The sequence below is a fragment of the Lysinibacillus sp. ZYM-1 genome (assembly GCF_001308875.1).
Classification (GTDB): domain Bacteria; phylum Bacillota; class Bacilli; order Bacillales_A; family Planococcaceae; genus Lysinibacillus.
Genome location: NZ_KQ465118.1, coordinates 1 through 57671, shown reverse-complemented (window position 1 = coordinate 57671; position 57671 = coordinate 1). Strand labels below are relative to the sequence as shown.

General features: G+C 37.3%; 56 protein-coding genes and 1 rRNA gene (1 of these 57 running past the window's edge). 18 read left to right on the top strand and 39 right to left on the bottom strand.

Annotated features, from left to right (window positions below):
- Nucleotides 1-219 carry the 5' end (the start) of a metallophosphoesterase gene (locus AO843_RS12080; RefSeq protein WP_054611349.1) on the bottom strand. It extends 597 nt beyond the left edge of the window, so the window shows 219 of its 816 coding nt (coding positions 1-219); it begins with the start codon at nt 217-219; its stop codon lies off the left edge, out of view.
- A gap of 277 nt (nt 220-496) precedes the next feature.
- Between AO843_RS12080 and AO843_RS12075 the strand changes: the two genes are divergently transcribed.
- Together AO843_RS12075 and AO843_RS12070 are read left to right on the top strand one after the other, a co-directional pair.
- The gene (locus tag AO843_RS12075; RefSeq protein WP_054611348.1) at nt 497-3523 is read left to right on the top strand and encodes an ATP-binding protein; all 3027 of its coding nucleotides are present in this window, start codon (nt 497-499) and stop codon (nt 3521-3523) included.
- A 4-nt stretch (nt 3524-3527) separates the two neighbouring features.
- A complete protein-coding gene (locus AO843_RS12070) occupies nt 3528-4232 on the top strand; it encodes a response regulator transcription factor (protein ID WP_054611347.1) in 705 nt (234 codons plus the stop codon).
- 47 nt (nt 4233-4279) lie between these two features.
- Here the strand turns inward: AO843_RS12070 and AO843_RS24020 are convergent, their stop codons facing one another.
- The 8 genes from AO843_RS24020 to AO843_RS12030 form a co-directional block, all read right to left on the bottom strand.
- A complete protein-coding gene (locus AO843_RS24020; protein WP_082389452.1) occupies nt 4280-8386 on the bottom strand; it encodes an InlB B-repeat-containing protein in 4107 nt (1368 codons plus the stop codon).
- Nucleotides 8387-8401: 15 nt separating this feature from the next.
- Complete coding sequence (locus tag AO843_RS12060; RefSeq protein WP_054611346.1) at nt 8402-8926, bottom strand: phage tail protein; 525 nt, start codon at nt 8924-8926, stop codon at nt 8402-8404.
- Nucleotides 8927-8940: 14 nt separating this feature from the next.
- A complete protein-coding gene (locus AO843_RS12055) occupies nt 8941-9441 on the bottom strand; it encodes a phage tail protein (RefSeq protein WP_054611345.1) in 501 nt (166 codons plus the stop codon).
- Nucleotides 9442-9455: 14 nt separating this feature from the next.
- Nucleotides 9456-9968, bottom strand: a complete 513-nt coding sequence (locus tag AO843_RS12050; protein ID WP_054611344.1) for a phage tail protein — start codon at nt 9966-9968, stop codon at nt 9456-9458.
- Nucleotides 9969-10149: 181 nt separating this feature from the next.
- Nucleotides 10150-10611 carry a GNAT family N-acetyltransferase gene (locus AO843_RS12045; protein WP_054611404.1) on the bottom strand — a complete coding sequence of 154 codons (462 nt, stop codon included), beginning with the start codon at nt 10609-10611 and terminating at the stop codon, nt 10150-10152.
- A gap of 20 nt (nt 10612-10631) precedes the next feature.
- On the bottom strand, nt 10632-11027 hold the full coding sequence (locus AO843_RS12040; RefSeq protein WP_054611343.1) for a hypothetical protein: 396 nt from the start codon (nt 11025-11027) through the stop codon (nt 10632-10634).
- A gap of 1 nt (nt 11028) precedes the next feature.
- Nucleotides 11029-12165 (bottom strand): hypothetical protein, encoded by a 1137-nt coding sequence (locus AO843_RS12035; protein ID WP_054611342.1) that lies wholly within the window; start codon nt 12163-12165, stop codon nt 11029-11031.
- 283 nt (nt 12166-12448) lie between these two features.
- Complete coding sequence (locus AO843_RS12030) at nt 12449-13495, bottom strand: helix-turn-helix transcriptional regulator (protein ID WP_054611341.1); 1047 nt, start codon at nt 13493-13495, stop codon at nt 12449-12451.
- 94 nt (nt 13496-13589) lie between these two features.
- Here AO843_RS12030 and AO843_RS12025 point away from each other — a divergent pair, with 94 nt between their 5' ends.
- Nucleotides 13590-14294 (top strand): class I SAM-dependent methyltransferase, encoded by a 705-nt coding sequence (locus tag AO843_RS12025; RefSeq protein WP_054611340.1) that lies wholly within the window; start codon nt 13590-13592, stop codon nt 14292-14294.
- The gene (locus AO843_RS12020) at nt 14291-15352 is read left to right on the top strand and encodes a saccharopine dehydrogenase family protein (protein WP_054611339.1); all 1062 of its coding nucleotides are present in this window, start codon (nt 14291-14293) and stop codon (nt 15350-15352) included. The genes AO843_RS12025 and AO843_RS12020 overlap by 4 nt, the downstream gene beginning before the upstream one ends.
- A gap of 70 nt (nt 15353-15422) precedes the next feature.
- On the opposite strand, the gene AO843_RS12015 is transcribed toward AO843_RS12020, so the two are convergent.
- The 10 genes from AO843_RS12015 to AO843_RS11970 form a co-directional block, all read right to left on the bottom strand.
- Nucleotides 15423-16145 carry an amino acid ABC transporter ATP-binding protein gene (locus AO843_RS12015; RefSeq protein WP_054611338.1) on the bottom strand — a complete coding sequence of 241 codons (723 nt, stop codon included), beginning with the start codon at nt 16143-16145 and terminating at the stop codon, nt 15423-15425.
- Nucleotides 16138-16797: an amino acid ABC transporter permease gene (locus AO843_RS12010; protein WP_054611337.1), complete on the bottom strand. Its 660-nt coding sequence runs from the start codon at nt 16795-16797 to the stop codon at nt 16138-16140. Before AO843_RS12010 ends, AO843_RS12015 begins: the two co-directional genes overlap by 8 nt.
- A gap of 216 nt (nt 16798-17013) precedes the next feature.
- On the bottom strand, nt 17014-17811 hold the full coding sequence (locus tag AO843_RS12005) for a transporter substrate-binding domain-containing protein (protein ID WP_054611336.1): 798 nt from the start codon (nt 17809-17811) through the stop codon (nt 17014-17016).
- Between the two features lie 313 nt (nt 17812-18124).
- Entirely contained in the window at nt 18125-18484 is a 360-nt protein-coding gene (locus AO843_RS12000; RefSeq protein ID WP_054611335.1) for a Na+/H+ antiporter subunit G, read from the bottom strand.
- A complete protein-coding gene (locus tag AO843_RS11995; protein WP_054611334.1) occupies nt 18462-18746 on the bottom strand; it encodes a Na(+)/H(+) antiporter subunit F1 in 285 nt (94 codons plus the stop codon). The genes AO843_RS12000 and AO843_RS11995 overlap by 23 nt, the downstream gene beginning before the upstream one ends.
- The gene (locus AO843_RS11990) at nt 18746-19228 is read right to left on the bottom strand and encodes a Na+/H+ antiporter subunit E (protein WP_054611333.1); all 483 of its coding nucleotides are present in this window, start codon (nt 19226-19228) and stop codon (nt 18746-18748) included. The genes AO843_RS11995 and AO843_RS11990 overlap by 1 nt, the downstream gene beginning before the upstream one ends.
- Complete coding sequence (locus tag AO843_RS11985; RefSeq protein WP_054611332.1) at nt 19228-20733, bottom strand: Na+/H+ antiporter subunit D; 1506 nt, start codon at nt 20731-20733, stop codon at nt 19228-19230. Before AO843_RS11985 ends, AO843_RS11990 begins: the two co-directional genes overlap by 1 nt.
- Complete coding sequence (locus tag AO843_RS11980; RefSeq protein ID WP_004233143.1) at nt 20726-21064, bottom strand: Na(+)/H(+) antiporter subunit C; 339 nt, start codon at nt 21062-21064, stop codon at nt 20726-20728. Before AO843_RS11980 ends, AO843_RS11985 begins: the two co-directional genes overlap by 8 nt.
- Before the next feature lie 3 nt (nt 21065-21067).
- Nucleotides 21068-21490, bottom strand: a complete 423-nt coding sequence (locus AO843_RS11975; RefSeq protein WP_036122157.1) for a Na(+)/H(+) antiporter subunit B — start codon at nt 21488-21490, stop codon at nt 21068-21070.
- Nucleotides 21480-23891: a Na+/H+ antiporter subunit A gene (locus AO843_RS11970; protein ID WP_197278919.1), complete on the bottom strand. Its 2412-nt coding sequence runs from the start codon at nt 23889-23891 to the stop codon at nt 21480-21482. Before AO843_RS11970 ends, AO843_RS11975 begins: the two co-directional genes overlap by 11 nt.
- Before the next feature lie 575 nt (nt 23892-24466).
- Here AO843_RS11970 and AO843_RS11965 point away from each other — a divergent pair.
- Nucleotides 24467-25153 (top strand): adenine nucleotide alpha hydrolase family protein, encoded by a 687-nt coding sequence (locus tag AO843_RS11965; protein WP_054611330.1) that lies wholly within the window; start codon nt 24467-24469, stop codon nt 25151-25153.
- A gap of 38 nt (nt 25154-25191) precedes the next feature.
- On the opposite strand, the gene AO843_RS11960 is transcribed toward AO843_RS11965, so the two are convergent.
- Nucleotides 25192-26397 (bottom strand): MFS transporter, encoded by a 1206-nt coding sequence (locus tag AO843_RS11960; protein ID WP_054611329.1) that lies wholly within the window; start codon nt 26395-26397, stop codon nt 25192-25194.
- Nucleotides 26398-26504: 107 nt separating this feature from the next.
- Between AO843_RS11960 and AO843_RS11955 the strand changes: the two genes are divergently transcribed.
- A complete protein-coding gene (locus tag AO843_RS11955; protein ID WP_082389450.1) occupies nt 26505-27224 on the top strand; it encodes a YetF domain-containing protein in 720 nt (239 codons plus the stop codon).
- Nucleotides 27225-27249: 25 nt separating this feature from the next.
- On the opposite strand, the gene AO843_RS11950 is transcribed toward AO843_RS11955, so the two are convergent.
- A complete protein-coding gene (locus AO843_RS11950; protein ID WP_054611328.1) occupies nt 27250-27954 on the bottom strand; it encodes a CBS domain-containing protein in 705 nt (234 codons plus the stop codon).
- Nucleotides 27955-28153: 199 nt separating this feature from the next.
- On the opposite strand from AO843_RS11950, the gene AO843_RS11945 reads away from it, so the two are divergent.
- Nucleotides 28154-28912, top strand: a complete 759-nt coding sequence (locus AO843_RS11945; protein WP_054611327.1) for a MerR family transcriptional regulator — start codon at nt 28154-28156, stop codon at nt 28910-28912.
- A complete protein-coding gene (locus tag AO843_RS11940) occupies nt 28912-29565 on the top strand; it encodes a GAP family protein (RefSeq protein ID WP_054611326.1) in 654 nt (217 codons plus the stop codon). Before AO843_RS11945 ends, AO843_RS11940 begins: the two co-directional genes overlap by 1 nt.
- A 52-nt stretch (nt 29566-29617) precedes the next feature.
- Here AO843_RS11940 and AO843_RS11935 read toward each other — a convergent pair whose 3' ends face one another.
- From AO843_RS11935 to AO843_RS11915, 5 genes are all read right to left on the bottom strand, one after another.
- A complete protein-coding gene (locus AO843_RS11935) occupies nt 29618-30400 on the bottom strand; it encodes an ABC transporter permease (protein WP_054611325.1) in 783 nt (260 codons plus the stop codon).
- On the bottom strand, nt 30397-31281 hold the full coding sequence (locus AO843_RS11930; protein WP_054611324.1) for an ABC transporter ATP-binding protein: 885 nt from the start codon (nt 31279-31281) through the stop codon (nt 30397-30399). Before AO843_RS11930 ends, AO843_RS11935 begins: the two co-directional genes overlap by 4 nt.
- Complete coding sequence (locus AO843_RS11925) at nt 31278-31481, bottom strand: PLDc N-terminal domain-containing protein (protein ID WP_082389449.1); 204 nt, start codon at nt 31479-31481, stop codon at nt 31278-31280. Before AO843_RS11925 ends, AO843_RS11930 begins: the two co-directional genes overlap by 4 nt.
- Nucleotides 31482-31822: 341 nt before the next feature.
- Nucleotides 31823-32254, bottom strand: coding sequence for a protein-tyrosine phosphatase family protein (locus AO843_RS11920; protein ID WP_054611323.1), 432 nt, complete (start codon nt 32252-32254; stop codon nt 31823-31825).
- A 20-nt stretch (nt 32255-32274) separates the two neighbouring features.
- Nucleotides 32275-33222: a carbohydrate kinase family protein gene (locus tag AO843_RS11915; protein ID WP_054611322.1), complete on the bottom strand. Its 948-nt coding sequence runs from the start codon at nt 33220-33222 to the stop codon at nt 32275-32277.
- Nucleotides 33223-33367: 145 nt separating this feature from the next.
- On the opposite strand from AO843_RS11915, the gene AO843_RS11910 reads away from it, so the two are divergent.
- The 7 genes from AO843_RS11910 (at nt 33368) to AO843_RS11880 (ending at nt 41538) form a co-directional block, all read left to right on the top strand.
- Nucleotides 33368-33931, top strand: a complete 564-nt coding sequence (locus AO843_RS11910) for a GNAT family N-acetyltransferase (RefSeq protein WP_054611321.1) — start codon at nt 33368-33370, stop codon at nt 33929-33931.
- A gap of 17 nt (nt 33932-33948) precedes the next feature.
- Nucleotides 33949-34863 (top strand): EamA family transporter, encoded by a 915-nt coding sequence (locus AO843_RS11905; protein WP_054611320.1) that lies wholly within the window; start codon nt 33949-33951, stop codon nt 34861-34863.
- Nucleotides 34864-35062: 199 nt separating this feature from the next.
- On the top strand, nt 35063-36151 hold the full coding sequence (locus AO843_RS11900) for an extracellular solute-binding protein (RefSeq protein ID WP_054611319.1): 1089 nt from the start codon (nt 35063-35065) through the stop codon (nt 36149-36151).
- A gap of 96 nt (nt 36152-36247) precedes the next feature.
- Nucleotides 36248-37318 carry an ABC transporter ATP-binding protein gene (locus tag AO843_RS11895; protein WP_054611318.1) on the top strand — a complete coding sequence of 357 codons (1071 nt, stop codon included), beginning with the start codon at nt 36248-36250 and terminating at the stop codon, nt 37316-37318.
- A gap of 12 nt (nt 37319-37330) precedes the next feature.
- Nucleotides 37331-39052 (top strand): ABC transporter permease, encoded by a 1722-nt coding sequence (locus AO843_RS11890; protein WP_054611317.1) that lies wholly within the window; start codon nt 37331-37333, stop codon nt 39050-39052.
- 27 nt (nt 39053-39079) lie between these two features.
- Entirely contained in the window at nt 39080-40594 is a 1515-nt protein-coding gene (gene argH, locus AO843_RS11885) for an argininosuccinate lyase (RefSeq protein WP_054611316.1), read from the top strand.
- Nucleotides 40591-41538 (top strand): N-acetylglucosamine kinase, encoded by a 948-nt coding sequence (locus AO843_RS11880; RefSeq protein WP_054611315.1) that lies wholly within the window; start codon nt 40591-40593, stop codon nt 41536-41538. Before argH ends, AO843_RS11880 begins: the two co-directional genes overlap by 4 nt.
- A gap of 26 nt (nt 41539-41564) precedes the next feature.
- Here AO843_RS11880 and AO843_RS11875 read toward each other — a convergent pair whose 3' ends face one another.
- The 4 genes from AO843_RS11875 to AO843_RS11860 form a co-directional block, all read right to left on the bottom strand.
- On the bottom strand, nt 41565-42869 hold the full coding sequence (locus tag AO843_RS11875) for a transglutaminase domain-containing protein (protein ID WP_231630133.1): 1305 nt from the start codon (nt 42867-42869) through the stop codon (nt 41565-41567).
- 85 nt (nt 42870-42954) lie between these two features.
- Nucleotides 42955-44094: a transglutaminase domain-containing protein gene (locus AO843_RS11870; RefSeq protein ID WP_054611313.1), complete on the bottom strand. Its 1140-nt coding sequence runs from the start codon at nt 44092-44094 to the stop codon at nt 42955-42957.
- Nucleotides 44095-44310: 216 nt separating this feature from the next.
- On the bottom strand, nt 44311-44571 hold the full coding sequence (locus AO843_RS11865; protein ID WP_054611312.1) for a metal-sensitive transcriptional regulator: 261 nt from the start codon (nt 44569-44571) through the stop codon (nt 44311-44313).
- 85 nt (nt 44572-44656) lie between these two features.
- Nucleotides 44657-45370, bottom strand: a complete 714-nt coding sequence (locus AO843_RS11860) for a glycosyltransferase family 2 protein (protein ID WP_054611311.1) — start codon at nt 45368-45370, stop codon at nt 44657-44659.
- A gap of 155 nt (nt 45371-45525) precedes the next feature.
- Here AO843_RS11860 and AO843_RS11855 point away from each other — a divergent pair, with 155 nt between their 5' ends.
- A complete protein-coding gene (locus tag AO843_RS11855; RefSeq protein WP_231630132.1) occupies nt 45526-47451 on the top strand; it encodes an SEL1-like repeat protein in 1926 nt (641 codons plus the stop codon).
- 50 nt (nt 47452-47501) lie between these two features.
- On the opposite strand, the gene AO843_RS11850 is transcribed toward AO843_RS11855, so the two are convergent.
- The 6 genes from AO843_RS11850 to AO843_RS11825 form a co-directional block, all read right to left on the bottom strand.
- Nucleotides 47502-47906 (bottom strand): hypothetical protein, encoded by a 405-nt coding sequence (locus AO843_RS11850; RefSeq protein WP_054611310.1) that lies wholly within the window; start codon nt 47904-47906, stop codon nt 47502-47504.
- A 73-nt stretch (nt 47907-47979) separates the two neighbouring features.
- On the bottom strand, nt 47980-49350 hold the full coding sequence (locus AO843_RS11845; protein ID WP_054611309.1) for a HAMP domain-containing sensor histidine kinase: 1371 nt from the start codon (nt 49348-49350) through the stop codon (nt 47980-47982).
- Nucleotides 49347-50018, bottom strand: coding sequence for a response regulator transcription factor (locus AO843_RS11840; RefSeq protein ID WP_054611308.1), 672 nt, complete (start codon nt 50016-50018; stop codon nt 49347-49349). Before AO843_RS11840 ends, AO843_RS11845 begins: the two co-directional genes overlap by 4 nt.
- 74 nt (nt 50019-50092) lie before the next feature.
- Nucleotides 50093-51187, bottom strand: coding sequence for a DUF1648 domain-containing protein (locus AO843_RS11835; protein WP_054611307.1), 1095 nt, complete (start codon nt 51185-51187; stop codon nt 50093-50095).
- A gap of 4 nt (nt 51188-51191) precedes the next feature.
- Nucleotides 51192-51587, bottom strand: coding sequence for a GntR family transcriptional regulator (locus tag AO843_RS11830; protein WP_054611306.1), 396 nt, complete (start codon nt 51585-51587; stop codon nt 51192-51194).
- A gap of 73 nt (nt 51588-51660) precedes the next feature.
- Nucleotides 51661-52551 carry a LysR family transcriptional regulator gene (locus AO843_RS11825; protein WP_054611305.1) on the bottom strand — a complete coding sequence of 297 codons (891 nt, stop codon included), beginning with the start codon at nt 52549-52551 and terminating at the stop codon, nt 51661-51663.
- Nucleotides 52552-52678: 127 nt separating this feature from the next.
- Between AO843_RS11825 and AO843_RS11820 the strand changes: the two genes are divergently transcribed.
- The gene (locus AO843_RS11820) at nt 52679-53347 is read left to right on the top strand and encodes an O-methyltransferase (protein ID WP_197278918.1); all 669 of its coding nucleotides are present in this window, start codon (nt 52679-52681) and stop codon (nt 53345-53347) included.
- A 262-nt stretch (nt 53348-53609) separates the two neighbouring features.
- Here the strand turns inward: AO843_RS11820 and aceB are convergent, their stop codons facing one another.
- Both aceB and aceA read right to left on the bottom strand, forming a co-directional pair.
- Nucleotides 53610-55208 carry a malate synthase A gene (aceB, locus tag AO843_RS11815; protein WP_054611303.1) on the bottom strand — a complete coding sequence of 533 codons (1599 nt, stop codon included), beginning with the start codon at nt 55206-55208 and terminating at the stop codon, nt 53610-53612.
- A gap of 103 nt (nt 55209-55311) precedes the next feature.
- Nucleotides 55312-56595: an isocitrate lyase gene (gene aceA / locus AO843_RS11810; RefSeq protein WP_054611302.1), complete on the bottom strand. Its 1284-nt coding sequence runs from the start codon at nt 56593-56595 to the stop codon at nt 55312-55314.
- 213 nt (nt 56596-56808) lie between these two features.
- Here aceA and AO843_RS11805 point away from each other — a divergent pair, with 213 nt between their 5' ends.
- Complete coding sequence (locus AO843_RS11805) at nt 56809-57480, top strand: LytTR family DNA-binding domain-containing protein (protein WP_054611301.1); 672 nt, start codon at nt 56809-56811, stop codon at nt 57478-57480.
- A 93-nt stretch (nt 57481-57573) separates the two neighbouring features.
- Here the strand turns inward: AO843_RS11805 and rrf are convergent.
- Nucleotides 57574-57671 (bottom strand): 5S ribosomal RNA (gene rrf, locus AO843_RS11800); the annotation flags it as partial.

Below are 57671 nucleotides of genomic sequence, written 5' to 3'. Positions count from 1 at the left end.
AGGATTTGTATCCTTAACCTTAGCAATCAGTTTTTGCTGATTGTTACCAAAGAGGGCATCATGTAAATCCGATACCTGTACAATGCGCAGCCCATCAAAGCTGGCAGGCATTTTTTCTGATTCGAACACATGCTTACTAACGACTAGCCAGTGATTGTTTACGTACAAAAAAATGACTATAAAAACAACAAAAAAAATACCATATAATAATTTTTTCAATCGCAATCGCTCACTTTGCGGCTACTTTTTTCAGAAAAAAACTCTGACTTCCCTATTATAAGCAAAAAACGGAGTGATTGTAAGTATATGCGCTTTAATTACATAAAATGCACAAAATTTATTCATACCCTTGCGCTCTTTATAGGAAATCATACGCATTTTATCTATTCTTAGTGATATTTCGCATGATATAATATGGGTATAATTTCATATTTGCGTACATACAAAAAGTTTTAATATCATTACCTTAAAATATTACAAGAATGAGAGAACAAGAATGAGAAAGTTATTACTTATTTTTATGGTCATTATTAGTGTTGTGATAATTGGCTTGATAGCTCAATTACTTAATAATGAGAGCCCAAATGCTCCGAAAGCCATTGCAGGAGTAATTGATCTTAGACAGTATGATTTGCACAATAATACTGTAAGCTTGGATGGAGAATGGGATTTCGTCCCCAATAAATTATTGAATTATTCGGAATTAGACACCCATCCTTCTTATTTAGTAAATGTCCCATCACTTTGGTCAAGGTACAAGCTTGATGATCAAAATTTTACTACATTTGGTAGCGGTACCTATCGTTTAAAAATTTTAATTAATCCTACTGATACTATATTAGGCATAAAAACAGGTAATATTCGGATGTCGAATGCCATTTACATAAATGAAAAACGTATTGGGCAAAGTGGAGAACCTGCAGAGGATACGACGTATATACAACAAAATGTACCGTATGTTGCTTATTTCTCGCCTGAAAAAGGTGAACTTGAGCTCATCATTCATGTAGCTAATTTTGATTATGCATCAGGTGGTGGAATTATTGGTTCCATTTTTATTGGGGATCAAGAGAGTATTGGCAAATTAAGAGAAAGCTCACTTTTCTACGACTTAATAACCATAGCTGCTTTTTTTACAATGTTTATTTATTTTGCTGGTTCCTACCTATATGCCAAGCTCGAAATTGAGCAGCTCTACTTTTCCTTATTCTGCTTTATGGTCGGTTTGTACAGTATATCTCATGGAGAAAAAATATTAATGTCGATAATTCCTATCAGCTATGAATTCCTGATAAGAATCCAAATCATTTCAAGTATCAGTTCAGGAATCTTCATGCTGTTGTACTTTTACCATGCCCTAAAGCAATTTTCCCATAAAAAGTTTGTGAAAGCACTTTGTATAATTGGCATTTTATTATTAGCTACGGTTATGCTCCCAATATCCATTAGCTCATACCTACAAACTGTACATTCTATTTATATTTTATTAATTATCTTTTATATGCTTTATATTCAAACCATTGCAATCTTTAAACGATTAGTAGGAGCCATTTATTTATGGCTTAGTTCTATGGCTATTTTTATTTATATGGTTGTAGCTACTTTAAATCTCAATATCAATCTAGAAATTTACTCCTTACCTCCCTTGCTTCCTTTTATTTGTTTAACGATGCTGTCTCTTTATATTTCTCATCGTTTTACAGATTCTTATTTAGAAAAAGGAAGATTAACAAATGCTTTAATGCGAGTGGATAAATTAAAAGATGAATTTCTCGCAAAAACTTCACATGAATTTCGCACCCCATTACACGGTGTGCTTGCCATATCTCAGTCCATGTTAGAGCCTCAGGAAAGCTCTACATTAACGATGGAACAAAAAGAAAAATTATCGCTCATATTTAATATCACAGAAAAGTTATCACATCTTGTTAATGACATACTTGATTTTTCAAAGTTAAAAGAGGGTGAACTAAAACTACGCCTTACCAACGTTGATCTTTATTCTGTAACCCATGTCATCGTTGAAATATTGTCGTACATCGGAAATAAAGACGTAAAGATATACAATTACATTGAACGAGGAACATTTATAGTAGCTGACGAGGATAGACTGCGACAAATTCTTTATAACATAATAGAAAATGCTGTTAAATATACGAGGCATGGAAAAGTGGAGATTTCATGTTACGAAGAACAGGGATCTCTTGCTATTGAAGTAAGTGACACTGGTCGAGGCATTGCTCCAGAACATTTAGAGTCGATATTTGAACCCTTCCGCCAGTTAGAGGACGCGAGTAAAGGTGCGGGTCTAGGTCTGAATGTGACGAAAGAGCTTGTGGAGCTGCATGGTGGAGAAATCACGGTCCACTCCATTGTTGGTCGAGGAACGACTTTCTGCGTCAAACTACCTGTGGAGTCAATAATAAAAGGTCAACAAGATAAGCAACAACAAAATAAAATCACCCTAACTAAAGATTATTTACCAATAGCATTTCCTTATTTTGCAGAAAGAAAAATGGGCAAAAAAATACTGATTGCTGATGATGATCATATTAACCTCAAAGTACTAATCGATATTCTTGCAAAGGAAAATTACTCTATCATTGCTGTTGATGATAGTCGGCAAGTCTTTGAACAATTAATATTACATCCAGATATAGACTTATTGATTTTAGATATTATGATGCCTAACCTTTCTGGATATGAGGTTTGCCAACAAATAAGAAGCAACTATTCTTCAGCAGAGCTACCAATTTTAATGCTCACGGCAGCTATTCGACCAGAAGATTTTCTTGCAGCATTCCAATCCGGAGCTAATGATTTTTTACATAAACCATTAGATACCGCTGAATTGAAGACAAGAGTTCGCAATCTTATCTTGCTAAAGGAATCGGCGGAAACTGCAATTAAAATGGAAACCGCATTTTTGCAAGCACAAATTAAACCACATTTTATATACAATGTTTTAAATTCTATTTTATCGCTAAGCTATTTAGACTTGGATAAAGCTCGAATTATGATAACGGATTTTGCCACATTCTTAAGAAGCAGCTTCTCGTTTGAGAATACAAATAGCCTTATTCCTCTTGAACAGGAGCTTACGCTTATACAAGCTTACGTCAATATTCACCAGACAAGATATCCAGATCAGCTTGCATGGGACATTCAGATGGAGGAGCCTTTAAATATACTGATTCCCCCTTTGCTACTTCAGCCGTTAGTAGAAAATGCTCTTTTTCACGGTTTAAAGAACAAGCGAGTAAATGGAAAAGTAACAATGACTATTAAAAATGATCAACAAATGATTGATATCAAAATTAAGGATAACGGTAGTGGTATGACACAAGAATTAGTAGAAAAGATTCTATCGGAAGAGCCATCCGTTCATAAGAGTGTGGGGATCCGCAATATCTCTAAACGTTTAAAAAAATATGAGAATGCCACTTTCCATATTGAGAGTGTTGTAGATGAAGGAACGACCGTGAAACTAAAATTCCCGCTATTTTTAGATGAAGAGAGGTGAAAGAATGTTAAAAGCAATCATTGTTGACGATGAAATTTTAGCAATCAATTTATTAGAGGCTATGTTAAAGGACAATGCAGCTATTGATGTTATCGGGAAATTTCAAAACCCACTGAACGCTATAGCAAACATCCCTACCCTCAAACCAGATATTCTTTTTTTAGATATTGAAATGGCAGAGATGAATGGGATTGATTTTGCTAGTAAAATAGAAGATTTAACACATCTATTGGATATCGTTTTTGTAACTGCCTATGAGCATTATGCAATTGATGCCTTTTCTGTTCAAGCTATTGACTATATCTTGAAGCCCATTGAGAAAGATCGTTTAATGAAAACAATTGAGAGAATCTCTCTAAGAAGGGGTAAAATACAGTTACTAACAGATATAGAAATGCGAAATGAAAATGTTCAAGTCATCGATAATTTTCACTTTCACGTTCATTCAGGAAAGGTTTACATCGATGAAGCAGCTTTAATCTTATCTACTAAAGAATTTCAAATTCTGTTCTTTTTAGCACAGCGACCTGAGCAAATTTTTCATCCGTCTGATCTGTATAAGCTCATTTGGGCGGAAGATAGTATAGGACAAACACAGGCATTAAAGGTTCATATTAGTAATTTACGAAGAAAGCTGGAGTCCATCTCAGGCCACCGGGCTAAAATTGTAACTGTGAGAGGATCTGGTTATCAATTCCTCTTTGAATAATGATAAAAAAGCACGACGATTGGTTAATGAAATCGTCGTGCTTCGTTTTATTTTTTTGCCGCTTCTTGAATCTCATAAAATGCCCAATGCTTTCTTGGGACATCTTTAAATATTGGATTTTGATGTTCTGTTGTAACTTGACGCTCAAACAACCGATTTAGGACCTTCACTGCTTGCGCACGCGTTAAATATCCATCTGGATTAAATGTGTCTGCCGTTATACCAGTCATAATGCCCAATCCATTGACAGTATTAATCGCTTGAACAGCCCAATGATTATTACTAACATCTTTAAAAATTTTGTCTAGTGAAGTTGGTTTACAAAAATCTGCATTTGGACTGTCTGCGCACTGCTTTTCCATCCATCGAGCTGCTATTGCTGCCATTTGGGCACGTGTAATGAAGCCATTTGGATGAAAGCTTGTCTCAGTAACACCGTTAAATAAACCTGCTTCCTTCACAAATTCTATTGCATCTTTCGCATCATGCTGAACAGTATCTGTAAACGTCGCCTTAGACATCGGAATTGCATTACCTGTTAATTGACGAGCAAACATACTTGCCATTTGTGCGCGAGTGACAGAAGAATTTGGTCTAAATGTACCGTCTGCATAGCCTTGAATATAAGGTGTATGTGTAATATGGTCAGTCGTTGGTTCCTCTACATTTTCATCCTCTGGTAAATAGAGAATGGAGAAGGTAGAGAATTTCTGAACTTCAAATTGCAAACCTAACATATCTTTTTGATAATCTACAACTTTGCCACGTATTAACTCTTTTGTGCCATCGCTATGCTCAATGAAAATAGCCAAATTATCGAGTTGTTCTTGCGTTATATTTTTCGGTAATGGCAATGTTAATGTCACTGGGCGATTCTGCATATTTGTTTCAATCGTCATTGGACGACCAATTAAATTCACTTTTTCGCTTTGTAATGTATCTTTAATTAATTCTTCTTTTAGTATTCTTTCCTCCACTTGATGTTGCTGTTCTAATGACTTAATAGGAACCAATCGGAAGTATAAATCATTACTAAAATTCGACATAGATACATTTGGAATAGAAATTACAGCATTCATAGTAGCAATTTCTAACTGTATATTTCCTGCATGTATTTGAGCTAATGAAGATTTAGGAATATCAATGACAACTTCACTAACTTTATCGTTTGCATCAGGAATAATAATACGAGCAGTATCATTGCCCAATTGTTTCGCTTTTTCAATTGTTTCCTTAGCGATAGCCTCCGACATGGAAACATGATCCTTTATTACTCCATCTGGCATTGTTGTACGAATAATTGGTGTTTTAGTTAAATTCACACCATCTTCTCCTTCGACATCAACAACAATATGTTCTGTGTTTGTTGATGGTGTAGAGCTTTCACTGTTACTACTATCATTGCTGGTAGGTGGTGATACAATACTAACCCACTTTGCATAAATAATGATGTTTCTAGTTATAGAACTACTATCAAAATCAAATAATTTTTCTAGTGTACTACTTGTGTACCAACCTCCAAATGTATAGTCTGCTTTCGTTGGAGCTGATGTTGGTTTACTTACTTTTCCTCCATGTGCTACAGACTGACTGGATACCATACTGCCTCCGTCCGTATTAAAACTCACGGTATATGTCTGTGCATTCCACTTAGCATAAATTGTCATAGTTTCTGTAATGACACTATTAAAATCATAGGCTTGCGTATGGTCAGCGTCTTTATACCAGCCTCCAAATGTGTAGCCTACTTTCGTCGGCTCTGGGGTTGGTTCACTTGCTTTTTCTCCGTGTACTACGGATTGACTTGGTACTGCACTTCCTCCGTCCATATTAAAACCTACTGTATACGTCTGTGCATTCCACTTGGCGTAAATTGTCATAGTTTCTGTAATGACACTATTAAAATCATAGGCTTGCGTATGGCCAGCGTCTTTATACCAGCCTCCAAATGTGTAGCCTGCCTTCGTTGGCTCTGTGGTAGGTTGGCTTGCTTTTTCCCCATGATTTACCGTTTGATTTGATACGGCACTTCCTCCTGCTACATCAAACCTCACTGTATAATGATTAATTACCCATTGTGCGAAAAGTGTGATATTCTCGCTGACTATTTTAAACGTAGCATTTGGCAAATAAGAAGTTCCTGTACCATCCGCCTTTGTATTCCAGCCTATAAAAGAGTGTCCTGTTTTAACAAGGTGCCCCTCATTTGCAGCTACAATAACATTGTCATTTTGACTATATGTTGCATTATCTTGAGGTACAGTACCACTCGTACTACCGTTACCATTGTATAAAACAGTATAAGTTAAAGGTGAAATGATTTTTGCTGATGATGATACTCCTTGATCGCCATCTAAAATTAGTAGTTCATTACCTTTTGGTTGTACAGTAAAAGTATAGCTTCCTATGCCATTTGTTTGGAACGCGGTAGTAAAATCAACACCTTCATTGATATTCCCAGCTAATACATTCGCTGCTGTTCCAATTACTGTACCTCCCTTATACAGAAGCACATCATAACTCACCGCATTAGGAATAGCTGGCCATTTTGCAATATTTCCATACCAGCTCAAGCTATTTGTAATACTTGCTAGTTTAATCATCGTTTGTTTATTAGAAGGGATAGAAGGCGCTCCATCTAAATATGTAAACCCATCTCCCTTGGCTGATACGGTTACTGTATATGCCCCCGCTCCAGCTGCACGCATTGCTGGTAAGAAATTATGCGTTGTTGAATCTGCTGCTTTATCAACGACACTACCAATTGGAGAGCCATCTTTAAAGAGTTGGACAGCATAGGAAGATTCACCTGTTATATCTGTCCATGTCGCATCACCACTAGTGCTTAAGTCCACATTGCCAACTTGCTGCAGTGTAGGTAATGCTCTTTTTACCGTGAGTGTATATGTTTTAGTTACGCCGTTTTCAGCAGTCACAACAATGGTAATCGTGTTATTGCCTTTATTTAGAGGTATTGTTGTCAATTGCCCATTTGTAATTAAGGCACCATTTAATGTAAGAGTTGCGCTACTATTGGCTGCTGTTGGCGTTACATCAATAGATTCAACATCATGAGCCACATTGACCTGATAATCCACTATACTATCTTTAAAATTTGGAATTAAAGTGCCTGGTGAAAGAACTAAATCACTTAAATTGGCATTATTACTAGGAGATAACGTGGTAAAACGCCATATATCTTTTGCTGTTATACCCGCTACACCCTGATGCCTTGTATTCTCAAATGCCCCACCATCCATTAATACATAATAAGTCTTTCCTTTTAATAGATTGTTGGTTAGTTGAATGGATACCGTTGAGCCATTTACTGTGACAACATTTGTATTAGTAGCTGCTATTGAATCTATTAAATTATCATTTCCCGCATCATAGATACGAATGTTCCTTCCTTCAACAGCATTTATATTTGCGCTAAATGTTAAAGAAAGTGGAGAGTTGACTGAAACATATTGTGCATTGTTTGCTGGTGCTGTTGAAATAAGTGTAGGCGCAATATCTTGAGCATCGCCATAATTAATTTGTAAATATGGATCCCAATCACGGGTAATTGTATTTCCTGATTTAACAATATACATATTTTGAGAATCACTACTCAGTAAAAATGTAATCTGTTGTCCATCAATTGCTGATGGACTTTCCAATAACTGTTTTACATCAATTGATACCTTAACCGGTTCACCTGTCATACTTCTCGAGATAGATTCTTTTTCTGAAGATAAACCTGTTAACTCATTTGGAAAGCTTCCATTAATCCAATTACTCGACCCAACTCTTGTTACTAAGTCAGCAGTTGGCAATCCAGCTATATTATCATTATCATTCAAAACATATAATATAAGGTTAGCTGAAATAATGCTTTTAGTCGTATCAATCGAATTAAACTTCATAGCAGCTACAAACGTTTTATTATCAATATGTGAAACATCGAACGACTCATCATTATCTCCAATCAAACTTTCAAAGTTACCATTACTATCATTTACTGCATTCAACTGGACTACTGGATGTAACAGCGGTACAAGAGTACTTGCACTTGAAGGTTGTATTCCTAAAGTGGTGAAAACCATCATTGCTATGGTGACAATTACAAATACTTTGTATATGGCTGTTTTCATAAAAGAAGTTAAATCCATTCTCACTCCCTCTTTCTATGGCTTCGGAGGAAAAATTCCCTCTAAGCAAATAATAAAATTCAGTGCAACAAAAGGCTGCATATTATTGTGTGGCTGATTTCCACCTATCGACTTTACTATGTCCGCTTTCATTGCCACTGCATTTTTTAAACCAACATATGGTTTTGACGAAATTGCTAACTCACTTCCCCAAATAGCATTGGTAGGATTTTCAATGCCACCTGCTACTAAAGAGGAACCTTGTGCTCTATGAGTATGAATAGGCATTTGCGTTTCATTAAGTGTTACTGTACTTGATCCTATTGATTGTGCAATTGTTCTTGGCGTTAAATCAGGACCATTACCAAAGTGCATAGGAGCTCGTCCCCTTAAATCAGGTAAGTTAAATGTTGTCCTACCATCTCCGCCATAAGTTGTTCCGAGAATCGCAAACAAAGCACTATATTGAGCGACAGGCAATTGACTGCCATCACAGAATGCCCAGTCCCTCGGAGCATAGTTTCCTGCGAAAATTCTAATTTCACCTAAATACGGATCCATTCCCTGATTCCTCCTTATCCTCTACTTGGAAAAATACCCATTGTTGCGATACAAAAAGATACACTTAAATAAGGCTGCATATTATTATGTGGTTGGCTCTGTCCTGTCCTTGACAAAGCAGCTTCATGCATGGCCACATTATCATTTTTCGCGTAAATATCCTTTCCATTAACTGCCCCCCATGTATTGTCTTTGGGTGAAGGCTTATCTGTCGTTGATGCATCGGCTGTTATTTGATGTGTATGAGACGGCATTTCATTAACGGTCAATGTATGATCTGCTTCTCCGCCTACTGTTCCGTATGCAATTTGATTACCTGGGTGTATTGGTACCTTCCCTTGTAAATTAGGAATCGCAAAAGTTGTCTTACCATCCCCTCCGTAGGTAGGTCCTAACAATGAATAAAGTGCAGTATTTGTAGATATTGATAACAGTTGACCATTACAAGGTAGCCAGCCATTCGGTATTCCATCGAAACTAAAAAGACGTATTTCTCCTAAAAATGGCTCTGCCATTAAACTCACTCCTTTTATATAAAATCAGGATAAAGACCTTGCGTTGCAATAATAAAATTAATAACAAACGAAGGCATTATGTTACTATGAGAGTGCGTCCCGCCTTCATTAGAAACTAACATGTTGTTCATTTGTACAATATTACTGTTAACATTCGTTTGATAGTTTGTGAGGGATGAAACACCCCATGTATTATTAGCTGGCGAATTTTCTGTTGCATCTGTTTTTAGATTATTGGCATACACTCCGTGCGTATGTGCAGGTAAATGGTCCTCGTTTAATGTAACTGTCTCCTCCCCACCTTTACTTGCCAGACGGTAAAGAGAACTATTATGAATGGGTAATCTTCCACGTAAATCGGGTACAGCAAAATTTGTTTGACCATCTCCTCCATATAAGATACCTATTAACGAATAAAGTGCCTCATTACCTGTAATCGGCAATAATTGGCCATTGCATAATTCCCATCCTACTGGAGCATATTGACCGCTAAACATGCGGATTTCGCCTACATATTGATCTGACATTATGCACATCCTCCCTTAACTGTAATTTCAATGAATGCTATAAAAACGCATTAAGCAATACCCACTAACACATCTTTATGTGCTTCTTAAATTGACGCGGCTTTCATACTTACTTTGATGCGAAATATTTAGTAAATGTCATACATAGTCTTGAGCTTTTTGAAATAGATAGATTTCTTTTTCACTCCCATCTCATTTTCAAATATATTTCATCTGATGACGCTACTTGAAATCCTAATCTCTCATACAAATTTCTTGCAGGATTTGTATGAAAGACTTGCAATATAACTGGCTTATTCCCTTCTCTTGCCTTCTGTAGAAGTTGAGCAATTAAGAAAGTACCTATCCCTTTACCTTGGTAACTTGGTAAAATAGAAATATCAATAAGATGATGATAATCTGATAATTCGTCCGCTAGTAATCTCCCTACGTATTGCTCACCTACGGCAATGATAGAATGACTTGCCCCTGGAAATTGCTGATTATACGAAGCTTGCTGTGCGCGCCATTGCATTTCTAAAAAAAGCCCCTTTTGTTCAGCTGACCATCCCCATGAATCTACTTCTTGATTTCTTGTAGATGCATAGATTTCGTAGAGAAATGCTTCATCTTCCTTTGTGATAGATTTAAGCTCTATTTTCATCACATTTGTTCCACTTTCTTTTAAGCATTTTTATTGGTCACAATGATAGATCTTACAAAGTTATGTCCTTTTTCAGGCAAGTCTTCCCAGCAATCGACATGCAATTGATGGTCTGCTAAGCATTCAGCTCGATTTTTACTTTTTTGAGGTACGTCTAGGACTAGCGAGATTGTGCCATAGGATTTTTCGCCTGGCTGAACCTTATCACGCCATGAGCAAGAGCATTCATAACCATTTGGACCAGTGGATGCTTTTATTCCCAATGCCTGCAATGTTGTATTTGGTGGAATACTAACTGGCTTCCTGTCCTCCTCATCTTGGGTGTTCCAGATTCCCCACTCCAACTGTGATTGAAACACTTCAAGCTCACGGTCTGTTGCATTTGTAATCATTAATGAAAATGTCCAAGTTGCCATTTTAGTACTCTCCTCCTGTCGGTACTTTTTTCTTCGCGTTATCCATCACATCGTATACATGCGTACGATGTAATACTGCATAATCCCATTCAGATGCGCCAATGAGCTTTGTGACATTATTATTATCTGTTCGGTAAAGAAGAATCATTTTACTAAAAATCCATGGTACAACGTCCATATCCTTGTCGGCTGGAGCTTCAAAAACCCTTGTCTTTGATTTTTTCTCTGTTTGATGTTGCTCTTTTGTAACAGCATTTAGTATATTGAATTTCGCCTTTAATTCCGCTTGTAGTTCCTGTGCTACGCTCGCTTTCACCACTTTTTCATCAGATACAGATACCTTTTCAGTAAATTTAAAGGCTGTTTCAATAGTACTAACCTTTTCCTCTACCTCCTTACTAGCAGTAGATAATCCATACTCATCAATTACTGTAATTTTTCCCTTTTTAGTAACAGTTTCAATTTTAGTAGCATCTGCTCTTAAGCAAGTTACCTCTACAGAAAAATACTGTTGCGCTTCACGCTGCTTTAAATAAAGGCTATCAAACTCTAAATCATTGACCCCGTCCCATAATTTTTTAGAAATATTGAAGAGAGGCGTTCGGAATAATGACATTTTTTCAAAATGAACACCACTCGGAATCGATTGATTCAAATCAATATCTCGAACATCTTCAATTTCATTTAATGTATTGATTTTGGACCAGTCCGTAAATAAATTGTTTCTTGTTTCTTGTTGGTTTAATTTATCCAGTTTGTTAGAGATCCGTATATTTCGAACAAAGTTATGGCCATCGTGTGTAATGTCTTTCCACTCGGCTATTTCAAAATATCCATTTGCTCGACATCTAGCTTCATTTGGATCATTATAGGGAACATTTACATAAAGGCTTACTACTCCATACGGTGCTTGTGTTCTATCATTTTTATCTTTCCAGGAGCAAGAAAATTCATAGCCATTTGGTCCAAAAGCTGATTTGGCACCAACAGCTTGAATCGTTTCTCCTGCCTTAATAGATTGAGGTTCTTTATCTTCTTCACCATCTGTATTCCAATAACCCCAATGTAACTGCGATTCTACTAACTCTAAATCTCGATCTGTGTCATTTGTGACATTTAAATAAAAAGTCCATGTCATCATTATTTCCTCCTTTTAACTGAATTTTCAGAATAATAAAAGCGAATATATTTCAGTTTCTATTTCTTACTACCTAAAGTCGGTGTCGAGTATTGTATTATTTTTAGGACTCTCTTACTGTTTTTTATTATATTATAACTTCCCTATTTTCTTCTACGAAATAATTCCATTTTTTAGGTTAATTTTTCTTAACCTTTCTTCCTTTTACTTTGTCAAAAATCAAAAAAAATCTGCGGATGCTCTCATAGATGAACATAAACAGATTATTATAGGGCTTATTTATTCAATTAAAACGAGTAAAGATCTTCCATACTAATTCATTTCGATCCCCCACACCCACCTTTTGAAAAATTAGCTTTAAATGATCTTGTACGGTATAACTGGATATTCCGAGATTATGTGCAATGACTTTTGTCGGCATCCCCTTCATTATTTCTACTACGACTTCCTTTTCTCTAGGTGTAAGATGATAAGCTGTCAGTAAAAAAGATAGCATTTCTTTAGGAGATGCTTCATTTAATACTATTGCTATCTGTTGTTGTGAATCAGCTGTTATAAGAAAGGATGCTTGGATCGTTATATAACCCGTGTTATTAATAGGTACTAATAACGAAGTTTGCGTGTTCAATTTATTAGCCTGTAGCTTCGCACAAAATGCTTGTATTGGCTTGGGTATTTGCCAATCAAGCAAGCCTTCATTGTCTCTTAAAAGTGTTAACAATTGAGTTGCTTTTGTGTTTGTTGAGAGAATATGGAGATCCTTATCCAAAATAATAATTCCACTTTGTTCCTCTTCAGTTAATAGCCGCTCTTCTATAATCCTATGGTAGAACTCCATTAGTGCCTTACCCATTATAGGCATCAGTATTTTCACTTGATCTACCTCAGCATTTTGAAAATGGGGCTGTCTATTTTCCACCATTTTAAATAGTGTTAAAAAACCATAGCATTGCCCCTGAAACATCAGAGCAGCTCGTATTTCATCACTAAATCCATTGGGCTCTAACACCCTTTTATAACGTACACTCTGACTACTCACATCACTAAGTCTACCAATGTATTGGCCACTTTCCACAAGATATACATAGTTATTTACATCTTCTGAGCCATATTCCAAAGACATTATTTGCTGATGAATATTCTCTATTGATTGATCTGTAACAGCCCCTATTGAAAAAAGGATTTGAGTATCTGTCATAGTAAAACAAAATGCATCAAAACTAATAAACTTGCGCAATTCTTCTATCATCTTTTGTCGGTATTGAACTGAATCCTCGCTACTTTTTGAGTAGCTTTCTGATTTCTTTTGCCAATAATGAATATCTTGCATGAAATTCCCCCCAGAATTATGGGATAGTACATTTTCCATAAGCATTTATAATTGAGAATAATTCTTAATTAAATTGTACAACACGGAGGTAAAAATGAAAAATCCACAACATGATTGGCACAATCCTAATGTCTCTAACTACCAAAATACTATTCGACAAAAAATAACTGGTTACGACCTTATCTATGACATGATGACCGATATCCTTCATAGTTACCCAACAATTGATAACATGCTAATAGTCGGAGCTGGTGGCGGTCAGGAACTCTTCTCTCTAGGGGAAGCTTTCCCCTTCTCCCACTTTACAGCCGTTGATACTTCTAAAATTATGCTACAGGCTGCCCGTAAACATATAGAGAAATTGGAACCCCCTCTTCATATTGAGTGGTATGAGGAAGATTTACTTTCGTTAGTGTTCGACCATCAGTTTGAAGTGGCTTCCTGTCACTTAGTTTTACATTTTATTGAGGAACTTGAACAAAAAAAAGCTCTACTACAAAAAATGGCGGATAGCTTACAGGATAGCGGAATTTTATTTATATCATCCATTAATGCAGACATGTCAGCTGTATCATTCCAACACCAACTCAAGTATTGGCGAAGCTCTATGCTGCAAAATAATTTATCTGAGGAACATTGGCTACGCTTTGAGCAATCTTTTGGCTCCTCTACTTATCCAATTACACTTGAATTGCTAACTGACCTACTGCATGAAGTCGGATTTTCAAAGGTAACTCCATATTTTAAATCACATATGGTTGATGCCTTATTAACTATTAAAGAAGAGGTAAACAAATGACAAGAGACAATATATTAATCGTTGGTGGTTATGGTGAAGTTGGTCGTAAAATTGCAAAAATACTACTCTCTAGCTACCCAAATAGAGTATGTATCGCTGGTAGAAATTTAGAGAAAGCAAAACAGTTTTGCGCACAACACAAAGATCTTGCAACACCTTTACAAATGGATGTTTCTAAAACTGTTCATTCACAGCAATTAGCCAATGTAGGACTGGTCATTATGTGTTTAGAACAACCCAATACTGCATTTGCGCAGCTCTGTTTGAAAGAAGGGATTATGTACATTGATATTACAGCAAGCCATTCCTTCCTAAAACAATTAGAGAACCTTCATTTTACTGCTATAGAGCACAATTCGACTGCTATATTTAGTGTTGGTATGGCACCAGGATTAACTAATTTAATGGCTATGCATGCTGCCAAGCAATTAACCTCTATAGAAAGGCTCCATATTTCTATCTTGCTTGGGGCAGGAGATACACATGGCACTGCAGCAATTCTTTGGATTTTGCAACAATTAAATATTCCATATCACAATTACGAAAATCAGGTCATTACTAATTTCACCAATAAGAGATCTGTACAATTTAAGGATATTGGAAAACGTAGTGTATACCAGTTTAACTTTTCAGATCAGCACACATTAGCCAAACATTTTCCTAGTATTCCCATTATCACGAGATTAGGTTTTGATGTAGAGTCTCTCAATTGGTTCGTATCCTTCTTACAAAAAAGTCGTATTGCCTATCTATTGAAATTTAATAGAATACAATCCATACTTGCCTCACTCATTCAAAAAATAAAAATGGGTTCTGATGTATGCTCCATACAAATTGAAGCCATTGGTAAGATGCCACACAAAGACGCAACTGTGACACTGGACTTTAAAGGTCGCGATGAATCTCTTGTTACAGCAAAGATTGCAGCGGCTATTGCTAGAGAACTCTTAGAAAACGAACATCCATCAGGAACCTATCATATCGAGGAGTTATTTACATGCGAAACATTACAAAATCAATTTGATGCATCTTCTTTTTCTCAATCAATTACACCATAATAGAGAAGTAATGACAAAAAACGCATTAAGTTTCCTTCTCAAAGAGAGCTTAATGCGTTTCATTGTTTATTTATAAAACCTTCTCTAAGAAATCCTTTGCACGCTGTGTTGAAGGTGCTGTGAAAAACCGCTCTGGTGGGGCATCCTCAATGAGCTTGCCACCATCTAAGAAGAGTATACGATCAGCAACTTCCCGAGCAAAGCCCATCTCATGTGTAACAATTAACATTGTCATGCCACTGTCCGCTAAGTTTTTCATTACAGCCAATACTTCTTTAACCATTTCAGGGTCAAGCGCTGACGTTGGTTCATCGAATAATATGACCTTCGGATCCATCGCAAGTGCTCGAGCAATGGCAACACGTTGTTTTTGCCCACCAGATAAACGGTTTGGGTATTCTTGACGCTTCTCAAATAGACCTACTTTCTTAAGTAACTCTTCTGCATTTTTGATTGCGACTGCCTTATCCATTCCTTTTACATTAATTGGGGCGTACGTTAGATTTTCTAGCACTGTTTTATGCGGAAATAGGTGAAAATGCTGAAATACCATCCCTACTTCTTCCCGTATTTTCATAATATTTGTCCCTTTATCTGTCAGGACATCCCCTGCGATTGTTACCTTTCCACTCGTAGGGTTTTCTAATAAGTTTAGGCAACGAAGGAATGTTGATTTACCAGACCCTGATGGTCCGATAATAGCAATTACTTCTTTTTCTTTAACTTCGGTTGAAATACCTTTTAGTACTTCATTCTGTCCGTATGATTTGTGTAAATCTTCAATTTTAATCACTTTTTCTCATTCCTTTCTCGATCCGTTTACCAAGGAACGTTAAAACAAGTGTCATGAGGTAATAGATAACACCGGCAAAGAGTAAAGGTTCGAGATATCGATATGTCGAACCACCTACGATATAAGCACGACGCATTATATCAAGAGCACTAATTACTGTAACAACTGCTGTTTCTTTATTTAGTGTAATAAATTCATTAACTAGAGAGGGCAAAATATTTTTTACTGCTTGTGGAATAATAATATCCTTCATCATTTTTGCATAAGGAATGCCAAGAGCTTGTGCTGCTTCCATTTGCCCTTTATCTACTGCATTAATACCTGCACGAATAATTTCCGAAATATAAGCGCCTGAGTTTAAGCCAAATGCAATAATCGCTGTTGGAATAGGTTCGATTTGAATATCCAACAATTGTGGTACTGCATAGTAAATAATCAATAATTGTAATACTAGTGGTGTTCCACGGAAAATTGACGTATAAAAATCAGCAAACCAGCGTAAAACCTTCATCTTTCCAATTTTACATAAGGCTAGTAATATACCGACGATAAAACCAATGATGGACGCACCAATTGCAATTTGAAGTGTAACACCTATCCCTTTTAAAATATAAGGAATAGAGGGAACGATAGCCGTAAAATCTAAATTCACAGCGCTCCCTCCTTTCTTTTTCATCTTGATTCAGCAATTGTTTTTTGTACTGAAAAGCGTAAAGCGAGTACAGAAGCCTCCAGCGTATGTCACAGATTTTGGTGAGGCGTTTTTCAAGCAAGCTCGAAAAACTCTGGACACAGTAATGCCGAGGCATAATTGATAGAAATGAAAAGCACAAGCGATAGCCCAAATAAGAGCTATCGCATGCTTTAATTATTCAACTTTTTCTAACCATTTTTCTTCTAGCTCTTGGATTTTGCCTTCTTCAGCTAGTTCTTTTAATGCCTTGTTAATTTTATCTTTAAGATCGCTTCCCTTTGGAACAGCAATTGCTTTGAAATCCTCTGGCTGCTCTTCTACAGGGAAGGCTACTAATTGATCATTTGTTTTTAAATAACCCTTCGCAACGCCACCCTCTAAAATACCAGCGTCTAAACGTTTAGACATCATATCTTGAATAATTTCAGGAATTCGTGTACGTCCTTCTACTGAAACATCAACCTTTTTGGCAATTTCATTACCTAAATTTTCTTGAATAGAGGCAGTTTGTACACCGACTTTTTTACCAGCTAAATCAGCTTCTTTTTTAATACCGCTATCCTTTTTAACAATGATCACTTGCTCTGTTTCATTGTATTTATCAGAAAAATCTACTACCTTTTCACGATCAGGATTTGGTGTCATACCGGAAATTACTACATCAATTTTCCCTGCTTGTAACGCTGGCACAAGACTGTTGAAGTCCATATCTTGCACTTGCATATCAACGCCAATTTTTTCTCCAACCAATTTGATTAAATCAATATCAAATCCAATAATTTCTTCACCTTTTGCTGCATCAACATATTCAAATGGCGCATAGTCAGCTGAAGTCCCCACTTTTAATACTTGCTTGTCTGTACTAACATCAGCATTAGAACCAGAATTGCTTGTATTATTGTCCTTAGCACCACATGCTGCAAGTACACCAATAACTAGTACAAGGATTATCATGAATAACTTATTCTTCATTGTTAAGTATCTCCTTTTATTTATAATTTATTGTGTATGAGAATACATTTCTCGAAAATAGTTGATTGGATATTTATTCATATTTAAGAATAAAAAATCTATCTGCTAATTAAGATATACTCTTTTGAAATAATAATCAAGATAAACTAGAAAATTTTTAGCGAAATATTATATACACAATTTTCTGATAAGTCAATTTATTATTTTCGAGTACGCTTTCCCTTACTATTTTCCGAAAGCTCAATATTTATCCCAAAATCCTTAGCAAAATTTCTGTGGAAATAAAAAAGACCCCCATTTGGAGGTCCCATGCTTATTTTTCTTCTTTAAATAACTTTGCTTTCAGTTCGTCCTCCCCAGAGCCTTCTGCTAATGGAACACGAGAACGATAAGCCGCACGACAGATTAAATGTCCGGCAACTGGAGCTGTAACAAAGACGAATAGAATACCTAAAATCAAACGTACACTGACGAAACCATCATGCACCCAAAAGTAAATAAATGCGCCTAATAAACAAGTTAATACCGATAACGTGGAGCTTTTGGTGGCCGCATGTGATCGTGTATAGACATCTGGTAAACGAATCATGCCGAATGCACTTATAACACTCACAATAGAACCTATTAGAATAAGGATGACTGCCGCCCATTCAATCATTTGATTTACGTTCAACAATCACACCTCTTTCAATATATTTTGTAAAAGCAATGGTACCAATAAACGCTAAAATTCCTAATATAAGAATGGCCTCTAAGTAAGCCTTCGTTTTTAATATAATCGAAACTATCGCAATGGCAGATAAAAGATTTACACCAATTGTATCGAGAGCAATGGCTCGATCCGGCATAGATGGACCACGGATAACCCGATACAGTGACAGCGTGATGGAAATACTAAAGAAGGCGAGAGCCAGAAGTAAAATATTCTCAATCATTAACGCGTTACCTCCATTATTGCTTGCTCAAATTTTCCAATCGAGCGAATGACAGCTTCCTTAGACTGCTCAATGTCCATGGCATGAATATAAAAAACATCGCCCTCTTCAGATACTTCCATGACGACAGAGCCAGGTGTTAGTGTTAGCAGTAATGCAAGTGCTGTAATCTCCCAATCACCTTTGAGCACGGTTTTATAAGTGAATATACCTGGCGTAATGTTAAGCTTTGGTGTAGTAATTTGTCTTAATACGCTATAGCTTGATAAAAATAGCTCCCAGTTAAAAAGCCATAATAACTTTATAATTGAAAAGACTCGTCGCAAGTAAAATTGGGTGCCATAAAAGCGATGCATGGCATATAAAATACCCATTCCTACGATAAACCCCATTAAAAATGTTGAAAATTGTGGTGTCACTTCATCTTTTAAGAGTAACCAAAGTGTTGCGATAAATAAATTTAAAATAAACTGCATCGCCATTATTTATGCACCTCACCATGCCATTGTTCACCATCTAGTACAGCATCAATATAGATAGATGGTGTATATAATGTTTCTGCCGCATCGGTTACAAAGGGAGCTAATTTCTCAGCCCCTATACCTAAACTAATTGTACAAGCAGCTAGTAAAGTTAACGGCAGTATAACACGTTTGGGTAAAGGTTTTTCATCTTCTAAGCTAATAATTGTTTCACCAAAAAAGGAGGAAAGAAATATCCGCAGTAGTGAATACAAAACAATTAAACTAGATAAAAACCCTAGACCTAATAGAACAAAATTGCCGCCTTCTATAGCACCTTGTCCAATTAAAACCTTTCCTAAAAATCCACTCAGTGGCGGTATACCAGCTAGTGAACACATTGCCACAAAAAATAGCCATCCAAAAAAAGGATAATTCCGAATAAGCCCACTCATTTTATCTATGACTGTTTCCCCAGTCACATAAATCATCATGCCAACTGCTAAAAATAACATAGCCTTTGCTACCATATCATGCAATAAATAATAGATAACACCCTGTAAGGCCGACTCTGTACCAATCGATAGACCAGCTACTATAAAGCCAACACCAATCAATACATTATATGAGGCAATTGTTCTAACATCACGCCCTGAAAGAGCACCGACACAACCAGCTACAATTGTGACCCCCGCCATTATGCCAAGTGCCATGTGTGTAACTTCTGGATTACTTGGGAAAAGCAATGTAAAAGTCCTAACAAGTGCATAAATTCCGACCTTTGTTAATAAAGCTGCAAACAAAGCTGCTATAGCAGTGGGAGGTACACTATAAGAGCCTGGTAACCAGAAGAATAATAATAGTCCAGCCTTCAAGCTAAAGACAATTAAGAAAATGAGTGCCACTGTTGTAATAAGGGGATTAGCACCTGCTTCCGTCACACGCACAGAAATATGGGCCATATTTAATGTACCGACTGTTCCATAAAGAAAGGCAAGTGCCACTAAGAAAATCCAAGAAGCAACAATATTGATGAGCACATATTTTAATGCTTCACGCAATTGAATCCTTTCGCCACCTAGGCTAATAAGTGCATATGACGCTAGCAGCATAACTTCAAAGCATACAAATAAGTTAAAGATATCTCCCGTCAAAAATGAACCGTTAACGCCCGCTACCATGAGTAAAGTAAACGGATAAAAATACATTTTTTCATACCTTAACTCCATTGTAAAAATTGCATATAGCATACAGATAACTGCTACAAGATTTGCAACTAACACTAGTAGTGTTGCGAAGGAATCTGCCACAAATGAGATACCAAAAGGCGGTGCCCAGCCACTAAAGTCAATGCGCATTATTCCTTGTTCTTGAATCTCTAACAATAAAATGATGCTAATAATAACGATAAAGCTTAATGTCAGCAAACTAATAATCCGCTGTAAAAAGACATGCTCTTTTAAAAACACCAGTAAAATAGCTGTAATTACCGGTACAATTAATGGTAAAACAATAATATTACTCATCCGGCGTACCCCTCAATTCATCAAAATTCCCTGAACCATTTGTTTTGTACGCTCGATAGCCTAAAACGAGAACAAAAGCAGTTACAGCAAAACTAATAACAATCGCTGTTAAAATTAAGGCTTGCGGTAATGCGTCTGTATAAGGACCCTCTGATTCACCTAATAATGGCACATCCCCTTTTTTAAGACCTCCCATTGTCAAAATCAGCAAGTGGGCAGCATGTGATAAAACAGCAGTCCCTAAAATAACACGCAATAACTGTTTTGAGAGGATTAAGTACGTCGCAACAGCTACTAATATACCTACTAAAACAAGTATTAAAGATTCCATTGGCTACTCATCCTCACTTATACTTAAAATGATTGTCACGACAACACCCACAACCGTTAAAGCTACACCTGCTTCAAAAATGGTTACGGTTGAAAAACCCATTTTCCCGAAAATCGGAACATTTATATACGTATAAGCCTGCGTTAAAAAAGGGACATCGAAAAACAAAGAACCAATTGCCGTTCCTGTTGCCAGCAATACACCAAGAGCTGCAACCTTTTTAAAGTCAAATGGCATCCCTTTATGCACAGTCTCTATATCGTAGGCAAGATACAATAAAACAATGCCAGAAGCTAACACGAGGCCACCAATAAAGCCACCACCTGGAGCGTGATGTCCAGCAAAGAACAAATACACCCCAAGTGTTAAAATAATGAATACGACTGCCTTAGTGACTGTCCTTAATATCACATCATTAATTTTCATGATCTTCTTCCTCCTTTTGAGGCTTAAGCTTTGTCAATGTATAAACCCCTAAGCCAGCAATCAGAAGCACAACTACCTCAAGCATCGTATCAAAAGCACGGAAATCTCCTAAAATTGTATTAACAATGTTGGAACCACCCGCCAACTCATAGGCATCATTAAAATAAGTGGACACCGGCTCAAAGCGGTCGTAGTGTACTACGGCCAGGCCAACGATTGTAACGGTTGCCCCAACAAAGATAGAGATCATGGCTTTAGACCATTGCACTTTTTTGCGAGGTGCCTCAGGCATTAAATCTGGTAAATATTTAAAACATAAAAGGAATAGTGCAGTTGTTACTGATTCTACAACTAATTGTGTTAACGCTAAATCTGGCGCGCGGAAAATGACAAAGAAGAAGGCAATTGAATAGCCTAATACGCCATTTAATAACATCGCTGTCACACGGCCCTTTGCGAAAATCATCCACACTGCAGCGAATACCATGACAAATACAAGAATTAATTCGTATGACTCAATAGTAGAGTCCATATCAAAATTGAAGGTCATTGCATCTGACCAAATAAAATAGCCAGCAATAAGTGCAACGAAAAATACATATATATAGACAAAATAATGTGTTAAATTACCTGTCATATATTTGCGGGTAAGCTTCTCTGAGCCACTTTCACTTATCTCGATCATTCGATTGTAGTACGTATTAAACGTATATTTTTGTGAAAAAATGCGATACAGTGGCTTCCAGCTTTTCAATGTTTTGAATAAGATGATCCCAACTACAATCACACCTAATGTCATTAACAATTCAGCATTAACTCCATGCCACGCATAAATATGTGGTGTTAATTCACTGGTTGTTGGGAATGTAGGATAAATACTGGCCATGGCAGGCTCTAAAATATAGTGGCCTAACACGTTTGGGAAGAAAAAGATACCGACCACTAACATGCACAAAATAACTGGCGATATTAACATGCCCAGCGGAGCTTCGTGTGGTTTTTTATCGATCTTCTCAGGCTGTATTTTACCCAAAAATGTCCGACTAATTAAAATCAAACTGTAGACAAAGGTAAAGATACTAGCTACCCATGCTATCAGTGGGAAAAATAATCCTAAATCAGCAATGGAAAATGCTTCTACATCTTGAATAGCCAAGACTGCTGCAAAAAACATTTCTTTACTTAAGAAACCATTAAATGGTGGCAATCCTGCCATCGAAAAGCCACCAATTACTGCGATCGTAAAAGTGACAGGCATTAAGGACATTAAGCCACCTAAACGGCGAATATCACGAGTCCCAACTTCATGATCGACAATTCCGACCATCATGAATAGGGCTCCTTTGAATGTGGAGTGATTTACGAGGTGAAACAGTGCCGCAAAACTGGCTTGTGTATACACGATAGAACTATCGGCATAGCCATAATAATGACCAACAGACCCGAGGCCAAATAGACTCATAATTAAGCCTAGCTGACTCACCGTTGAAAAGGCCAATAGAGCTTTTAAATCCGTTTGGCGAACTGCATTAAATGAACCCCAGAAGAGTGTGACTAGACCAATGACACTTACTAGCCAGAACCAAGTCGCTTCTCCACCAAAGATTGGAGAGAAACGGGCAACTAAATAAATACCTGCCTTTACCATTGTGGCAGAGTGTAGGTAAGCACTGACAGGTGTCGGCGCTTCCATCGCATCTGGTAACCAAATGTGGAATGGAAATTGTGCAGATTTTGTAAAAGCCCCTAGTAAAATCAAGATTAGTGCTGGAGTAAATAGGGCATGATCACGGATTATCTCTACATTAGTTACAATTTCGCGAATACTAAACGTATTGGAGGCTACATAGAGCATTAGGAAACCTGCAAGCATAGAGAGACCACCAAAGACTGTGATCATCATTGCTTTTTTAGCACCTGCACGTGATGCCTTTCTATGATGCCAAAATGCAATTAATAGGAATGATGACACACTTGTTAATTCCCAAAATGTGTATAATACCATTAGGTTATCTGAAAAAACAACGCCAAGCATAGCGCCCATGAATAGTAATAAGTAGCAGTAAAAATGATGAAGAGATTCTTTCGTTGATAAATAAAAAATAGAATATAAAATGACTAAACTACCTACACCTGTAATCAGTAAGCCAAAGATCATACTGAGCCCATCTAGGTAAGTTGTGATATTTATATTAAAAGAGGGAATCCACTCATATGTATGGATAAATGTTTTACCTCCGGCAATTTGAGGAATATAGCGCGCAAGTAAAAGAAATAAGATGAATGGAACAGAGAAAACAAACCAGCCAAGATGTGTTACACGCCTTAGTCGCCTATAAAGCAATGGGATAAGTGCAGCACAAACAAATGGCAAGAGTATCGCGATGAGAACTGTAACCAAATGAAAACCTCCTACTATCAAAATCATCAAGCAAATTTTTGTGGTGATTGGAATGTTAAGTGCTAAGATTATAGCAATTTGTTTAAGCTAAGTAACATATCAGATTTATTCTTGAAATTTTGCAAATGGAAAGTGATGGGGTGTTAAAGTACCTTGTTATTTATTAAAAATGGTATGTTTAGTTATTTAGTCACCTCTAACCCGATGCAAGCCTAAATAACTTGTGGAAAATCAGATAATTTATACAGTTGCAAATCAATTTAACTCAATTATATCAGCATTATAAAGACACTTGACTAACTATTTAACACACTGCATAATAGTGTGGCATATGGAATCAATTTTGCTTAGATGCACACAATGCATAAATTAAATAACTTTAAATTATTGATTTAAGCTTATTACTTCAAGGGTTTTCCAATATATTTTCGTTAACTTTTATACATTTTTAAGTATACAATATAAATGAGCATAATGCACTGTAACAGCATCAATTTTAGCTGTTTTAGGATAATTTTTTCAAAATCAACAGTGAAATTAACAAAATACCAACAGATAAGAGGTGTACATTTTTTATGAAGCATGTAAAAGGGCGTTTAGATGAAAGTATTTTAGTTTGTGTTTACTATGGCTTAAATGGCGAACGTTTGATACGTCGGGGTCACAAAATGGCCACAATGCTAGATTGCCCACTCTATATTCTTTCAGTTGATTCGCAACCCCTTGATGCATTTGACGCTGAGAAATCTAGTTATATTGAGCAATGGAAAAAGTTATCAGATGAGCTTGAGGTTGAAAAATTCATTTTGCAAGATAATGAAAAACGCCCCATACAGAAGGTCATTGCAGAAGTCGCGAAAAACTTTGGCATTTCACAAATTATTGTAGGACAAAGCGCACAAAGTCGTTGGGAAGAGATTACTAAAGGATCTTTCCTTAATGTTCTGTTAAAAGAAGTTCCATTTGTAGATTTTCATATTGTTGCTGTTCAACGTCCAACTGATGATGATGCAAATGAGACATACGAAAAAGGTGTTCGTGCTTACTTAATTAAAGAACAAGAAAACTTTAAAGTAGCATTTACCTGTCCGAAATATGTATCCATTGAAGGTATATTTTTTAAGGAAATTGGCACCGATTTTGACAATGGTGTCTTCAAATTCACTTACAACGATAAGATGCATGAAGTTCATATTTCAGAAGGCTATGTGGTCGATCAAGAGAAGCTTCCTGCAGAGTTTTTATCTCCATTAAGACAATAAAAAACGCGTGCCTCTTTTTTTAGAGGACGCGTTTTTTTCTAAACTGCTGTAGATGCTGGTTTATCCTTCGGTAAGAAGAACGCAATTAGCAATAATAATGGTAATATTGAAACGACCATCATTGTAAAATCAATACCTTTGTGGTCCATCAAAACACCAATAACCATCGCCCCTACTGCCCCCATCCCAAAAGCAAAGCCTGTTGTTAAGCCTGCCATTGTGCCGATTTTTGTTGGAACGAGCTCTTGCGCATATACCACTGTTACAGAGAAGCTAATCATAATCAATGTACCAATAATGACTAAAAATATCATAGCAGCCCATAGCGGTACATAAGGCAATGCTAGGCAAAATGGCATTGGTACTACAACAGAAAGAATAATGACATTTTTTCTACCAATACGGTCTGATAGAGATCCCCCGAAAAAGGTTCCTACTACACCAAATGCCATGAACAAGAAAATAAGGATTTGTCCAAGTCGAAGACTCACATCATAATGATCCATCAGATAAAATACATAAAAGCTTGTTATATTTGTTGTATAAAATGATCGTGCAAAAATAATAGTAAATAATAAGGTTAAAGCAATACCAACTTGTTTCTTTGTTAAAGGTGGCAATGTTGAAACCAATACACGTTTTTTCTTCGCTTGACGTTCTAGCTCCAATTGGTTTTTATACCATCTAGCAATCTTACTTAATAAAATGATACCGAATGTTGCAGCCACTAACACAATTGCTGCACCACGCTGGCCGAAAATATCAAAAATGTAGGCACTAATTAATGGGGCTAAAGCTTGTCCCGAGTTTCCCCCAACTTGATAAATAGATTGAGCAAGTCCTCTTTTAGAACCTGCTGCCATAAATGATACCCTAGAACCTTCAGGGTGAAATATTGCCGAACCGAAGCCTAAAAATAATACGGCGATAAGAATAATCCAATATTGAGTTGTAAATGCAATAATTGCGATAGCAATAAATGAGCTGATCATTCCTATTGGTAACGCATATGGCATTGGCTTTTTATCACTGACAAAGCCAACAATAGGTTGTAATGCAGATGCAAATATATTTAAGACAAATGATATAAGGCCGATTTGGGTAAAGGTCAGTCCTAGCTCACTTTTAAAAATTGGAAACATAGCTGGAATAACAGCTTGCATCGTATCATTGATCAGGTGAGCAACACCTATTAAAATCATTATTGGATAGATTGGGTTTGTCATGTTTAATTGATTATTCATGCTGCCACCTCGCTCTTTTTAGTTTTTGTTTATTCATGATTGTCGCATACTATCGACCATTTTGCACAAGCTATGTTTCGACAGCTTTAAAAGGAGTTGATGTATGCATGGAAAGCTTTATTCATGCTCACTTTTGGGAAATGATTCTTCGAACAACGCTCTCTTTCTTCATATTACTTATTCTGGCACGTATTCTCGGAAAAAAACAATTGGGCCAACTAACATTTTTCCATTACATTACGGGTATTACATTTGGATCGATTGCCTCGGAAATTGCCTCACAAGAAGAAACACCCTTTTTAGATGGTGCCATTTCTCTTATTTGGTGGAGTGTCTTGACCTACTTAATGACCATCATTACGATTAAATCAAAAAAGGCTCGCGTACTTATTGATGACAAACCTACGATTGTAGTGCAAAATGGTCTCATTTTAGAATCTGCCTTAAGGAAAAATCGTTTGCATATGGATGAGCTGACAATGATGCTGCGTGAGCAAGCCATTTTCTCTGTACAAGATGTACAATACGCATTACTTGAAACAAATGGAAAACTAAGTGTGTTGCAGAAAACCTCCGAACAAGTTGCTACAAAGCAGGATGTTAAAGCAGATGTTAGCCCACCTACCTATCTGCCTACAGAGGTCATATCGGATGGGCAACTCATCAAAGAAAATATTGTTGAGCTTGAATTAACGGATGACTGGGTAATGAAGAAGCTTAAAAAACAAAATGTTCAGTCCGTTGAAGATGTCTTTTTTGCACAAGTTCAGACAAATGGGTCCTTATACATTAGCTTAAAAGATAAAGCGAGACAATCAAGCCCCTAAATGCTTGACTTGTCTCGTCTTTTTGTTAATCGATTTTAACAATGTCTAACGGTGTGATGATTCCTATTAATTTTTGATGTGGTTTGCCATGCTCCGTTATTAGTAAAGCCTCAAAGCGCCTACCTCTTTCAACACCTTGTTTAAAAATTTCTTCGGCTTCATAGATCGTTATGTATCTACTGACAAATTTGTAATTCACTCTATTTTTTTCATGCATTAAAATATCATGCAACGTAGGAATCCCTTTCGGTAAATAGTCACCACCCACTTTAGAGGCAAGCCAATTGGTAATTCCTACGGTTGTAATAAGCCCTTGAAATTGCTTATTAAAATAGACGGGGAATTGTGTATATTTTCGTTGGCGAATAACTTTTAACACATGTTTTAGGGAATCACTCTCTTGAAAAACAAGTACTCTCTTTCGGAACATTTGCCCCACAAGTGTAGGCTTTGCGAGAGTAGCATCTATGTATTCAATTCTTTCGACTACATCTGTATGTGGTTCTGCAATTACATAATTTAAAGAAGTACGATGATGTACAATTGCATTTCGCAAATCAGCGTATGACCGTAAATCATCTTCATATTTTTTCACTAATACATCTTTTTTCTTCGCTTGATCAATGAGCCGATAAAAGGGCGTAAAATCATTTATACCTACAATATCTCGTAATCTATGGTCTATCCGATTAAACGCTGTCAGGAAACGATCGGAATTTTCTGTCCCCACTTTTTACGTACCTTCTTTCTATATTAACTTTGTATTTTCCGAGTTATTTGACAAATTTCGAGTTACATCCCCATTATATTCCTAAGTTATGGATATTCCAAGAATGTAGTTTTGTTGTATTTTGTATTTATATTTCCCCTTGAAAGTTACGTTACGTCATTTTGTATAATGGCACTAGTATGGAAAGGTGCTGGATAATTTGCTAACGATTCAAAAAGTATCCAAACAAACTGGTATTTCTGTTCGAACATTACGTTACTATGAGGAAATCGGACTGTTGTTCCCAACAGCAAAAACAGATGGTGGACATAGGATTTACAGCGCAAATGAACTGAAGACTCTACAGCAAATCATTTTTTTTAAAACATTAGGGTTCAAATTAAAAGAAATAAAAACACTTTTTATTAAAGCATGGGGGTGGGAGGCAAGTTTAGATCAACAACTTGCTTTTCTAGAAGAGGAGCAAAGGAAATTACAACAGATGAAGAGCGCGATATTTGGTTTAAAAAATGCTTCAGCCATTGAGGTTGGGCTTACTGAGTCCCTTATACAAAAGTTCATTAAGCTTTCAAATCAAGAGTATGATAAGACGCAAGCTATCCGACAGGAAATTTTTGAGGCATCAGAAATGGACCTAATGAGCAAACTTCCTAATGTAAATCGTAATGATCCAAATTCTTTAGAATGGATTGGATTATTAGGTCAACTAGAGCGACTGAGAAATAGTGGCCCTGAGGCAGATTCTGTGCAGTCCATTATAAAACGAATGATGGAAAAGGCCGAGGGGGAATACAAAGGTAATGATGAATTTTTAGAAAAAATGTGGGTAATACGTAAGTCTCCTCTAAAATCTGAACAGGTTGGATTATATCCTTTAGAGGAAGAATTCTTACATTTTATCGAGCAGGCTTTCAAAGTTTATGAAGAAAACGGTCAAGTATTAGGTGATTCACTATAATGAACACAGAATTATTGCTGCTGATAGGCGTTTTAGCTTTATTAGACATGTTTAGCCCCTCTATCCTTGGTGTAACGGTCTATTTATTACTCACCGCTAAAAAATGTAAAATTCGACTGTTACTTACTTATTTAATGACTGTTACCTTGTTTTATTTTAGTACAGGGGTTTTTCTAATGCTAGGTTTAAATGTTATATTTGATCCTATTGCTAATTTGTTAAATAGCTACTCCGCTCGGTTAATTATGACCATTGTGGGTGGAATATTATTTGTAGGTAGTTGGTTAGTACCTAAGAAAAAGGCGCAAGGAGCACCTAAACCAAAATCCTTACATGTGGGTGCTATGGTAGCCCTAGGTTTCACTACTTCTATTCTAGAGGTAGCTACAGCTCTTCCTTATTTTGCAACAATAGGTATTCTAACAAGTAATCATCTAGCATTTTATGAATGGCTACCATTATTGTGTGGTTACAATTTAGTGATGATTACACCAGGAATACTCCTATTAGGCTTACATCTTTTATTTAGCAGATTTATGAATAAACCCTTAAGAAGGATTCAGACACTCTTTGATCGAAGTACTAGTTCTGCCCTTTCCTGGATCATGTTTTTTGTTGGGCTTCTCCTGCTGATCGATGGTGGGATGCTTTAAAACAAAAGGACGGAAAAATCCGTAAAAATACGATTTTTCCGTCCTATATTGTTTATATTTTTGCCATAGCCGCATTTCTTTTCATCATAATGATTCCAATGCAAATACAGAGGATTGTCAATGCTATGGTAATCGTTAAGCTCCACCAGTAATCTGACATCTCCATCGTTCCACGAACTAACAAAGTTCCATAGTTCGCTAACTTCCAAGGGGATATAGTCCAAAAAAGACCTACGATCATATCTACTATTTGCCCTACAAAGATAACCGTAAAGGCACATGTAGTAGCTATAATCGTTTTAAAGCTAGCGCTCATCATTAAAGTTACAGCTATTACAAATAATAGCCAAATATAATACGTACAAAGGCTTACAAGCAATGATCCAATTTCTAAAGTACCGTATAGAATACTAGTGTAATACACACTCGCTGCAAAACCCGCTAAAATACTTACAAAACTAACTGTACTCATAACAATAAATTTACTCATAAAGTAGGCTCCAAAAGAAATAGGTCTTACATATAATAAGGTAGCCATACCACTTGCACGCTCTTTACTAATAACACCCACAAAAGTAGCCATCATCACCAATAATCCTATAGTTTGAAACTGCCCAATAGAAGCTTGTAATAGATCAACTGGCATTAATTCCGGCATCAACATTTCAAAGCCTTCTGGCACATTTCCAACAGCATTTAAAATATCCATCATATAATAATTTGTCAGAGGGTCACTCATTCCCAGCAAGGCAAACACAAGAGGTATCCACAAAAATTTCCAGCTCCGCCATGCCTCTTTAAATTCCTTTTGCAGAAGTACATTGAATCCTCTCATGCTTTTTTCGCCACCTTCATGAAAATTTCCTCCAAAGATGCTGTTTGTCGTTCCACTTTTCTTATTGTATAAGGACATCCACTTAAACGCTGAAGCAACTCCTTCATCGTCGGCTCCTCATTCACTATCTCTATATACACATAACAACCTATTACATGTTCAGATGAACTTGCAAAAAGCTTTGCCTCTTGATCGTTAGAAAATTCAACTACATAATTTTGCTCATCAAAACGTTGCCGTACCTCTCGTAATGTTCCTTGCTCTACCAGTTTTCCATTTTGTAAGAATAGTAACTGATCTGTCATTTCTTCCGCATCATTTAAAATATGCGTTGAATATAAAATGGTCGTCTCTTGTTGCAATCCTTTTAATAAATCAAGTACTTCCCTACGGCCAACAGGATCTAATGCTGAAACAGGTTCGTCTAATAGCAGTAATTTAGGCTTATGCACAATTGCCTGGGAAATACCAAGTCGCTGCTTCATCCCACCAGAAAAAGTAGCTATTTTTTTATGTTGGGCATTTCCTAACCCTACAAACTCTAATGTTTTTTGCGCTTCCAATTTAGCATTTTTTGCTGTTACACCATTCAGCCTTGCAGCCATCTCAGTAAATTCTAACGCACTTAGCCAGGGATAAAACTGGGGATATTGAGGTAAAAACCCTATATTCGTACGTAAATCCCCATTTAGCATCTTTACACTCCCAGCAGTCGGTTTTAAAAGCCCTGTTAGCATGGATAAAGTGGTTGTCTTGCCAGCCCCATTTGGTCCTATTAACGCCGTTGAAGTCTTTTCCTCTAGAATAAAGTGAACATCATCGACAGCTTTGTGCTCTGCAAATTGCTTGGTCAAACCTGTTACTTGAAGTATTGTTGTCATGACTGCTTTCTCCCCACTATAAAGTACGCAATCGATCCTAATATATTTGTAAATAGAATGATAAATACCCATAAAATTTTAGGTCCATTTGTCGCATGTATTTTACGCAAGTCAATTAGTGCTACGATCATTAATATTATTTGAACTATGATGAGCGGTGCTATAACTGCCCATGGAACCTTCGCTAATTCCTCCATCATACAGATCACCCCATTTATTGTTATACATAAACTATAACAATTTTGTTCTAATATGTATAGAACAAAATTGTTACAGCACCAATCACACCTCTGTGATATTGGCTTCTAAATTTTTTCGAGCTTGCTTGAAAAGCTCCTCTTCAAATTTAATCTGCGACTTCTGCCAAAGGATTTAGAGCAACTTGCTATAGGTCTCACCGTCATTGCCACAGTGCTGGGCGATTTTTGAAGGTGTTCCCCTATTTCAACTTTCGGTTTCTGCTTTAGAATCAGTACTACCCCTCCCTTTCGGTATAAAATTCAAGAAAAAAAGATGTACCCTAATCAGTACATCTTTTCCATTATTTATAAAGTTTTTGTAGAGCATCTTCCATTATAGGACGAATAGTTACTTGTGGACGAGCTTTTTTGACTGCCGCCTCCGCTTCCTCTAGTGAATTAGCCATCCCTAACTCCATTAACACAGCAGTTGCTGCAACTCCAGCACGACCGCCACCACTCCCACAGTGAACATACACTTTCTGTCCTGCTTCATAGGATAAAGCAATTTCCTTCGCCACATCTTGAATGGATGATGCTACTGCGATATCTTCATCTGCAATTGGCATATGTTTATACGAATAAGAAACGGCCTCTTCCTCTTCGGATGAAAGCCCCTTCACTCTAACATCTATCACAACATCTACAGCTTCTTGCGCAAATGCCTCATTCGCATTTTTTGCACCGCCAAAGAATATTCGATCCTTTACTAAAACATCATAGCTTTTTTCCATACTTGTCACACTCCACAAGATTATTTCAGTAAATGCTTAATATCCTCGTAATATGGTAAAGCAGTTAAGGCGCCTGCCTTAGTTGCTGCAAATGCCCCTAATTTATTGCCAAAGCTTGTACAACGAACAAGCTCTTCTTTCGTTGTAGGTAAGCCATTGTAATGAACATCACGTAATACACCTGCCATAAATGCATCGCCTGCACCAGTAGTATCCACAGGTATCACTTTCTCAGTTGGTACATGGATGACTTCACCATTAAGTACGGCATAGGTGCCATTCTCTCCTACTGTTACTAAAATAATAGGCACTAAATAGCTACTTAGTTGTTCAATACCTTCTTCTAAACTAGTTGTTTCTGTCAGGAAGAATAATTCATCATCCGTCACCTTTAAAATATCTACATCCTCAAAAAACGAGGTAATTGTTTCTCGACAAATTTCTTCACTGCTCCAGCGTAATGGACGAATATTTGCATCCATCGCAATGATTGCACCCTTGTCTTTCGCCATTTCTACAGCAGTTCGTGTTGTGGCTAGAGCCGTTGGATGGAACATAGTACCTGAACACACCGTTAAAGCAGATGCATGTTTAAATGCTGCTTCATTTAACTGTGATGGCTCCACTTGTAAATCAGGTGTTTCATCAACATAATCTTTAAAAATCCGCTCACATGCTTCTGTTAGATGCACATATACGCCACTTACTCGCTTAGCTGGATCAAATACAGCATAATCTAGCTTTACTCCCTCCTGTACAAGCCCATCACGTACAAATTGAGAACCATCGTCATCCCCTGTAATTGTAATTAAGGCGGAAGGCGCACCAATACGGCTAATACCAGCTGCAACATTGACCGTTGCACCACCCATATATTTAGTAAATGATGTGTTTGTTACATCATCAGCAATATAGTCAATAAAAGCATCTCCATAGACTAAAATAAAATCCTTCTCTTGCTTCGTCATGATTGTCCTCCTGAAAGTCTAGTCATTATAGATTAACACGAAAATTGTCATTCTATAAAGGTTTAACTTTTGAGAACATGCCAGAAAATTTGAGTCATCCTCTTTCTTTGTTATACTTGCCTATAGAAAGGTAGGGATTTTCAAGATGAGTATTACAATTCGACAAGCGCAACCCCAAGATGCCCATGCCGTTGTGCCTTTAATTATCGATGCAATTGGTGATATTGCAAATCGCTTAACTGGCGAGCAATCAGCCGAAGCTGTTAGTCAAGAACTGACAATTCTTTTTCAACGTGATGACAATCGACATTCTTATTTAAATACCTTTGTCGCTACGGAAGGTGAGCAAATATTAGGGATTCTCGTTTATTATTATGGTGCACAGGCCATTGCCATGGATGCTAACCTAGTGAAGTGGTTAGCATCAAAAAATGCCCCATCGATCGTCATTGATCAAGAAGCCCATGAAGATGAGGCTTATATCGATACAGTTTGTGTAGCACCCGAAGCACGCGGTAAAGGAATTGGCACATTGCTTTTACAATTTGCCGAAGATCTGACAAAACAACGCGGTTATACAAAATTATCATTAAATGTTGAAACCCAAAAAGAAGATGCTCGCCGTCTTTATGAACGCTTAGGCTTTGTTATCACTGAGCAATGGTCCATCATCGATGAGCCATTTCATCATATGGTGAAGCAGTTTTAGGAAGTGAAGAATTATTTATGAAAACGAATTTTATTTATCCTCTTTTGATCGTCATTGCTTCTAGTAGCTATGGAATTTTGTCGACTATTGTCAAAGTAGCAATGCAACACGGTTTTACATCTGCAGAGGCAGTATCAAGTCAGTATATTATTGGCTTTATACTTGTTGTAGCCATTTTTATTTTTACAGACAGAAAATTACCTAAGCCGTCCAAAAAGGGCTTATTTATTTTAATTTGTGCTGGTATTTTTACAGGGACGACAGGTATAGTGTACGGAGAATCTCTAAAGTATTTACCCGCTTCTCTAGCGGTAGTAATGCTGTTCCAATTTACATGGATTGGTCTGCTAATTGATTGTGCCCTACATAAAAGATTACCAAGCCGACCTGAAGTGATTTCCATCATCATCTTATTTGTAGGAACTATTTTTGCTGCTGGTGTTTTAAATGTAGATTTAAGCGGTATCCCTATCCAAGGGTGGTTATTTGGCTTTGCAGCTGCCGTTACCTTTGCCTGCTTCATTCAATTTAATTCTCGTCCTGTCGAGGGTGTTACAACCACATCAAGGGTATTAATCGTTTCCTTTATAGCCCTTATCATGATCAGTATTTTCCTGAGTCCAGAAGTTATTTGGAACGGCAAATTATTTATGCAAGGCTTGTGGAAGTTTGGACTAGCACTTGGTCTATTCGGTATCATTTTACCAATTTACTTATTTTCAATTGCTATTCCTAAAATTGGTGGCGCACTTGCTTCCATCTTAAGTGCTATTGAATTACCCGTTGCGGTTACAGTTTCCGTTATTGTTCTACATGAACCTTTAACTGCACTGCAAATAATGGGTATTATTCTAGTAATAGTTGGTATGATGTTGCCGACAATTATTGCACAACGTCGACAAAATGACAGCTTATTAGAAGCACATTCTTAAACAGACATAAAACTCCTTGAAAATGGAATTATTCCTTTTCAAGGAGTTTTTTTGAATTTTACTGAAATGCCGTTGCTATTGGATTGGTACTTCACTATGATGTGGGTAAGTGTAATTTTTTAATAATTCTAACATTAATGTTCCCCCTTCGTATTATACTGCAATATGTAAGTACCTTACTTTAAGAAAGGGGAAGTTGATGAAAAAAACACGCATTCTTAGTTTTTTCCTTGTGTTCATGCTTTTCGTTTTAGCTGCATGTAGTGGAAACGAAAACCAAAATTCTACAAAAAACACAGCAAATAACGACAAGACAGAAGTAGCAGCAACAACGGCATCTGGAAAGCTAGTTATTTACACAGGGCGCGACGAAGAAATGGTGCAAAAGGTAATCGATCAGTTTAATGAAAAGTACCCAGACATTGAAGTAGAGTTTTTAACTATGGGCGCCCAGCAAATTTTAGAGCGTTTACGTGGTGAAAAGGCTAATCCTCAGGCTGACTTTTGGTGGGGAGGCACACAATCTGCTCTCATCGTTGGGGCAAATGAAGACTTATTACATGCTTGGCAGCCTAGCTTTAACGATTCCATTGATGCTACACATAAAGATGCAGATGGACGTTGGTTCGGAGAGATGCTGCTTCCAGAAGTTATTATGATTAATAGCGATTTATTAACAAAAGAAACTGGGCCACAGGATTGGGATGATCTTCTAGATCCTAAATGGAAGGACCAAATTTTAATTCGAGGTGTGCTGGCGTCAGGGACAATGCGCACAATATATTCCTCCATGATTGTACGACAAGATGCTAACTCTCCTGATAAGGGCTATGAATGGCTATTACAATTAGACGCTAATACAAAGGAATATACGCAAGACCCTAATGCTTTGTATTTAAAGCTAACACGTCAAGAAGGTAGTGTCTCCTTGTGGAATCTACAAGATATTTTATTAAAGAAATATACGACTGACTATCCTTTTGATTATATTTATCCAAAAAGTGGAGCGCCTATTTTAGTAGATGGCGTAGCAGTTGTGAACAATGCGAAAAACCTAGAAAATGCAAAACTATTTGTCGAGTTCTTATTTGAAAAAGAGATGGTGACACAATTAGCGAATGATTATTATCAAATTCCTACACGTTCTGATATCGATAAAGGCTCCATGCCAGAATGGTATCAAGAATTAGATTTAAAAACATTTGATATAGACTGGCAGCAAATGTCTGACAAAGAAGCTGAATGGATGGAATACTGGGATAATAATATTAAAGGTCGCGGTAAATAAGTATCAAGGTGAAAATCCGGCTTTTTTAGCGGGTTTTTACCTTACTATAGCATCCCCTGCACGGCAATGAATTCTCTGTTGGAGAGGAGCTTTTTGTTGAGAAGTGTCAGAATCGAAAATGTCTCGAAGCAGTTTGGTCAATTGTACGGTGTAAAAGATGTAAACCTTAATATAAAAGCTGGTGAATTCTTTACTTTTCTTGGTCCTAGCGGCTGTGGAAAAACAACTACTTTAAGAATGATTGCTGGCTTTTATTACCCTACTAAAGGCAAAATTCTTTTTGATGAACGGGATGTCACTCGTCTTCAGCCGAATAAACGCAATATCGGTATGGTATTTCAAAACTATGCCCTTTTCCCCCATATGACAGTTGATGAAAATATCGCTTTTGGTTTACAGGTTCGCAAATTTTCAAAGGCTGAAATTAAGCACAAAGTTGATCGCATTAGAGGACAAGTACGTCTAGAGGCCTATGGAAACAGAAAAATCAATGAGCTTTCTGGTGGACAACAGCAACGTGTTGCTTTGGCTAGAGCACTGGTGATTGAGCCAGATATTTTATTACTTGATGAACCATTATCTAATTTAGATGCAAAATTACGTGAGGAAACACGTATTGAAATCAAACGTATTCAATCTGAGCTTGGTGTCACTACTATTTATGTTACCCATGATCAAATGGAAGCCATGGCTATGTCTGATCGAATCATGGTCATGGAGGAAGGCCATATCAAGCAAATTGGTACCCCTCAAGAAATATATAATCAGCCTGTAAATCGCTTTGTGGCAAACTTTATTGGCGAAACCAATTTAATAGAAGGCACAATACAAACGATTAATGGCCAAGATATACAAGTGATAACAGCAAATGGACATATTTTTACTGGGCGAAAGCAACAAAGCTCTCCGACTTTAACGCATATGATTGGAGACAAAGTATTTATTTCAATTCGTCCGGAATCTATTCATTTAGGTTCTGGGGACAATACATTAACAGGGAAAATTACATTTGTTGAATTTACAGGTATTAGTGTCAATTATATTGTAGATTTTAACGCCTTTTCACTTAAAGTAATGATTATTAATTCTTATGACCAAATAAAAAAGATCGGTGAGGACATTACCATTAATGTTACACATGACTCACTATATTTTTTAGGGGAATAGGAGGAAGCCAATATGGAAAAACAAACTGTCAATGCTTCTCAAGAAAGTGCGTGGACACGAATTTTTCATTCCAATTGGTTTATTTATATATTAATATCGCCATTATTTTTAGTGCTGTTCGCCTATGTGGTTTATCCCTTCTATCAAACATTTATTCAAAGCTTTGCTGGGGATGAGGCACTCCTTCATTATCGAAAATTTTTCGATCTAGCAAGTCCAGCAAATTTAGAGGCTTTGTGGACCAGTATCTATATTTCAATTATCAGCGTCCTTTGCTGTGCAATTGTTGGAGTAACAATGGCTTTTTTACTTGAACGCTATAATTTCCCTGGGAGACGAATACTTTCAATTTTAGTGTTGGTCCCTATGGCGCTTCCTCCTCTAGTGGGTGTGCTATCCTTTTCTTTTTTGTACGGAGATAGTGGTATTTTCCCTCGAATCTTTCAGCATTTATTTGGCTTAGATCATGTACCGTTTTCATTGAAAGGGATTTGGGGAGTCATCGTTGTTCATACATTCACGATGTATACTTATTTTTATTTAACCGCATCAGCTGCTATCAAGGGACTAGATCCAGCACTTGAAGAAGCTGCAACTAGTTTAGGTGCAGGACGTATTCGCGTATGGACAAAGGTTATTTTACCCATGCTGACACCTTCCATTGTTGCTTCCTCCTTATTAGTGTTTATGATTTCTATGGCTTCTTACACGGCTCCATTAATGTTTGGTGTAGAGCGAACTATGACGATGCAAATCTACTTATCTCGTACAAATGGCAATCTTGAAATGGCAGCAACACAGTCCATGATACTTTCCTTTGTCTCTATCACTTTTTTAATCATCATGCGTTGGTATCAAAATCGGAGAAATTATCAAAATCTCAGTAAAGGAATTAGTGTCCATCGATCGGAGGTATCCTCCAAAAAAATAAAAATGGCAGCAGCTATTGCCTCATTTATAGGTACTTTGATTTTGATTCTACCGATATTAGTGCTGATATTGATATCCTTTTCTGTTGATGGGGCATGGAAGACTCAAATACTCCCTACCGACTATACAATGGATCATTATATTGCGCTTTTTTCCGATGAGCGTACATGGCGACCTATTTGGAATTCTATTCAAATGGGGATCGTTGCAACATTTGGCAATATTATTTTTGGTGTCGCCGCCGCTTATGCTATGGTCCGTTTAAACTTTAAAGGGAAAACCTTACTCGATATTTTAATAATGGTACCTTGGGCATTACCAGGAACAGTTGTGGCAGTCAATTTAATCGCTGCCTTTAGTACGGAAAACATTTTTGCTTTTAATCAGGTATTAATTGGTACATTTTGGATTTTACCATTAGCCTACTTCATCCGACATTTGCCACTAGTTTTTCGGTCAACATCCGCCTCTCTTGTACAACTAGATCAATCCATTGAAGAGGCATCTCGTGGATTAGGCGCCAATTGGTGGTATACATTTAGACGTATTGTCGTACCTTTAACATTTACTGGGATATTAGCAGGGACACTATTAGCCCTAGTACAAAGCTTTGGTGAATTTGTTGCATCCATTCTTATATACAGTACTTCCACTATTCCATTGTCTGTAGCGATATTCCAAAAATTATATGCATTTAAATTTGGAACAGCCTGCGCCTATGGTGTCTTACAAATTTGCTTAATTTTAGTTGTCCTTATTATTTCTGAAAAACTATCAAAAGGCAGTGCTGGTACAGCCATTTAACTGCTAATCTATTAGGAGGCCATTACAATGTTTGAAGATTTTCGCAACAAAACGCAGCAGGAAGATGGGATGATTTTCCCTTCTAACATCTATCGAAAAATTGTCTTACAGCCAGCTTATGATGAGGCAAAGAAAAACTTTTTAACAATTATGCTACAAATCAATATAGCCCATTTAAAAATGTTAGAAGAACAAGGACTTGTAAAAAAAGATGAAGCGAAACAAATTGGGACAGCACTAAAAAATATTGATTTAAATTATTTTCGCTTAGAGGATTATAACCCCCAATACGAGGATTTATTTTTCCGCATTGAAAATAAGTTAATAGAGCTTGCTGGTGATGTTGCTGGAAATCTTCACATAGGACGAAGTCGTAATGATATGGGCATCGCCATCTATCGCATGACACTAAGACAAAAATTATTGTTATTAATGCGAGAACTACTAACATTACGAGATGATTTAATCGCTGCTGCTGAGGAGCATGTAGATACTATCATGATTGGCTACACACATACGCAACAGGCTCAGCCTACAACCTTTGCCCATTATTTAAAGGCCGTCATCGACCAGCTTGAACGAGATTTTGAGCGCATGCAAAATGTCTATAAAACTGTTAATCGGAGTAGTATGGGGGCTGCTGCTTTAACCACAACAGGGTTCAATATTAATAGAGAACGCATGCGTGATTTGTTGGCATTCGACGATATTATCGAAAATGCGTGGGATGCAGTGGCAGGGGCAGACTATATTGCCGAAGCAGCAAGTATTGTACAGCTTGCTGCACTCAATCTTGGCCGTACCTCTCAGGATTTTTTATTATGGGCTACCCAGGAGTTTAATGCCTTCACACTCGCAAGTCCATATGTTCAAATAAGTTCTATTATGCCTCAAAAGCGTAACCCAGTTTCAATAGAGCATACACGCTCTTTACTATCTGCAGTTGTTGGAGATGCATGCACTGTATTACAGATGGTACATAATACACCGTTCGGAGATATCGTAGATACTGAAGATGATATGCAACCCTATTTATGGCGTGCCATCGACCGTTTAATTGGGATATATAAATTATTTGGCTCACTTGTTGTCACAATGGATGTTAACAAGAAGAAATTAAGAAATCGGGCAGAGAATAGCTTTGCCAATGTCACTGAGCTTGCTGATACATTAGTGCGTTCAGAGGATATTTCCTTCCGACAAGCACATAGCATTGTTAGTAAGTGCATTAAAGTACTACTTGCTCACGGTGAGGAATCACTAGCAAGCCTTACATGGGGCCTCGTTAATACTCAATCTAAATTGATTACGGGGAAAGAATTAAAGATCTCTGAGGAGGACTTTTATAAAACCCTAAAACCAGAATCTTTTGTTGGTGTTCGTACATTACCAGGTGGTCCAGCTCCAGCCACGATGAAAGCAGCTCTTGAACGTTCCAAAATGAATGCTCACAATCTTTATGAATGGATTCAACTAAAAGAAAGCTCCATTATTGAAGCGGAAAAAGAATTAACGGTCTTTCTTGAGGAATGGAATCAATGATGAAATGGCTACTAGTTATTGATGGTGGTGCGACAAAAACGGCATGTGCAGTCATTCATGCTGAAACTGGTGTTATGCAATATTCAACTGCAACAAAGGGCTCTAACTATCAAGCAATTGGTATTGAAGCGGCTACAGCAATATTACAAGAACTTTTAGCAAAGGTAGGAACATTTTTGCAAAAGTACCCTCCCTCACAAATTGCTGTAGCTACCTTTGCTTTAGCTGGTATTGATTCTCCAAAAGACCAAGAAATTGTTACAGTCATTGTTCAAAATGCCCTATCTGCTACACAGCTACCTATCGATACACTTATTATTGAAAATGACGCTGAAGCCACACTACTTGGTGTGACCGCTGGACAGGCCGGTGCATTACTCATTGCTGGAACAGGAGCTATCGCTTACGCCTATGATGGACAGCAAATTGTCCGTGCTGGAGGCTGGGGACATCGGGCTGGGGATGAAGGTAGTGGCTACTGGTTAGGGCAAGAAGTGGTAAGAGCCATCTTTAAAATGGAGGATGGTCGTGGAGAGTCAACTATCTTAAAAGATGCCGTCTATCATTCTTTAGGTATACAACATGTAACAGAACTAGCTGAGTGGTTATTTCAGCCCTCCTATACGAATGCACAATTGGCCAAGATGGGCTCATTTGTCGCTCAAGCAGTTGAACAAAAAGATGCTTGTGCCATTCAAATATCACTACAAGCTGCTCAAGAATTAACCCTTTTGGTAAGGGCCATCTTGAATAAAGCAAGCTATCAGAATGGTCCGTTTCCACTTTATTGTAATGGTGGTGCTATCAAACATAATCCGCTCATTTTAAAAACATTAACAGATAAAATAGCATTAATGTATCCGCAAATTTCCATTACACTTTGCCAACACCACCCCCTTACTTATTTGATTGAACGAACAAAAAGGGCCTATGACTGTTTATAAGTCATGCCCTTTTTTTCCGCCCAAATTTATAGGGCCATTTTCTTCAATTCATTAGTTGTGAAATAAAGATAGCCATCTTTCACAAACAAATCCTTCGTATCTTCTCTATTTAGGAGCTGTTCCCCGCTTCCATCTGGACGAATCTTTGTTAAATAAGCCCCTCGGGAATAGTTACTATAATAGAGCCATCCATCTGCATAAACTACGTATTGTACACGAGAATTTGTTAGTCGTTTCGTTTTATTAGTTTTCATGTCAAGCACATACAACTTATTGTCATCAGAGATATTACTATAATATAATTGGTCGCCAACCTGTGCTGGAAAGTCTATAGCATGATAATAGCTATAGCGTGTACTTGTTGCCTTAGGATAGTCTTCGGCAATCCATGTGTGATCTTTTGCCATTGTACGATCATCCACTAAAAAGTATTGGTAACGAATCGCACCCTTACGATCTGGGACTGGATCATTCCATGTCGTATCAAGGTGATACCATTGATCACCTAACTTCACTAAATTCCATGCATGTCCTTCTTGACCAACATAACCCACAATATATTTCGTTTCAATCCCAAGCTTTTGTAGCATAGAGTGAGCAAGTAAGGCATAACCCTGACATACCCCTCCATGCTCTGCAAGAACGGTATAGGCACTATGGGGACTAGAATTCGTTTGATCAGTATAAGATGTATTCACAACAATGTAGTCATTAACTGCTCGTACCTTTTCTACGTCTGTCATAGATTTACTATTGATTTTGGCGATAATGTCTTGGACATTCATCTCTACATAGGCAGCCTGATCAGGCGTCATTAAGTAGCTTTGTTCCCCAAAAATAGTTGCCTGGTTCCTACCATATTCAAAACGAATAGAGTGTTTACTAATATGGCCATAGACATAATCATCTCGTTCGATGGCATTGTTATAGGCCTCTTCTACAATTTGTTCGATTCGTTGTGTATTACCCTTATATTGAATTTCAAACTTCGGCGAAAAACTACTATAATATGCATACATTGCATCAGACATTTCCTTGGCATTTGTCACAACTAGCTTCGTTTCCGGTTTCTTAATGGCTTGAGCAGTAGGTGCTACCTCCGCATCATGCATATCTTCTATAGGTATGGCAGTTTCTATTGAGGCATTGTCTGAAAGTCTAGCAGTCACATCAACGATTTTATCCTTTGTTGAAAGAAGCATTGTTTCTATTTCATCACTATTTTTCCACTCTACTACCTGCTGAACAACTGCTTTACCAGCCGTATAAATAGGGTCAATGAAAATAATGATAATCATAATAATGGCTAATTTCTTCCACAAACTCCTCACCTCCAACCGTCTTCTTATATTCATTATATACAAAAACAAACACAAAGAACCCATTAAGAGTCCTTTTGTGCCTGTAAATAATTGTTTATTGACTTAATTTAAGTTTATGTTCTTTAGCTTGAATATTATAGATTAAATAATTGTCATGAATCTTTAGATTCGTTACTTGCTGTTTAACCAACACTTCAGCTTTTAATGTTTTCAAATCTAGTTTTGTTAAGTATCCACTGTTGCTATAATCACTATAGTATAGATGTTGATTCATTCCAGTAATATACAACGCTCGTTTATCCAATACCTTTGTTTTTTTACCACTTGCCATATCTAGCTTATACAATTTATCGTTATCAGCAGTATTACTAAAATAGACGGTATTATTTAACTGATAAGCAAAATGGACATTGTGCAAAAAGCTATATTTAGTGCTTGTAGCGGCTGGATAATCTGCCTGAATCCAAGAATGATCCTTGTTAAGCTGTTCGTCCGTCACTAAAAAGTAATCATATGACGCAGCACCAATGCGATTTGGCAGTGGATCATTCCAGGTTGTATCTAAATGATACCATTTGCCATCCACTTTTACTAAATTCCAAGCATGAGCCTCGTTTCCATTCACAAAGCCTACAACATATTTTGTTTCAATTCCAGTCTGCTCTAGCATAGTTTGTGCAGTTAAAGCATAGCCTTGACACACTGCTTGTCCTTCAAATAGCAATGCATAAGCACTGTGGGGACTTGCCTTTGTTTTGGTACCATAACTTGTATTCGACACAATATAATCGTTAATAGCTTTTACTTTATCGAATTCATTCATAGAGGGTTTAATAATGTTTTTCAGTACTTGACCAATCTTTTTTTGTACAGCCGCTTCTTGTGTTTGATTTGTCAGGTACTTAATTTTATAGGTTACGTTACCTAAAGAATCAGCGGATATTGTGGTACTTTCCATATGTCCACTTGCATATACAGCCTGTTTTTTAGCTTTTTCAAAGGCATCCATAATTTCTTTTTTGAAATCACCCATCGGTCCAGTATATGTAATTTTTATATCCGTTTCAAAATTATTTATTTGCTTTACCAGTTCTTTTGTAAACTGCTCCCAAGTTGTACCTGTTGAATTTGCGACAACAGGTTGTATTGGGGAAGTATTTTCTGCTTGCTGTGCATAAGCGGCAGTTGGGCTTAACATCAGTAAAGTAGCGCCACATAACAACCATTTCTTCATAACTATCACTTCCCTTTAAGTCTATTGTTAGTATTTAGCATAACAAAGAAAGTGACTACTAAGCTATCAGACAAGTTCCCCAACTAAGACTTTCAACTAAAAAAATAAAATTACCATTGTAATAAAAAATACCTATTATTAAAATATATGTATCGAATATAACTATTTATTTGTAAAAAAATAAAACTCACTACATTCCAGTGAGTTTTACGACTATTAACGACTTTTCACTACTAAATTAACAGCTTCCTGAATGGCTTCATTCATCTTATCGCCATCCCCTTCAGCATTTTGCACACATTCCAATAAATTTGTACTAACAATCACACCAACTGTTCGGTCTACTGCAGAGCGTACGGCTGACAGCTGTGTAATCACCGCCTTACAATCTTTTTCTTCCTCCATCATCTTCAAAATACCACGTAGCTGTCCTTCCATTCGTTTCACACGATTTTTAACTTGATCTGAATATTCCATAAACATCGCTCCTTCTTTCTATACTCGCTACGTTCTATTGAGTAATTGTTATACTTTATCCTAGCTCATTATTTCAAATTTAAACCTAGTCATCATTGTTTCTTGGTTTTAAATAATTCATAAGCATTCGCCTTATAATGGAGCTCGCATTTGTTATTTCATCATACTGAATAATGGTATTCTTTTTTATTCGTAATTGCCCAATCTCTACCTCGAAAATAGGGCACTTTCTTTTAAGTGCAGCAATTAGCATATTTGTATCATAATCATAGTGATCACCTTTTATTTTCATCAGCCAAGGTAATTCATTTATAGAAATATAACGTAAACCCGTTTGAGTATCCATCAATTTCCGATGATACAGTAGTTCAAAAAAGAGGCTCGTTGCTCGATTACCCCAATAAGAAAGAAATGTACTATCGGCAGAATGGAAGTTCCGCACGCCTAGTACAATGCCTTCTGAAAACACCTTTGTCATTGTTAAGACAAGCTTTACATCTTGTAATGTATGTTGACCATGCGCACCTACTGTGAGTACCCCATGGCATAAACTTTTTTGCTCTCGTATATATGCAAAGGCTGTTTTAAGTGCGCCGCCTTTTCCAATGTTGTCATCATGCTGAAGGACTTGGCAACCTTCTATTTTTTTAAGATCCTCAAAAATATCTTTATATTTCTGATCACTCCCATCATTGACAATAATAATTTGTGTAATGGTCGTTGCTAATAACTGATGTACATAGGTAATAAGTGATTGTTGCGGATTATATGCTGGAATAATAGCTGCAATATTTTTCATATCTATCCTCCACCTAAGGCTGTCAGGCTTTTCATATCTATGAATTTCCCTTATATCAAATAGTATCATGTAACAGCAACAATTCAACTGATGAATCCCATTAAAACATATCAATAAAATCGATATTTCTCCGATATATGAAAAAAGAGAATAGTATGAAGGAGGTGGGTACTATCGTCATACATTACGAAATTCTAGAAGAACAGTGTCAGAAATTAAGGAAGTTGTCCTTCACAATATTAGCTAACAATTTACAGGATGCTAGTTTGCTCGCCATTTCGAATCCTGCAGTTTCTTTACAAAAGTCCCTTCTCGTTTTAGAAGAAATTCTATATGAGATTTATCGGCTGGAAATGCATACTGCGCCAAAATTAAAAAATGTTCGCGTGCTGTTAAATAATCGGAGTTTTGCAGCCCAAATTCATCCTCGTCGGATTTTCCTATTAATGAATCTAGTTTATAAAATGACGAGCCATACTAGTAACGAACTTGTGGAGACAAAAGCAGCCAAAATTGTTATTGATTATATGAGTGATATTGTTGAATGGTTTATGAAACGCTATGATCGTAGCTTTAGATCAAATAACGCCGAAGAGGCAGTTTCGATGTTTGATAAAAACCTACATCAGCATGACCAATCAACAGAAGCCTATAAACATGCTGCTAATTGGTTTGAACTTGCTGCACAAAATGGTGATGCCAGTGCTCAATATAATTTAGGGGCTCTTTACAATCATGGGCGAGGGGTCAAAAAAGATTATGCATTTGCAAAAATGTGGTATGAACGAGCTGCAGCACAAAATGATGCCAATGCACATTATAGTCTTGGGGTACTCTTTCATCTAGGACAAGGTGTGGAACCAAATTATATGCAAGCCGCCCACCACTACCAAATAGCTGCTGATTTAGGAAATGCAGATGCTCAGTACAATCTTGGTGTGCTTTATAATCAAGGACTAGGCATGTCGCAAAATTTCCTTGAGGCGGCCAAGTGGTACACCTTAGCCGCCAATCAAGGGAATACAAGTGCACAAAACAATCTAGGGTTTCTTTATCACAATGGTACAGGTGTAGAGCAAAGCTATGCGGAGGCCAGCACTTATTTTGAGAATGCTGCCTTAGCGGGAGATGCAAGTGCACAATATAATCTCGGCTATATGTATCTTAAAGGTCGTGGGGTTTCACAAAGCTTTGCAGAAGCAGCAAAATGGTTTCACAAGGCTGCTTTACAAGACCATATGAATGCAGAATTTCAAATTGCCATGCTCTACAATACTGGCCAGGGGATCACCAAAGATCATATAGAAGCCTTAAAATGGTTCAAGTTAGCCGCGCATAAAGGTCATTTAAATGCACAGTATTATCTTGGCCTTCTCTATGAAAAGGAACAGGATATGGTATTAGCAGAGAAGTGGCTAATACTCGCTGCTGAAAAAGGACATATTAGTGCTGGCTTCGAGCTTGGGCGTATTTATGTCTATCAACTTCAGCAACCCGATAAAGCTTTACCACACCTAAAGGCTGCTGCTGAAAGAGGTTATGTGGAAGCTCAATACGAGCTAGGCCTATTACTGACAGCTGGCGTTGTTCCTGTTAACTATCCAGAGGCAGTGCAATGGTGGAGAGCCGCAACTGATCAGTCCCATATTCAGGCTGAATATCAATTAGGCTTATTATATGAGCAAGGGTTAGGGGTTTCTATGGATTTGGAAGAAGCACGTAGATGCTATCGACTGGCTGCCATTCAAGGGCATGCAGGTGCCCAATATCAGCTAGGCAATTTATTTGATAAAGGCAAAGGTGTTGCACAGGACTACACAGAAGCCGCAAAGTGGATTGAACAGTCTGCGGCACAAGGACATATGAAGGCACAATTCCAATTAGCACAAATGCACAGCCATGGACAGGGCGTACCAAAGGATTTTGCAAAAGCTGCCCAACTATATAGACTAGCCGCTAATCAAGGGCATCAAAAGGCGCAATTCCAACTTGGTATGCTCTATAAAAAAGGGCATGGTGTTGCCCAAGATTATCAAGAGTCCACAAAATGGCTGAAAAAATCACTTCAAGATATCCAATAATCAATTAAAACCTACCGCGTCTCGAACTTATCGTGACACAGTAGGTTTTACTAATTTTTCATATCCTCTTGTTGTATGATCATAAATGTTACTACAATGAACAAAGCAAAGCTAATTAATAACGTAGTTCCACCTACAATAAAGAAAACTAATGTAAATGTGCTACTGAAATGAAATGGATTGATATTGTAGAACCACATCCCTACTGTTAAACCCATAACACCAAGAATAGCTGTCCAACCATGAATATTCACTAATTTTTGTGATTTCACTTTAAAAGCTCGATAAAAAATACCCCATGCAAACATACTCAGCCAACCAACAAGCAAAATATGTGCATGTATTGGTCTATACTCGTAGCTTCCTGAACCGGACATATGCGAGCCTAAATACGTTCCGATTAAAGCAAAAATGGCAGCCAATCGAATAAGGCGTATACTCCACTTCTGTTCCATACGAAAACTCCCCCTTAGTTTGTTTCAACTAAGTAGCAGTTTATAGGGGGAACATGAACTTTACATGAACTCCTTATGACAAAATTGGTAGATGAATATATACCTTTGTCCCAGCATTTATCATACTTTCTATCTGCACAGTGCCTCCATGTAGCTCTACGATTTGTTTAACTATCGCTAGTCCCAATCCAGTCCCTTGCTTCGTTCTGGAGGAGTCCGCACGATAAAAACGGTCAAACACCTTTGCCAATTGATCACTAGTCATACCTATTCCATTATCCTCAACAAGGATTTCAAGTGAAGTAGGTTTTTCCTGTAAATATAGATGTATTTGTCCACCCTCCACATTGTACTTAATCGCATTTGTCAGCAAGTTATCCCATACATTTTGTAGAAGCCCTGCATCCCCATTAAAAATAACTTGGTCTAGTTTATAGGTGATTTGAAGTTGCGCCTCCTCAATCTGCCAGCGATATTTCCGTACAGTTTCCTTGAGCTGTTCATCTAATCGGTAATGCTCACGTTTGGCAATTCTTGTCGATTGATCAAGTGATGTTAATAACAATAATTGCTGCGTTAAAGTTGATAAGCGCTTTGTTTCCAACTCAATAATTGCTGCGTACTCCTGTCTTTTCTTCTCTGTCAGCAAAGGATTTTTAAGTAAGTCAACATATCCTTGAATATTTAATAAAGGTGATTGAAAATCATGTGATACATTACTAATAAATTCCTTTCGCACACGATCATTTTCCTGTAATTTCTTGGTCATTATATTAAAACTAGTAGCTAATTGGCCTAATTCATCCCCACGGTCAATGTCCAATACTGTAAACTTTTCATGTGCAAGCTGTTGAGTAGCCGCTGTTAGCTTTGTAATGGGACGAATTAATGCCTTAGCAAATAGTAGCATGGCTAGTAAACTCAGCACTGTCATCACAAGCATTAAGCCGCCCAATAATGTGTGCACCTCAGAAAATAATAAGCGAATATCTGGTCTGATAAACAATGCATATGACTTATTTTCATATGTGAATGGTACACCAATTGTATTAATCAACTCGTTAGCAAAAAAGCCTGTCATAAAAGTTTCTTTTGGGAAATCCCGCATACCATGATAGACTTTCCCATTTAAAACATATTCAACAACAGATTCAGACAATACTTTATCACGATATTCTCCACCAAAAAAGTGCCCTTCTCGGCCAGATGTTACATATATTTGATAGCCAATTTCGCCAAGTGTCATTAAATAGTTGTCTAAATCCTCTGGCTTAGCTGTCTCAATATAATGAGCAATCCCCTGTGCTATGATAACGTTTTTTGTATCGTTTTTTTCTTTTACCACTTGATGATAATATGTATTCGTCGCTAAAAAACCAATACACAAGCTTCCAATCATCACTAGCAATGTTGTCACAACAAATTTACTGTATAAAGTCTTCATGACGTTTCCTCTAGCTTATAACCAACGCCTCGTACCGTTGTAATCTCAACAGCAGTTTCAAAACGATTTAATCTTTCTCGAACCCGCTTCACATGTGTATTCAACGTCTGCTCGTCTCCATCATAGTCATAGCCCCATATTTGCTCCATTATATAGCTCCGTGTAAATACTTGGCTAGGACGAGACGCCAATAAAGCCAGCAATTCAAATTCTTTTAAAGGTAAGATAAGTGTCTCTTCCCCAATAATAACCTCAAAGCTACGGCGATCAATTACTAGTTTGCCGATTTGGATGGTTATTTGATTTTTCTTATCCAATCTACGTAATATGGCTGCTATACGAAACAATAATTCTTTCGGCTCAAAAGGCTTCACAACATAATCATCTGAGCCTGCTAAAAAGCCTCGCTCTTTATCTTCAAGTTCACCTTTCGCTGTTAATAATAAAACAGGAATATCGTAATCTTGTGTTAAAGTCTCGGTAAGTTTGAATCCATCCATACCTGGCATCATCACATCAACAACAGCTAAATCAGGTAGATTCCCGTTCAGTAACGCTAGTGCTTGCTGGGCATTTTCTGCCCGTAACACTTGATAACCTTCTCTTGTTAGATAAATATTTACTAGCTGTAAAATATGCACATCGTCATCGACAACAAGTATTCTCATCGGACTACCTCCAATCAATATGAAAAAAATTCGCTCACTTGGAACGAATTTTTCATCATATATCACTATATATTTTATAACGAAAATATAGAAATCAACAGCAATAAGAGAAATGGTAAGACAATGACAATATATCCTCTTGGATTTGCAAGATTCATGGTCCAACCTACCCCAAATCGTTTTTCTACAAATATGGAGGGATCCTGACGATTCATATAAATTAAGCCGCCCCTCCAATAGCGATCTTCATCCACATCCATTATCTGTGAATCAATATTTTCTTCATAGCGTACTCTATATTTGCGTTTTTTCACAACATAAATAAAGAGTGAACCGAGCACAACAGCTAAAAATAAAACAAATACAGGTAATAGCTTATAGCCCACAGTCATGGCAGGATAGATATTACTAAGTTGTAACACCGTTAATAATACTGTTAAAGCATAGCTAACCAACAAAATTTGCCAACTCATATATTTTCGAGTCTTTAGCTGATCCTCCAGTGACTCCGCCTTGCGATTTACAGCTATTTTGATAGCAGAACGTTTAATGGAATCGGTAATTCCCCACATCATGCATTGCATCATTAACATACTAAGGGGCAAAGAAATAGCTGATAAATACGTCTTGTTTCTCCAAGCATCAGCTTCCCCATTTGGCCCCCAATGTACTGCTATATTAGTTGGCATTTGATCGTAATGAAGAATGCTATAAATAATTAAAAATCCTGCTATCCCTAAAGGTATAGCAAAGAACGACCAAGGAAGCATCTCATCACGACTTCGTGCTGTGAGATCAACTGCACGGACTTGTTTGATATTTACGCCCCACTGTTCCTGCTTTTTCAGAGTTAATATCTTTTGGTGATTTACCCAGTACAGTACCATACTCAAGGTAAGCATACTAAATAAACAACCCAGTAAAACCATACTTTGATTAGATTCAGAAGTTAGTATATTGTAACTAATAATCATAACGATTAACAATACAATACCTGTGCCACCTACTATTTGAGCATAACGCTTTTTCATATTAGCTAAGACAGGATGCTTAATGTTTTGATCAGGTACAGTGACTCCAAAAACAATGGTCTCTCGTACGATAAAAGGAACGATCATTTGTAAAACTAATGTCATGATGTAAATAGATATAAAAACACCAAGTAGCATGTTGCTACACTCCCTCTGCTGGTATTTGCAAATCTGCGAACACCTTTTTCATCATGTGCTCAATTTGTTCCACTGTTGCACCGAGCACCATACCTTCTGCCACAACAGGCTTCAAATTCTTTTCAATTTGTTGTAGTTGCGCATGTGTCAAAGCCCTCTCCTCTGTTGAACGTATAATGGCTCCAGATTTAGCACGTATAGCTATTATTCCTTTGGCTTCTAATTCATGATAGCTCTTATTAACAGTGTGCATATTAACGCCTAAATCAGCAGCTAAACTCCGAACAGATGGCAAGGTATCGCCTTGCTTCATATCACCTCTTGCAATACCTTCAATTATTTGACGTGTCACTTGTTCATAGATTGGAACATCAGATTGCGGCTCTATTTGAATAAACATGTTTATCAGCTCCATATTTGTTATATAACTAGTATAACAAATTTTATTTGAATGTGCATGAGGTACGAAATTTTTATAGGGAACTCTTAATTTTCTCGATAAATTTTTGCACTAATAAATTTTGTTTTTCATTATTCCTCGTACAAATAGCGATTTTATGTTTAACAGGATGTATATCTTTAATATTGACCCTTGCCAATTGCCCACTCTCGACATATTCCCTAACTGCAAGGGAAGAAATAAAGTTCGCACCATATCCTGCTATAACAGAACGTATTGTTTCATTTATCCCATTAAATTGTAGCGCAATTTTTGGTGGCTTTACTTGATATGTTTGACACAAGGAAAAAAGATGCTCCCTCATCGAACTCCCTTTCTCTCTCATAATAAATGGCTCCCGAAACATTTCAACTAATGTAATGGTTTGATGAGCATACCTATGATTGGGTGACACCACAAACCATAATTCATCCTCATATAGTTCCTCCCACCATATTTCTTTAGGTCTCTCGGAAATTCCTCCACCATATATCGCAATGTCGGCTTTATAGTGAATAAGTTGCTCAAAGGCATCCTTGGTATTGGTCGTTGTAATCATTAAATTCACATGTTCATTAGCAGCTTTAAAAGTAGCGGCCCATTTTGGGATTAAAAAATTTGCTGGCAGGTAGGTAGCCACTATATGTAAATCCCCTGCTTTTGCAAGGCGGTAATCTTCTACAAATGTTTCGATATGATGTTCAAGGGCAATAAGATTTTGAGCTTTCTCCGCTAGGGCTACGCCAAATTCTGTGAGTACTACACCTCGCCCCTGCTGCTTAAAGAGCTGTACCCCAATTTCATGCTCAAATCGTTTAATTTGGCTCGAAACAGCTGGCTGGCTAATATGTAATAACTCTGCGGCTTTAGTGAAACTACCTGTAGTAGCAACATGATAAAACAATTTTAAGCCATGAATATTCATGATTTCACTCCCATCTATAATCTGAGGTTATACATAAATAATAATAATATATTTTTTTTATGATTAATTTTATCATACACTCTATATGCAAGCTTGCACTTTTAAATCACATAGAAATGAGGACTGTATGATGACAGAGTTAAATGTTTGGCATAATGTAGATGGATATTTTATGGATAAACTTCTACCAGAAAACAGCTATCTTAATGCTGCACTACAGGCTAATAAAGCTGCAGGAATACCAGAAATTGATGTGTCCCCGACTCAAGGTAAACTATTGTATTTACTAGCTAAAATGAAAAGAGCAGTAAATATTTTAGAGATTGGCACACTTGGTGGCTATAGCAGTATTTGCTTAGCTCAAGCCCTCTCTAAAGAAGGGAAAGTAGTGACTTTAGAAATTAATGAAGAGTATGCCTCAGTGGCTAGGCAAAATATAAGAAATGCAGGTTTTGAAGAAAAGATCGAAGTTATTGTCGGAAATGCATTAGATACATTACCATACTTAAAAAGAAATGGACAATTGTTTGATTTTATTTTTATTGATGCGGATAAGCCCAATAATCCTGAATATTTGAAGTGGGCTTTAAAACTTGCGAATTCTGGTGCTATTATCATGGCAGATAATGTAGTGCGTAATGGTGCCGTAACAGATGTAGATAGTGTAGATGAACGTGTTAAAGGCGTACAGCAATTTCTAGATCTGTTAAAAGAGGAGCCCCGAATTGAGGCAACAGCTATACAAACCGTTGGTGTCAAAGGCTATGATGGCTTTGTACTTGCCATAGTAAACTAAAATAGGAAAAAATCCGCGTAGACTTGTAAAACAGTTACGCGGATTTACCAAAAAGATGTCTTACAAGCTCCCCATCTAAGCTCGTAAGACACCTTTCACCCCTTAAAATCTCTATACTTTTATAAATAGACCCCTTTAATACGATTGTGCTCATCTCTTTAGAAACGGGGGAACAGACCCCGTTACCTTATAGGATGGATTGTATTTAAATGCAATCCAGTGTTATTAGGAAAGTTGGATATGTTTTTAGTAGATTTGTATTTTACGCTAATTTTTCGTAGCCTGGAAGTGTCAAGAATTCCGCAAATTCATCTTGCTCAATTAAAGATTTAAACAGTTCAGCAGCTTCCTGAAAGCGACCACTGTTATAAGCTTGTTCCCCAACAGCCTCTTTAATTTTCACAAGCTCTTCTTCCAAAACTTCAAAGACAAACGCTAAAGTAATACCGCGTCCATCGTCTAATATCCCTTTTGGATGACGAATCCATTGCCATACTTGTGTACGAGAGATTTCTGCTGTCGCAGCATCCTCCATCAAGTTATTAATTGGTGCAGCTCCATTACCACGAAGCCATGAAGCAATATATTGTACTCCAACACTACAGTTAACGCGAAGACCCTCCAGTGTAATTGTGCCCTCTGGCACAGCTACTAAATCTTCCGCAGTAACGCGTACATCCTCACGCTTTTTATGAATTTGGTTTGGTGTTGTCATAATGGCATCAAATTGTTCCATTGCTGTTGCCACCATACCTGGATGTGCTACCCAAGTACCATCATGCCCCTCTGTTGCTTCTCGTCGTTTATCTTCAGCTACCTTTGCAAATGCCACTGCATTTGCCTCATCGTCATTTTTAACCGGAATTTGTGCAGCCATTCCACCCATTGCTGGTGCATTACGCTTATGACATGTTTGTATACATAAAGATGTATAGGCTTTCATGAATGGAACAGTCATAGTAACTTGGCCTCGGTCTGGTAAAATAACATCAGCTTGATTTCGAAGACGTTTAATGTAGCTGAAAATATAGTCCCAGCGCCCACAATTCAGACCAGCTGAATGTTCACGTAGCTCATATAAAATTTCATCCATTTCAAACGCCGCTAAAATTGTTTCGATTAATACAGTAGCTTTTATAGTGCCCTGCGGAATGCCAATATAATCTTGCGCAAATACAAAGATATCATTCCATAGACGAGCTTCTAAATGGCTTTCAAGCTTTGGTAGATAGAAATAAGGCCCAGTACCTTGCGCCAGCGCATTTTTAGCATTATGGAATAGATACAAACCAAAGTCAAAGAAACTTCCTGAAATCGGTTCACCATCAATAAGTACATGCTTCTCAAGCAGATGTAAGCCTCGCGGACGAACTAATAACACTGCTGTTTCATCATTTAGTTTATATGTTTTACCATTGGATGCTTGTGTAAATTCAATCGTTTTATTAATAGCATCACGCATATTAATTTGACCACTGATCATATTTTCCCATGTTGGAGAAGATGCGTCCTCAAAACAAGCCATAAACATCCTTGCTCCAGAGTTTAAAGCATTAATAACCATCTTACGGTCAACCGGCCCTGTAATTTCAACACGCCGATCCTGCAAGTCCTGTGGAAGCGGTGCAATTGACCATTCACCTTCACGAATATGCTTTGTTTCAGGTAAGAAATCAAGTTTCTCTCCCGCATCAAGGCGTTTTTGCCTTTTCTGACGAGCCTGCAATAACTCTTTACGGCGAGCATCAAATTTTTCGTGTAGGGCAAGAACAAACTCAAGAGCTTCAGGTGTTAAAATTTCATTTGATTGCTCGTTTTGTTCGCCAACAATTTTAAGCTTACCTGTCGTTGCTTGTTTCATTGGTTGTTTACCCACCTTTGTGATTTTAGTTTTGTCTTCCTCCGCTTTAGGAGGAGCGGAGGAGACTACTCTATGATTATGAATTTAGGAAAACACGCATTTCTTATACGAACTGCTCAGTTTCTGTAGATCCAGCCATTGCCGTTGTTGAAGAAGTACCACCAGAGATAACCTGAGAAATCTCATCAAAGTATCCAGTACCTACCTCACGTTGGTGGCGTGTAGCTGTATAGCCTTTAGATTCAGAGGCAAACTCAGCTTGCTGCAGCTTAGAATATGCCGCCATACCATTATCTTTATAATCATGTGCAAGCTCAAACATAGAGTGGTTTAATGCATGGAATCCTGCTAAAGTAACAAACTGGAATTTGTAACCTAGCTTACCAAGCTCACGCTGATACTCTGCAATTTCTTCTTCTGAAAGATTTGCTTTCCAGTTAAATGAAGGCGAGCAGTTGTATGCAAGCATTTTTCCTGGGAACTCTGCATGAATAGCTTCTGCAAACTCACGAGCTTCCTCAAGTGATGGTTTAGAAGTTTCACACCAAATTAAATCTGCGTATGGTGCGTAAGCTAAGCCACGCGCAATTGCTTGTTTGATGCCTGCTTTTGTAAGGAAGAAACCTTCAGGAGTCCTTTCACCAGTAATAAACTCTGCATCACGTGGGTCAATATCTGAAGTAACCATATCAGCAGCATCAGCATCAGTACGTGCAATTAAAATTGTATCTACACCCATAACGTCACTTGCTAATCGCGCAGCAACCAAGTTACGAACAGCATTTTGTGTTGGAAGTAAAACTTTACCGCCAAGATGCCCACATTTCTTCTCTGAAGCTAATTGATCTTCTAAGTGAACACCAGCTGCTCCAGCTTCAACCATGCCTTTGACAAGCTCGAATACATTAAGAGGACCACCAAAACCTGCCTCTGCATCTGCTACAATTGGAGCAAACCAATCAAATTGATCGACACGTCCTTCCGCATGATCAATTTGATCTGCTCGTTGAAGTGCTTGATTAATTCGTTTAACTACTGCTGGTACAGAGTTGGCTGGGTATAATGATTGATCTGGATACATTTGTCCAGATAGGTTCGCATCCGCTGCTACTTGCCAGCCTGATAGATAGATAGCTTTTAGTCCAGCTTTAACTTGTTGTACTGCCTGATTACCCGTTAATGCCCCCAGTGCATTAATAAACGGTTCCTCCTGTAATGAATTCCATAGTCGAGTCGCACCCTTTTTTGCCAATGTTTGTTCAATTACTACAGTACCCTGTAGTTTAACAACCTCTTCAGCTGAATATGTGCGCTCAATACCAGCCCAGCGTGGGTTTTCAGCCCATTGTTTTTCTAAAGCCCCAATTCTTTCTTGACGAGTTGACATATTGAAATTCCACCTTCCCCTTTGTGTACAATATCCTCTGTTAAAAAACTTTAATTTACTGTTCCATAACAGGTTTATTTGTTGTAAATTAATATATAACAGAGTATTTGAATTTTCATTATTTTTTGATAAAAGACCAAATTTCCATGACGAAGCTACCTTTTTCAACGACGGAATTTGGAATATTATTTACAAACAAGGGGGATATTCACAATGAACAACAAGTTAAATTCTTTGGCAAAAGCTATTTCAGAACAATATATTTTAATGTTGAAAGATTGGATTCCTGCTGATTCATCCATTGCAATTGCTGTTGAAAATTCTTATGTCTTTAGTCATTCTAAGCATCATAGTATGCATTTAGAGATTGGGCAGCAAGTATTACCAGATAGTATTGCTGATCAGGTATTGCGCACACAGCAAAAGACGGAAGCAATCTTAGATAATTCGTTATTTGATTCACCCTATTACGGTATCGGATATCCTATATTCATTCAAAATGAACCAGCTGCTCTAGTAGTGATCCTGCCTTCAACTTTCCCTATTAAAAGAACAGAACCATATCAATTTTTAACGGGGAAACAAGACGAAGAGTGGAATCCTGTGGCCATCAATAAAATATCCCATATCGAAAGCCTACAGAAAAAAACATGGTTTTATGTAGAAAGCGAACAATTTAAAACGAACATTACCCTTAAAGAACTCCAAATAAGGTTACCATCATACTTTATTCGTATTCATAGATCCTATATTGTTAATATTCATTTTATAAAAAAAATGGCACGTGATTTAACGTCAAATTTTATTATTACATTAATGGACGGTAGTGAATTACCAGTGAGTCAGTCTTATATCAATCACTTGAGAAGTGCGCTTGAATTTTAACTATACCAGCTGTCTTATTCAAGAGACAGCTTTGCCCTCTTCCATTGAAAACCACAAAAAAGACCAGAGATAATCTTCTCTGGTCTTTCAAATGCCTAGCGACGTCCTACTCTCACAGGGGGAAGCCCCCAACTACCATCGGCGCTAAAGAGCTTAACTTCCGTGTTCGGTATGGGAACGGGTGTGACCTC

Excerpts from the sequence above, each read along its gene's own strand:
- AO843_RS12075 (WP_054611348.1), top strand. The coding sequence starts at position 497 with ATGAGAAAGTTATTACTTATTTTTATGGTCATTATTAGTGTTGTGATA.
- AO843_RS12070 (WP_054611347.1), top strand. The coding sequence starts at position 3,528 with ATGTTAAAAGCAATCATTGTTGACGATGAAATTTTAGCAATCAATTTA.
- AO843_RS24020 (WP_082389452.1), bottom strand. The coding sequence starts at position 8,386 with ATGGATTTAACTTCTTTTATGAAAACAGCCATATACAAAGTATTTGTA.
- AO843_RS12060 (WP_054611346.1), bottom strand. The coding sequence starts at position 8,926 with ATGGATCCGTATTTAGGTGAAATTAGAATTTTCGCAGGAAACTATGCT.
- AO843_RS12055 (WP_054611345.1), bottom strand. The coding sequence starts at position 9,441 with ATGGCAGAGCCATTTTTAGGAGAAATACGTCTTTTTAGTTTCGATGGA.
- AO843_RS12050 (WP_054611344.1), bottom strand. The coding sequence starts at position 9,968 with ATGTCAGATCAATATGTAGGCGAAATCCGCATGTTTAGCGGTCAATAT.
- AO843_RS12045 (WP_054611404.1), bottom strand. The coding sequence starts at position 10,611 with ATGAAAATAGAGCTTAAATCTATCACAAAGGAAGATGAAGCATTTCTC.
- AO843_RS12040 (WP_054611343.1), bottom strand. The coding sequence starts at position 11,027 with ATGGCAACTTGGACATTTTCATTAATGATTACAAATGCAACAGACCGT.
- AO843_RS12035 (WP_054611342.1), bottom strand. The coding sequence starts at position 12,165 with ATGACATGGACTTTTTATTTAAATGTCACAAATGACACAGATCGAGAT.
- AO843_RS12030 (WP_054611341.1), bottom strand. The coding sequence starts at position 13,495 with ATGCAAGATATTCATTATTGGCAAAAGAAATCAGAAAGCTACTCAAAA.
- AO843_RS12025 (WP_054611340.1), top strand. The coding sequence starts at position 13,590 with ATGAAAAATCCACAACATGATTGGCACAATCCTAATGTCTCTAACTAC.
- AO843_RS12020 (WP_054611339.1), top strand. The coding sequence starts at position 14,291 with ATGACAAGAGACAATATATTAATCGTTGGTGGTTATGGTGAAGTTGGT.
- AO843_RS12005 (WP_054611336.1), bottom strand. The coding sequence starts at position 17,811 with ATGAAGAATAAGTTATTCATGATAATCCTTGTACTAGTTATTGGTGTA.
- AO843_RS11995 (WP_054611334.1), bottom strand. The coding sequence starts at position 18,746 with ATGATTGAGAATATTTTACTTCTGGCTCTCGCCTTCTTTAGTATTTCC.
- AO843_RS11990 (WP_054611333.1), bottom strand. The coding sequence starts at position 19,228 with ATGGCGATGCAGTTTATTTTAAATTTATTTATCGCAACACTTTGGTTA.
- AO843_RS11985 (WP_054611332.1), bottom strand. The coding sequence starts at position 20,733 with ATGAGTAATATTATTGTTTTACCATTAATTGTACCGGTAATTACAGCT.
- AO843_RS11980 (WP_004233143.1), bottom strand. The coding sequence starts at position 21,064 with ATGGAATCTTTAATACTTGTTTTAGTAGGTATATTAGTAGCTGTTGCG.
- AO843_RS11975 (WP_036122157.1), bottom strand. The coding sequence starts at position 21,490 with ATGAAAATTAATGATGTGATATTAAGGACAGTCACTAAGGCAGTCGTA.
- AO843_RS11965 (WP_054611330.1), top strand. The coding sequence starts at position 24,467 with ATGAAGCATGTAAAAGGGCGTTTAGATGAAAGTATTTTAGTTTGTGTT.
- AO843_RS11960 (WP_054611329.1), bottom strand. The coding sequence starts at position 26,397 with ATGAATAATCAATTAAACATGACAAACCCAATCTATCCAATAATGATT.
- AO843_RS11955 (WP_082389450.1), top strand. The coding sequence starts at position 26,505 with ATGGAAAGCTTTATTCATGCTCACTTTTGGGAAATGATTCTTCGAACA.
- AO843_RS11940 (WP_054611326.1), top strand. The coding sequence starts at position 28,912 with ATGAACACAGAATTATTGCTGCTGATAGGCGTTTTAGCTTTATTAGAC.
- AO843_RS11935 (WP_054611325.1), bottom strand. The coding sequence starts at position 30,400 with ATGAGAGGATTCAATGTACTTCTGCAAAAGGAATTTAAAGAGGCATGG.
- AO843_RS11930 (WP_054611324.1), bottom strand. The coding sequence starts at position 31,281 with ATGACAACAATACTTCAAGTAACAGGTTTGACCAAGCAATTTGCAGAG.
- AO843_RS11925 (WP_082389449.1), bottom strand. The coding sequence starts at position 31,481 with ATGATGGAGGAATTAGCGAAGGTTCCATGGGCAGTTATAGCACCGCTC.
- AO843_RS11920 (WP_054611323.1), bottom strand. The coding sequence starts at position 32,254 with ATGGAAAAAAGCTATGATGTTTTAGTAAAGGATCGAATATTCTTTGGC.
- AO843_RS11915 (WP_054611322.1), bottom strand. The coding sequence starts at position 33,222 with ATGACGAAGCAAGAGAAGGATTTTATTTTAGTCTATGGAGATGCTTTT.
- AO843_RS11910 (WP_054611321.1), top strand. The coding sequence starts at position 33,368 with ATGAGTATTACAATTCGACAAGCGCAACCCCAAGATGCCCATGCCGTT.
- AO843_RS11905 (WP_054611320.1), top strand. The coding sequence starts at position 33,949 with ATGAAAACGAATTTTATTTATCCTCTTTTGATCGTCATTGCTTCTAGT.
- AO843_RS11900 (WP_054611319.1), top strand. The coding sequence starts at position 35,063 with ATGAAAAAAACACGCATTCTTAGTTTTTTCCTTGTGTTCATGCTTTTC.
- AO843_RS11890 (WP_054611317.1), top strand. The coding sequence starts at position 37,331 with ATGGAAAAACAAACTGTCAATGCTTCTCAAGAAAGTGCGTGGACACGA.
- argH (WP_054611316.1), top strand. The coding sequence starts at position 39,080 with ATGTTTGAAGATTTTCGCAACAAAACGCAGCAGGAAGATGGGATGATT.
- AO843_RS11880 (WP_054611315.1), top strand. The coding sequence starts at position 40,591 with ATGATGAAATGGCTACTAGTTATTGATGGTGGTGCGACAAAAACGGCA.
- AO843_RS11870 (WP_054611313.1), bottom strand. The coding sequence starts at position 44,094 with ATGAAGAAATGGTTGTTATGTGGCGCTACTTTACTGATGTTAAGCCCA.
- AO843_RS11865 (WP_054611312.1), bottom strand. The coding sequence starts at position 44,571 with ATGGAATATTCAGATCAAGTTAAAAATCGTGTGAAACGAATGGAAGGA.
- AO843_RS11860 (WP_054611311.1), bottom strand. The coding sequence starts at position 45,370 with ATGAAAAATATTGCAGCTATTATTCCAGCATATAATCCGCAACAATCA.
- AO843_RS11855 (WP_231630132.1), top strand. The coding sequence starts at position 45,526 with ATGAAGGAGGTGGGTACTATCGTCATACATTACGAAATTCTAGAAGAA.
- AO843_RS11850 (WP_054611310.1), bottom strand. The coding sequence starts at position 47,906 with ATGGAACAGAAGTGGAGTATACGCCTTATTCGATTGGCTGCCATTTTT.
- AO843_RS11845 (WP_054611309.1), bottom strand. The coding sequence starts at position 49,350 with ATGAAGACTTTATACAGTAAATTTGTTGTGACAACATTGCTAGTGATG.
- AO843_RS11840 (WP_054611308.1), bottom strand. The coding sequence starts at position 50,018 with ATGAGAATACTTGTTGTCGATGACGATGTGCATATTTTACAGCTAGTA.
- AO843_RS11835 (WP_054611307.1), bottom strand. The coding sequence starts at position 51,187 with ATGCTACTTGGTGTTTTTATATCTATTTACATCATGACATTAGTTTTA.
- AO843_RS11830 (WP_054611306.1), bottom strand. The coding sequence starts at position 51,587 with ATGTTTATTCAAATAGAGCCGCAATCTGATGTTCCAATCTATGAACAA.
- AO843_RS11825 (WP_054611305.1), bottom strand. The coding sequence starts at position 52,551 with ATGAATATTCATGGCTTAAAATTGTTTTATCATGTTGCTACTACAGGT.
- AO843_RS11820 (WP_197278918.1), top strand. The coding sequence starts at position 52,679 with ATGATGACAGAGTTAAATGTTTGGCATAATGTAGATGGATATTTTATG.
- aceB (WP_054611303.1), bottom strand. The coding sequence starts at position 55,208 with ATGAAACAAGCAACGACAGGTAAGCTTAAAATTGTTGGCGAACAAAAC.
- aceA (WP_054611302.1), bottom strand. The coding sequence starts at position 56,595 with ATGTCAACTCGTCAAGAAAGAATTGGGGCTTTAGAAAAACAATGGGCT.
- AO843_RS11805 (WP_054611301.1), top strand. The coding sequence starts at position 56,809 with ATGAACAACAAGTTAAATTCTTTGGCAAAAGCTATTTCAGAACAATAT.